The 56,575-nt window shown below is 64.1% G+C and carries 52 protein-coding genes (1 of these 52 cut by a window edge); 24 read left to right on the forward strand and 28 right to left on the reverse strand.

The features are described from left to right. Both atpD (R3X27_RS11165) and R3X27_RS11170 read left to right on the forward strand, forming a co-directional pair. Positions 1-673, forward strand: the end of a protein-coding gene (gene atpD, locus R3X27_RS11165) for a F0F1 ATP synthase subunit beta (protein ID WP_317708935.1). Its footprint begins 749 nt before the window's first position; the window shows 673 of its 1,422 coding nt (coding positions 750-1,422); its start codon lies beyond the left edge, outside the window; the stop codon is at positions 671-673. Positions 674-682: 9 nt separating this feature from the next. After that, complete coding sequence (locus R3X27_RS11170) at positions 683-1,078, forward strand: F0F1 ATP synthase subunit epsilon (RefSeq protein WP_317708936.1); 396 nt, start codon at positions 683-685, stop codon at positions 1,076-1,078. A gap of 479 nt (positions 1,079-1,557) precedes the next feature. Here the strand turns inward: R3X27_RS11170 and ybgC are convergent, their stop codons facing one another. From ybgC to R3X27_RS11195, 5 genes are all read right to left on the reverse strand, one after another. Next, on the reverse strand, positions 1,558-1,965 hold the full coding sequence (gene ybgC, locus R3X27_RS11175) for a tol-pal system-associated acyl-CoA thioesterase (RefSeq protein ID WP_317708937.1): 408 nt from the start codon (positions 1,963-1,965) through the stop codon (positions 1,558-1,560). Positions 1,966-2,026: 61 nt separating this feature from the next. Beyond that, the gene (locus R3X27_RS11180) at positions 2,027-2,536 is read right to left on the reverse strand and encodes a hypothetical protein (protein WP_317708938.1); all 510 of its coding nucleotides are present in this window, start codon (positions 2,534-2,536) and stop codon (positions 2,027-2,029) included. 47 nt (positions 2,537-2,583) lie between these two features. Continuing rightward, a complete protein-coding gene (locus R3X27_RS11185; RefSeq protein WP_317708939.1) occupies positions 2,584-2,985 on the reverse strand; it encodes a hypothetical protein in 402 nt (133 codons plus the stop codon). Positions 2,986-2,994: 9 nt separating this feature from the next. Next, the gene (locus tag R3X27_RS11190; RefSeq protein ID WP_317708940.1) at positions 2,995-3,621 is read right to left on the reverse strand and encodes a hypothetical protein; all 627 of its coding nucleotides are present in this window, start codon (positions 3,619-3,621) and stop codon (positions 2,995-2,997) included. 303 nt (positions 3,622-3,924) lie between these two features. Beyond that, the gene (locus tag R3X27_RS11195) at positions 3,925-6,462 is read right to left on the reverse strand and encodes a cation-transporting P-type ATPase (protein WP_317708941.1); all 2,538 of its coding nucleotides are present in this window, start codon (positions 6,460-6,462) and stop codon (positions 3,925-3,927) included. A gap of 323 nt (positions 6,463-6,785) precedes the next feature. Between R3X27_RS11195 and R3X27_RS11200 the strand changes: the two genes are divergently transcribed. From R3X27_RS11200 to R3X27_RS11250, 11 genes are all read left to right on the forward strand, one after another. After that, positions 6,786-7,487 carry an alpha/beta hydrolase gene (locus R3X27_RS11200; RefSeq protein WP_317708942.1) on the forward strand — a complete coding sequence of 234 codons (702 nt, stop codon included), beginning with the start codon at positions 6,786-6,788 and terminating at the stop codon, positions 7,485-7,487. Positions 7,488-7,738: 251 nt separating this feature from the next. After that, positions 7,739-9,127, forward strand: coding sequence for a F0F1 ATP synthase subunit beta (gene atpD, locus R3X27_RS11205; RefSeq protein ID WP_411572489.1), 1,389 nt, complete (start codon positions 7,739-7,741; stop codon positions 9,125-9,127). Beyond that, entirely contained in the window at positions 9,124-9,534 is a 411-nt protein-coding gene (locus tag R3X27_RS11210; protein WP_317708944.1) for an ATPase, read from the forward strand. Before atpD (R3X27_RS11205) ends, R3X27_RS11210 begins: the two co-directional genes overlap by 4 nt. After that, positions 9,531-9,818 carry an AtpZ/AtpI family protein gene (locus R3X27_RS11215; RefSeq protein ID WP_317708945.1) on the forward strand — a complete coding sequence of 96 codons (288 nt, stop codon included), beginning with the start codon at positions 9,531-9,533 and terminating at the stop codon, positions 9,816-9,818. The genes R3X27_RS11210 and R3X27_RS11215 overlap by 4 nt, the downstream gene beginning before the upstream one ends. Then, positions 9,815-10,120, forward strand: coding sequence for an ATP synthase subunit AtpR (locus R3X27_RS11220; RefSeq protein ID WP_317708946.1), 306 nt, complete (start codon positions 9,815-9,817; stop codon positions 10,118-10,120). Before R3X27_RS11215 ends, R3X27_RS11220 begins: the two co-directional genes overlap by 4 nt. Beyond that, positions 10,117-10,803, forward strand: coding sequence for a F0F1 ATP synthase subunit A (locus tag R3X27_RS11225; RefSeq protein WP_317708947.1), 687 nt, complete (start codon positions 10,117-10,119; stop codon positions 10,801-10,803). The genes R3X27_RS11220 and R3X27_RS11225 overlap by 4 nt, the downstream gene beginning before the upstream one ends. After that, positions 10,800-11,069 (forward strand): F0F1 ATP synthase subunit C, encoded by a 270-nt coding sequence (locus tag R3X27_RS11230; protein WP_317708948.1) that lies wholly within the window; start codon positions 10,800-10,802, stop codon positions 11,067-11,069. Before R3X27_RS11225 ends, R3X27_RS11230 begins: the two co-directional genes overlap by 4 nt. 3 nt (positions 11,070-11,072) lie before the next feature. Continuing rightward, entirely contained in the window at positions 11,073-11,837 is a 765-nt protein-coding gene (locus R3X27_RS11235) for a F0F1 ATP synthase subunit B (protein WP_317708949.1), read from the forward strand. Next, positions 11,834-13,363 carry a F0F1 ATP synthase subunit alpha gene (locus R3X27_RS11240; RefSeq protein ID WP_317708950.1) on the forward strand — a complete coding sequence of 510 codons (1,530 nt, stop codon included), beginning with the start codon at positions 11,834-11,836 and terminating at the stop codon, positions 13,361-13,363. The genes R3X27_RS11235 and R3X27_RS11240 overlap by 4 nt, the downstream gene beginning before the upstream one ends. After that, positions 13,360-14,277 carry a F0F1 ATP synthase subunit gamma gene (locus tag R3X27_RS11245; protein WP_317708951.1) on the forward strand — a complete coding sequence of 306 codons (918 nt, stop codon included), beginning with the start codon at positions 13,360-13,362 and terminating at the stop codon, positions 14,275-14,277. Before R3X27_RS11240 ends, R3X27_RS11245 begins: the two co-directional genes overlap by 4 nt. Before the next feature lie 363 nt (positions 14,278-14,640). Then, positions 14,641-15,297: a hypothetical protein gene (locus R3X27_RS11250; RefSeq protein WP_317708952.1), complete on the forward strand. Its 657-nt coding sequence runs from the start codon at positions 14,641-14,643 to the stop codon at positions 15,295-15,297. Between the two features lie 372 nt (positions 15,298-15,669). On the opposite strand, the gene R3X27_RS11255 is transcribed toward R3X27_RS11250, so the two are convergent. The 4 genes from R3X27_RS11255 to R3X27_RS11270 form a co-directional block, all read right to left on the reverse strand. Further along, complete coding sequence (locus R3X27_RS11255) at positions 15,670-18,054, reverse strand: ATP-binding protein (protein WP_317708953.1); 2,385 nt, start codon at positions 18,052-18,054, stop codon at positions 15,670-15,672. A 3-nt stretch (positions 18,055-18,057) separates the two neighbouring features. Beyond that, complete coding sequence (locus R3X27_RS11260; RefSeq protein ID WP_317708954.1) at positions 18,058-18,732, reverse strand: hypothetical protein; 675 nt, start codon at positions 18,730-18,732, stop codon at positions 18,058-18,060. 65 nt (positions 18,733-18,797) lie between these two features. Continuing rightward, positions 18,798-21,257 carry a trimethylamine-N-oxide reductase TorA gene (gene torA / locus R3X27_RS11265; RefSeq protein WP_317708955.1) on the reverse strand — a complete coding sequence of 820 codons (2,460 nt, stop codon included), beginning with the start codon at positions 21,255-21,257 and terminating at the stop codon, positions 18,798-18,800. Between the two features lie 286 nt (positions 21,258-21,543). Then, entirely contained in the window at positions 21,544-22,716 is a 1,173-nt protein-coding gene (locus tag R3X27_RS11270; protein WP_317708956.1) for a NapC/NirT family cytochrome c, read from the reverse strand. Positions 22,717-22,865: 149 nt separating this feature from the next. On the opposite strand from R3X27_RS11270, the gene R3X27_RS11275 reads away from it, so the two are divergent. Further along, a complete protein-coding gene (locus R3X27_RS11275; RefSeq protein WP_317708957.1) occupies positions 22,866-23,567 on the forward strand; it encodes a response regulator in 702 nt (233 codons plus the stop codon). Positions 23,568-23,624: 57 nt separating this feature from the next. Here R3X27_RS11275 and R3X27_RS11280 read toward each other — a convergent pair whose 3' ends face one another. Together R3X27_RS11280 and R3X27_RS11285 are read right to left on the reverse strand one after the other, a co-directional pair. After that, positions 23,625-24,482 carry a dienelactone hydrolase family protein gene (locus R3X27_RS11280; protein WP_317708958.1) on the reverse strand — a complete coding sequence of 286 codons (858 nt, stop codon included), beginning with the start codon at positions 24,480-24,482 and terminating at the stop codon, positions 23,625-23,627. Next, positions 24,479-26,179, reverse strand: coding sequence for an alpha/beta hydrolase (locus R3X27_RS11285; protein ID WP_317708959.1), 1,701 nt, complete (start codon positions 26,177-26,179; stop codon positions 24,479-24,481). The genes R3X27_RS11280 and R3X27_RS11285 overlap by 4 nt, the downstream gene beginning before the upstream one ends. 345 nt (positions 26,180-26,524) lie before the next feature. Here R3X27_RS11285 and R3X27_RS11290 point away from each other — a divergent pair, with 345 nt between their 5' ends. After that, the gene (locus R3X27_RS11290) at positions 26,525-26,749 is read left to right on the forward strand and encodes a hypothetical protein (protein ID WP_317708960.1); all 225 of its coding nucleotides are present in this window, start codon (positions 26,525-26,527) and stop codon (positions 26,747-26,749) included. 462 nt (positions 26,750-27,211) lie between these two features. Next, positions 27,212-27,838 (forward strand): Crp/Fnr family transcriptional regulator, encoded by a 627-nt coding sequence (locus tag R3X27_RS11295; RefSeq protein ID WP_317708961.1) that lies wholly within the window; start codon positions 27,212-27,214, stop codon positions 27,836-27,838. A gap of 12 nt (positions 27,839-27,850) precedes the next feature. On the opposite strand, the gene R3X27_RS11300 is transcribed toward R3X27_RS11295, so the two are convergent. The 7 genes from R3X27_RS11300 to R3X27_RS11330 all read right to left on the reverse strand — a co-directional run bounded on the left by R3X27_RS11300 (position 27,851) and on the right by R3X27_RS11330 (position 34,706). After that, positions 27,851-28,123: a hypothetical protein gene (locus R3X27_RS11300; protein ID WP_317708962.1), complete on the reverse strand. Its 273-nt coding sequence runs from the start codon at positions 28,121-28,123 to the stop codon at positions 27,851-27,853. A gap of 8 nt (positions 28,124-28,131) precedes the next feature. Then, a complete protein-coding gene (locus tag R3X27_RS11305; RefSeq protein WP_317708963.1) occupies positions 28,132-28,698 on the reverse strand; it encodes a cytochrome c oxidase subunit 3 in 567 nt (188 codons plus the stop codon). A 2-nt stretch (positions 28,699-28,700) separates the two neighbouring features. After that, entirely contained in the window at positions 28,701-30,638 is a 1,938-nt protein-coding gene (locus R3X27_RS11310) for a nitric oxide reductase activation protein NorD (protein ID WP_317708964.1), read from the reverse strand. 10 nt (positions 30,639-30,648) lie between these two features. Further along, on the reverse strand, positions 30,649-31,461 hold the full coding sequence (locus tag R3X27_RS11315; protein WP_317708965.1) for a CbbQ/NirQ/NorQ/GpvN family protein: 813 nt from the start codon (positions 31,459-31,461) through the stop codon (positions 30,649-30,651). A gap of 5 nt (positions 31,462-31,466) precedes the next feature. Beyond that, entirely contained in the window at positions 31,467-32,837 is a 1,371-nt protein-coding gene (locus R3X27_RS11320) for a cbb3-type cytochrome c oxidase subunit I (protein ID WP_317708966.1), read from the reverse strand. Between the two features lie 16 nt (positions 32,838-32,853). Continuing rightward, positions 32,854-33,306, reverse strand: coding sequence for a cytochrome c (locus R3X27_RS11325; protein WP_317708967.1), 453 nt, complete (start codon positions 33,304-33,306; stop codon positions 32,854-32,856). A gap of 200 nt (positions 33,307-33,506) precedes the next feature. Beyond that, a complete protein-coding gene (locus tag R3X27_RS11330; RefSeq protein ID WP_317708968.1) occupies positions 33,507-34,706 on the reverse strand; it encodes an NnrS family protein in 1,200 nt (399 codons plus the stop codon). 227 nt (positions 34,707-34,933) lie between these two features. Here R3X27_RS11330 and R3X27_RS11335 point away from each other — a divergent pair, with 227 nt between their 5' ends. After that, positions 34,934-35,191 (forward strand): hypothetical protein, encoded by a 258-nt coding sequence (locus R3X27_RS11335; RefSeq protein ID WP_317708969.1) that lies wholly within the window; start codon positions 34,934-34,936, stop codon positions 35,189-35,191. Positions 35,192-35,221: 30 nt separating this feature from the next. Here the strand turns inward: R3X27_RS11335 and R3X27_RS11340 are convergent, their stop codons facing one another. The 8 genes from R3X27_RS11340 to R3X27_RS11375 all read right to left on the reverse strand — a co-directional run bounded on the left by R3X27_RS11340 (position 35,222) and on the right by R3X27_RS11375 (position 45,362). Then, positions 35,222-36,151 (reverse strand): FAD:protein FMN transferase, encoded by a 930-nt coding sequence (locus tag R3X27_RS11340; protein ID WP_317708970.1) that lies wholly within the window; start codon positions 36,149-36,151, stop codon positions 35,222-35,224. Then, positions 36,148-36,663: a nitrous oxide reductase accessory protein NosL gene (locus tag R3X27_RS11345; protein ID WP_317708971.1), complete on the reverse strand. Its 516-nt coding sequence runs from the start codon at positions 36,661-36,663 to the stop codon at positions 36,148-36,150. Before R3X27_RS11345 ends, R3X27_RS11340 begins: the two co-directional genes overlap by 4 nt. After that, positions 36,660-37,481, reverse strand: a complete 822-nt coding sequence (locus R3X27_RS11350; RefSeq protein WP_317708988.1) for an ABC transporter permease — start codon at positions 37,479-37,481, stop codon at positions 36,660-36,662. Before R3X27_RS11350 ends, R3X27_RS11345 begins: the two co-directional genes overlap by 4 nt. Beyond that, positions 37,481-38,377 (reverse strand): ABC transporter ATP-binding protein, encoded by an 897-nt coding sequence (locus R3X27_RS11355; protein ID WP_317708972.1) that lies wholly within the window; start codon positions 38,375-38,377, stop codon positions 37,481-37,483. The genes R3X27_RS11350 and R3X27_RS11355 overlap by 1 nt, the downstream gene beginning before the upstream one ends. After that, positions 38,370-39,626 (reverse strand): nitrous oxide reductase family maturation protein NosD, encoded by a 1,257-nt coding sequence (locus R3X27_RS11360; RefSeq protein ID WP_317708973.1) that lies wholly within the window; start codon positions 39,624-39,626, stop codon positions 38,370-38,372. Before R3X27_RS11360 ends, R3X27_RS11355 begins: the two co-directional genes overlap by 8 nt. Before the next feature lie 3 nt (positions 39,627-39,629). Then, a complete protein-coding gene (nosZ, locus tag R3X27_RS11365; RefSeq protein WP_317708974.1) occupies positions 39,630-41,537 on the reverse strand; it encodes a TAT-dependent nitrous-oxide reductase in 1,908 nt (635 codons plus the stop codon). Further along, positions 41,530-43,722, reverse strand: a complete 2,193-nt coding sequence (locus tag R3X27_RS11370) for a 4Fe-4S binding protein (RefSeq protein ID WP_317708975.1) — start codon at positions 43,720-43,722, stop codon at positions 41,530-41,532. The genes nosZ and R3X27_RS11370 overlap by 8 nt, the downstream gene beginning before the upstream one ends. Before the next feature lie 740 nt (positions 43,723-44,462). Further along, complete coding sequence (locus tag R3X27_RS11375; RefSeq protein ID WP_317708976.1) at positions 44,463-45,362, reverse strand: LysR substrate-binding domain-containing protein; 900 nt, start codon at positions 45,360-45,362, stop codon at positions 44,463-44,465. Between the two features lie 116 nt (positions 45,363-45,478). Between R3X27_RS11375 and R3X27_RS11380 the strand changes: the two genes are divergently transcribed. From R3X27_RS11380 to R3X27_RS11390, 3 genes are all read left to right on the forward strand, one after another. Beyond that, entirely contained in the window at positions 45,479-46,183 is a 705-nt protein-coding gene (locus R3X27_RS11380; RefSeq protein WP_317708977.1) for an SDR family oxidoreductase, read from the forward strand. Between the two features lie 486 nt (positions 46,184-46,669). Beyond that, positions 46,670-47,197, forward strand: a complete 528-nt coding sequence (locus tag R3X27_RS11385; protein WP_411572486.1) for a discoidin domain-containing protein — start codon at positions 46,670-46,672, stop codon at positions 47,195-47,197. A 17-nt stretch (positions 47,198-47,214) separates the two neighbouring features. After that, entirely contained in the window at positions 47,215-47,568 is a 354-nt protein-coding gene (locus R3X27_RS11390; RefSeq protein ID WP_317708979.1) for an SH3 domain-containing protein, read from the forward strand. A gap of 15 nt (positions 47,569-47,583) precedes the next feature. Here the strand turns inward: R3X27_RS11390 and R3X27_RS11395 are convergent, their stop codons facing one another. Next, entirely contained in the window at positions 47,584-50,052 is a 2,469-nt protein-coding gene (locus R3X27_RS11395; protein WP_317708980.1) for a caspase family protein, read from the reverse strand. Positions 50,053-51,784: 1,732 nt separating this feature from the next. On the opposite strand from R3X27_RS11395, the gene R3X27_RS11400 reads away from it, so the two are divergent. The 4 genes from R3X27_RS11400 (at position 51,785) to R3X27_RS11415 (ending at position 54,921) form a co-directional block, all read left to right on the forward strand. Next, the gene (locus tag R3X27_RS11400) at positions 51,785-52,060 is read left to right on the forward strand and encodes a hypothetical protein (RefSeq protein WP_317708981.1); all 276 of its coding nucleotides are present in this window, start codon (positions 51,785-51,787) and stop codon (positions 52,058-52,060) included. A gap of 160 nt (positions 52,061-52,220) precedes the next feature. Next, positions 52,221-52,484, forward strand: coding sequence for a PAAR domain-containing protein (locus R3X27_RS11405; RefSeq protein ID WP_411572490.1), 264 nt, complete (start codon positions 52,221-52,223; stop codon positions 52,482-52,484). A gap of 4 nt (positions 52,485-52,488) precedes the next feature. After that, positions 52,489-53,556 carry a methyltransferase domain-containing protein gene (locus R3X27_RS11410; RefSeq protein WP_317708982.1) on the forward strand — a complete coding sequence of 356 codons (1,068 nt, stop codon included), beginning with the start codon at positions 52,489-52,491 and terminating at the stop codon, positions 53,554-53,556. A 78-nt stretch (positions 53,557-53,634) separates the two neighbouring features. Beyond that, positions 53,635-54,921, forward strand: a complete 1,287-nt coding sequence (locus R3X27_RS11415) for a B12-binding domain-containing radical SAM protein (RefSeq protein ID WP_317708983.1) — start codon at positions 53,635-53,637, stop codon at positions 54,919-54,921. A 227-nt stretch (positions 54,922-55,148) separates the two neighbouring features. Here the strand turns inward: R3X27_RS11415 and R3X27_RS11420 are convergent. Beyond that, the coding region (locus R3X27_RS11420) for a DUF3179 domain-containing (seleno)protein (RefSeq protein ID WP_411572487.1) at positions 55,149-56,575 on the reverse strand (1,427 nt) is incomplete at its 5' end.

Raw genomic sequence — 56,575 nt, forward strand, 5'->3', positions numbered from 1 at the left:
GGACAACATCTTCCGCTTCACCCAGGCCGGTTCCGAATGTTCGGCGCTGCTGGGTCGTATCCCCTCCGCCGTGGGCTACCAGCCGACACTGGCCACCGATATGGGCCAGCTGCAGGAGCGGATCACCTCGACCAAGGGTGGCTCGATCACCTCGGTGCAGGCGATCTACGTGCCGGCTGACGACCTGACCGACCCCGCGCCGGCCACGTCCTTTGCCCACCTCGACGCCACGACGGTTCTGTCGCGCGCCATCTCCGAGCTGGGCATCTACCCGGCCGTGGACCCGCTCGACTCGACCTCGCGCCTGATGGACCCCGCCGTTCTCGGCGATGAGCATTACCAGGTTGCCCGGGACGTGCAGGGTATCCTCCAGCGCTACAAGTCGCTGCAGGACATCATCGCCATTCTCGGCATGGACGAACTGTCGGAAGAGGACAAGCTGGTCGTGGCCCGTGCCCGGAAGATCCAGCGTTTCCTCAGCCAGCCTTTCGACGTGGCCCAGGTCTTCACCGGTTTCCCCGGTGTGCAGGTGCCGCTCGAGAAGACGATTGCCTCCTTCAAGGCGGTTGTTGCCGGCGAGTACGACCATCTTCCCGAAGCCGCCTTCTACATGGTTGGCGATATCGACGAAGCGGTTGCCAAGGCCGAGAAGATGGCCGCGGAAGCCGCGTAAGGAGGGCTCATGGCCAATACGATGCAGTTCGACCTGGTAAGCCCGGAAAAGCGGCTCGCGTCGCTTGAGGCCACCCAGGTCCAGATCCCGGCCGCCGAAGGCGACATGACGGCGATGCCCGACCACGCGCCGGTCATCACCACGCTGCGCCCGGGGATGGTCAAGGTCACCGGCGCCGACGGCTCCGAGACCAGCTACGCGGTGACCGGCGGTTTCGCCGAGATCAACGCGGAAGCGATGTCGGTGCTGGCCGAGCACGCCTCGGAAGGTGCCGAGGGCAAGGTCGCGCTGGAGGGCTTCCTCGAGGATGCCCGCGGGCGCGCGGCCGATGCTTCGGGCGACACCCGGGACGTGGCGGAGAAACTCGTCGCTGATCTGGAGCAGCTTCTGGAAGCGATGGTCTGATCCGTCACCGCGATCGACGATTTCGGAAAGCCCCGCCTCGCGCGGGGCTTTCTGCTTTTGGAGCGGTCGGTGCGTGCGGGGGGGATCGAAGCAGGACCATTTGGTCGATGGCTCGACAACGGGAAACGCGCTTTCCATGTGGGCCGACAGGTGTTGATTGTCGTCTTTGGGGCGGTGCGCTGGTGGGCAGGGCGACCGATGCGCGCAGCGTGCATCCGCAAGACCACATAGTGTGGCGTCGAGAGCCAGGTCGCAGGACGGCATGTCGCTGAAATGAAATTCGCCCCGCGCAGCAGATGCGCGGGGCGACGGTGAAGGGGGATGCTCCACCCAGCCATTGGGACAGGCTACGTCGAGTAGTTAGGGCCAAATCGGGCAGAGGAAAGGCGGTTGGTGCCTTTGTGGAAATGAAAGTGGTTTTCCAACAACAGTGGCCCGGCGACAGCCTGGAAAGACCCCGAAATTGCCGCGCGAACCGGTCAGGCGGAGCGCCCGGCGGCCTGCATCCGGTCCTTGATTGCCGGCGGCAGGCGCAGCGGGCGCCCGTCGAGCGACATCGTGACGATGACAACCCGCGCCTTGAACAGGACCTGCGCGCCGCGCATCACCTGCTGCGCCATCTCGAATCGGGCGCCACGGATCTCCGCAAGCTCGGTCTCGACCCGCAGGTCATCTCCCAGCCTGGCCGGGGCGAGGTAGTCGGCTTCGACCCGGCGCACGGCGAAAACGATGCCGTGCTCCTCCTTGAGCGCGTTCTGGTCGATTCCGATCTCGCGCACAAATTCGGAGCGGCCGCGTTCGATGAACTTGAGGTAATTGGCGTAGTAGACGATCCCCGCCATGTCGGTGTCTTCGTAATAGACACGCAGCTCGTGGATATGCGGCATGAGACGCTCCGGATTGAGTGTGCTTCGGTGCTAGGCGCGAATGGGGGGCGGTGCAAGCGGGTCAGTCGGATTTGATCAGGCCGGAGAAGCCGGCAACGGCCAAGAGCGAGAGCGCCCAGCCGGCGAGGATCTGCGCCCAGAGGAACCAGCGAGCGCTACAGCCCCAGTTGCCCGCCTTCTCGTCGGGGATCCAGAATTCCTGCATTTCCAATGCCACTACGGGCAAAAGCGTGTCGGCCGAATAGACCAGCGGGTTGAACTGCGGGTAGCGCTTCGCCTCGGGCTGGCGCTGGAAGCAATCGAGCTGGCTCTCTCCCGGTTCGGCCAATCCCTTCTTTTCTCCTTGGTCCGGCGATGCCGCAAGCGGGCCCTTCTCTTCGCCATAGCCCTTGCAGATCACGTAGCGCAGGAAATCGGCGCGGATCTGCAGGTCGTCACCGGCATCGGCGTCGGGGCAGCTGTCGCTGACGGTGACGCCACCGGGCGACCACGCCTCGTCGCGCAGTTTCTGGTCGGCCTTGGAGAGGGCGCCGAAGGCTTTCAGGTCACGGATGGGGGCACTGGTACGCATGGCCTTACGCTGACGCTTCGGGGCGGGCAAGGTGGGAAATGCCGCAGTCAGCGGTCCAGCTTGCGCGCGATGAAGGCGGTTGCGCCGACGCCGCCGGCCGTGTGGAAGCCGGTGAGGCAGCGTTGTTCGAAGCGGGTCTGGAGCTGGTCCGGGGGCGGGGTGTCCTCCGGTTCGGGCTGCCATTCGAAGAGGTGGACGCCGCCCTTGTAGCGCATGCGGAACCAGCCGAGATCGCCTTCGGCGTGGATCTTCACCGCCGGGAAGATGCGGATCACCTTGCCCTCTTCGAGGATGAATTCGGACGGGTCCCAGGAATTGGCACCGAGGCGGTGGAAATGCCCGATCTCGCGAGCCGAGAACGCATGTGCGGTCTGGGCATTGGGGACCATCAGGGCTGCGGCCTCGATGGGGCCGGAAAGGGCGTGAAGCAGTTTGGTGCGGGCATCCATGACGAGTCCTCAGTTCCCGCGCCCGAGCCGCGCGGCGAGGCGCAGGGCGTGGCTGGGATCCGTAGCAGCGGCGGGCATGACGGGATCATAGGCGGCGCGGATCACGTCGCCAATCTCCGGGTGCAGGACGATCGTGCCTTCGGGCGTGCGGGCGAGTGGGGAGCGGGTTGTGAAGGCGCGGTCGGACCAGGACAGGATGCTCTGCGCCATCTGGCTCAGGGCGATGTCCTCGGCGGGCTGTTCGGAGAGGGCGTCATCCATGCGCAGGAAGACGAAGGCGGCGCGGATGGCACCGCTCTGCTCGAAGCGAAAGGCGCGGTACTGGTTGGCGTCGGCCTCGGCGAGCCTCGCGACCAGCGGCGCAAGGTCCGGTACGAGCTTGTCGAGATCGGGCACCTGCAGCAACTCCTCCCACTGGCGGAAGAAGAAGACCATCAGATTGGCGCCCATCTCGGTGTCGGTCTCGGCCATCTTGTGACCGGCGAGGGTCACGATGGCCTCGCAGGCGCCCTTGACGGTCGAGAGCGTGGCATCGTCGACGCCGAAAACGATGGGAACGATGGGGCGTTCCCAGCGGGCGAAGAGATAGCTGTCATCCGAGCAGGTGAACAGCTGTTCGATATCCTGGGGGGTCATGGGCGGGCCTCCTTTTGATCCTGTCGCATCATGTGGCGGGGGAAATGTCCAGAGGCCAGCGGCGGATCGGATGGGGCAGGGGCTCCCGCCCGGTCTCGTCGCATCGCAGATGCGCTCCACCGGTTGGGGGTGGCCGCGCGCTGGCGCGCGCGGCGGGCGCGCTCGGACTTGTCGTTCTGTTCGCTGGCCGGACGCGACTTGATCGGCGACGGATGACCCTTCGGGTCCGTGAAAGCCTGGTCTTGCCTGCCGGTGCTGGGCAGCCAGCGCAGCGCGTCTCCTGGTCTCGACGCGCGTCAGGCCCTACCGTCGCATCGTTTTCACCAGTTCCGGTACGAGGACCAGAGGCAGCGCCAGCGCCAGGATCATCCCCCAGTGGTTGAGCGCAAGTGGTACCGTGTGCAGCATTGCCTGAAGCGGCGACCAGTAGACGGCTGCGATCTGGGCAAGCATCATTGCCGTGAAGGCCAGCCAGAGCGCCGGGTTGCTCCCCCAACCGAGTTTCCAGCACGGATCGCGCAGCGAGCGGAACGCGAAGACGCTCGCCTTCTCGAAGACGACCATGCCGGTGAAGGCGGCCGTCCGCGCGAGATCGACACCCAGCTCCAGAAGCGAATAGAAGATCCAGAGGCTGGCTGCGCCGGTATAGATCCCGAAGGCGAGGATCACCGGGACGGCGGACAGCCCAAGCAGGCGCTGATGCGGATCGCGCGGTGGTTGCTTCATCTGCCCCGGTTCCGGCTTCTCCACCCCGAGCGCGACCGCCGTGACGCCATCGGTCACGAGGTTCATCCATAGGATCTGGGTCGGCAGGAAGATCAGCGGCCCGCCGATCGCGAGGTTGGTCATCAGCGCGACAACCTCGCCGGTATTCGACGCGAGCAGGTAGCGGACAAACTTCCGGATATTCTCGAATTGCCGACGACCCTCGCGCACGGCCCGCACGATGGTTGCGTAATTGTCGTCGAGCAACACGACGTCGGAGGCGTCCTTGGCGACCGCGGTGCCGCGGATGCCCATCGCGAGGCCGATATCGGCCTTCTTCAGGGCCGGGGCATCGTTCACGCCGTCACCGGTCATCGCGACAACCGCCCCGCCTGCCTGAAGCGCCGCGATGATGCGCAGCTTGTCCGCCGGGCGGGCGCGGGCGAAGACAACGTCGCCGTGCAATGCCTGCGCCAGGGCGGGGTCGTCCATATCGGCGAGATCGTCGCTGGTCAGCACCGTCTGCGAGGGAATGGCGAGCTGGCCGGCGATGTACTGCGCCGTGGCAGGGTGGTCGCCGGTGATCATGATGGTGCGAATGCCGGCGCGCCCGGCCAGCTCGACGGCCTCGCGAACCTCCGCGCGCGGCGGGTCCACCAGCCCGACCAGCCCGAGGAAGACGAGATCGGTCTCGACGATCGGGGCGGGCCCGTGTAGCCGGAAGGCCAGCGCGATGGTCCGGAGCCCGTCCCGGGCCATGCGGTCCACAGCCCCCGCAATCGCTGTCCGCTCGGCCCGGGTCATCGGCGACGGTCCTTCAGCGCGCTCAACCTCGGTGCAGATCTCGAGGATCTTCTCCGGAGCGCCCTTGCAATGCAGCTCCAGACCGTCCGCGGTCTGTGCCAACACGCTCATGCACTTGCGGTCGCTGCTGAAGGGCAGTTCGGCGGTTACGGCATCCGGATCGGCCGGGTCTGCCCAGGCCTTGGCCGCAAGCGTCACAAGCGCGCCCTCTGTCGGCTCGCCGATCATCTCCCAGCCATCCGTTCCGTGCTGAAGCCGGGCATGGGAACAGAGCCGCGCCGTTCGACAGAGGCGGGCCAGAACCGGATCGTCTTTGGCCCGGACTCGAGCGCCGTCCCGGGCGATATGCCCTTCCGGGTCATAGCCGTTCCCGGTGACCGTGTACTCGGCGTCCGGGGTGTGAATGCTGCGCGCGGTCATCTTGTTTTCGGTCAGGGTGCCGGTCTTGTCGGTGCAGATCACGCTGGCCGCGCCGAGGGTCTCGACCGCCTGAAGGTTGCGTACGAGTGCCTTCTGCCGAGACATCGCACCGGCCCCGAGCGCTAGGGTCACGGTGACCACCGCCGGCAAACCCTCGGGCACCATCGCCACCGCCAGCGACAGGCCCAGCATGAAGACCTCCATTGCCGGGCGCGCGGTCAGGAAGGCCGCGAGCATGACAAGAGCTGCGATGGCGATGGCCAGCAGCCCAAGCTGTCGCGCCAGCCCGTGCAACTCGCGCTGCAACTGGGTCGGTTCGTCATCGACCGAGGCTGTGAGCGTGGCGATGCGTCCGAACCGGGTGTTCTGGCCGATTGCCGTGACCCGCGCCTCGGCATGGCCGTTCAACACGGTCGTGCCCGAGGCCACGCCGTCGCCCGTGGCGCGCGCCACCGGGACGGATTCCCCGGTCAGGACGCTCTCGTCGACCAGCAGGCCAGCCTCGTGCAGCACATCGGCATCGGCGGGAATCCTGTCGCCCTCGGCCAGCACGATCAGGTCACCCGGCAGCAGCTCCCGCGCCGGCAGACTGCGCCGCACACCGTCCCGCAATACGAGTGCCACGGGAGACAACATCCGCCGCAGCGCCTGCATCGTCGTTTCCGCGCGCCATTCCTGAACGAAACCGAGTCCGGCATTCAGCAGAACCACCGCGACGATTGCGATGAAATCCGCGATTTCCCCGACTGCGAGCGAGATAGCGGCAGCGGCCAGCAGCAGCAGGACGAGCAGGTTGGTGAACTGGTGGGCAAGCAGGCGCAGCGGAGAGGCCGGCGGCGTTTCCGGCAAGGCGTTCCAGCCATGCTCCTTGCGCAGCTCGGCAACCTCTCGCTCCCTGAGGCCCTGATACATGAAACCGCCTCCCATCGCTGAAGACGGCTGCAAGGATAGCCCTTTGCGCGATGATGGCGTTGACTGGAATCAAGCAAGGGCCGGATTCATGTCCGATCCCGGTTCGACAGCTCTGGCCAGCGACGGCAATCTTCATGGCATTTGTTCTGGAAACTTGCGGCGAGCGCGAAAAAACTCCGCGTGGTGCTGTTTGCCGGGTTTAAGAACGCGACGAAAATACATATACTGAAAATACACCAAAAGACTCTCGCCGGCATCCGGGAAAGGATGTGGACGGTCGACCGTCGGGTGCACCGCATATACATTTGGACGAGGACAGGAAAATGTCGAATTCGTTGCCAGTTGTCATGGTGCCTGGTCTTTTGTGCGACCAGCGCGTTTTCGAGGCGCAGGTGGCGGCTCTGTCAGGCCTCGCCCCGACCCAGGTCACCGATATTTCGCGCTATGACACGATCGACGCCATGGCCGAGGCGATCCTGGCCGAGGCCCCGGAGACATTCGCGCTCTGTGGCTTCTCGATGGGCGGCTATGTCTGCCAGGAAATCCTGCGTCGGGCACCAGAGAGGGTCGACCGGCTTGCCCTGATCAGCACGAATGCCCGGGCCGACAGCGACCATGCGCGCGCGTTTCGCAAGGCGTTGCTGTCGGACGCGTCCCACGGGCATTTCGCGGACGCCGTGGACAACCTGCTGCAGCATCTTCTGCCAAAGGCGCGTCAGGAAGACCCGGACCTGACCGGAGTGTTCCATGCAATGGCTCGCAAGATCGGACCGGCCGGGTTCGAGCGCGAACAACATGCCATCATGACGCGCGTCGACCATCGCCGGGACCTCGCCGAGATCCCGTGCCGGACACTCGTGCTCTACGGTCATGACGACCCGTTGATGCCGCCGGGTACGCAACTCGAACTGGCGACGGGGATTCCGGTTTCGATGCTGGTAACGCTTCCCGATTGCGGACATCTGGCGACGCTCGAGAAGCCACGGGAGGTCTCGGAACAGCTTCGCCGCTGGTACCTCAACTGATCGCGCCGACGCCGACGCCAACCCATTGACCGTCGGAGATTGACGCAGGTCATTTAATTCTGGTGTCGCTTGGGTATCCTGTTCCCATCCCGTTTTCGGAGCGTCATCGCGATGCCCACCGGGGCATTCGTTCATCGCTTCTATCGGGTAGGGGAAGAGCCGGCACGGTCCTGTCCTCCTCCATGGATCGTGCCGGTTTCGGCAGGAATGCGACCCGACCGAATCAAGTTTCGAAGGGCGATGCCATGTCCATGGCCGAAACCAACAAGAGCGAAACCGTCAGGGGGGGGCGGATCGTCGCCATTCGTGGCGGCGTCGTGGATATTGCCTTTGACGGCGAGGTGCCGCGCATTCACGACTTGCTGCATGCCGGGAAAGTCGCGCTGGAGGTTGCGTCGTTGGCCGAGGACGGCGTGGTGCGCGCAATGGCGCTGGCGCCTGTGCGCGGTCTTGGGCTGGGCATGCGGGTCGTTGCGACCGGTCACCAGATCGAGGTCCCCGTGGGCGAGGCGCTGCTGGGGCGGATGCTCGATGTCTTCGGCGCGCCGATCGACGGCGGCCCGCCCCCGGTCGACTGCGCCCTGCGTCCGATACACAGCCCGCCCCCCGGGCTTCAGGCACTCGGCAGGCAGTCCGAGATCCTGGAGACCGGGATCAAGGCGATCGACCTGCTTGCGCCCATCGAGCGTGGCGGCAAGACCGGCCTGTTCGGCGGCGCGGGCGTTGGCAAGACGGTGCTCATCACCGAGTTGATCAACAATATCGTTCAGGTCCATGATGGGGTGAGCCTGTTCTGCGGCATCGGTGAGCGCTCACGGGAGGCCGAGGAACTCTATCGCGACATCGGTGAGGCCGGCGTGCGCGACAAGACGGTGATGCTCTTCGGCCAGATGAACGAAGCGCCGGGCGTGCGCTTCCTTGTCGGCAACACGGCGCTGACAATGGCCGAGTATTTCCGCGATGACCGGCACCAGGACGTGTTGCTGCTGATCGACAATATCTTCCGCTTCGTGCAGGCCGGCTCCGAGGTTTCCGGCCTGATGGGGCGCATGCCCTCGCGTGTCGGTTACCAACCGACTCTGGCGACCGAGCTGGCCGCGTTGCAGGAGCGCATCGTTTCCACTGGCAACGGGGCGATCACCTCTGTGCAGGCGGTCTATGTGCCCGCCGACGACTTCACCGACCCCGCCGCGGCGCACATCTTCTCTCATCTCTCGGCCTCGGTCGTGCTGTCGCGCAAGCGGGCGAGCGAAGGGCTTTACCCGGCGGTCGATCCGCTGGCCTCCACCTCCGCGATGCTGACGCCAGACGTTGTCGGGGCGCGTCATCACGACATTGCCCGGGCGGTGCGCCGCACGCTGGCCGACTACGAGGAGCTGCGCGACATCATCGCCATGCTCGGGCTGGAGGAGCTGACCGCGTCCGACCGTGCGACAGTGGCGCGGGCACGGCGCCTTGAGCGCTTCCTGACCCAGCCCTTCTTCACCACAGGGGAGATCTCGGGGATGACCGGAACGCGGGTCCCGATCTCGGACACGCTGGACGGATGCGAAAGGCTCCTGTCCCAGGAGCGCTTCGAGCTTCCCGAGAGCGCCTATTACATGATCGGCGCGCTTGATGCGCCGGAGGCGGTGTCATGAGCATGGCGACGCAAATGGATGTCTCGGTGCGGCTCCCGGCGCGGCGCCTCTTCGACGGCGCGGCGGTTGCTGTCAATGGCGTGGGGCGGCAAGGCGCCTTCGGGTTGCTGCCCAATCATGTCGATACCGTCGTTGCGTTGGTTCCCTCCGTGATGGCGCTTCGCCTCGTGGACGGAACCGAGCTGTTTTTCGGCCTCGACGAGGGCATTCTCGTCAAGCGCGGACACCGGGTCGACATCGCCTGTATCCGCGGCATCCGCGGCACGGATCTGGGCGCGTTGCAGGAGAGCGTCGAGGCGAGCTTCGTCCAGATCGACGAGGAAGAGCGGCTCGCGCGCTCGGCTCTGGCGCGGCTTGAAGCCGACATGGTGCGGCGGTTCGCAGAGCTGCGGGAGCCGGTGCAATGACGAAGAAGCCCGACCGGCATGCCGAGAAGATCGCCCGCCACGCGCGGCGGATCGCGGATCGACGCGCCCATCCGGGGCCAAGCCCGCTGCGCGGGATCGGCGCCTTCGGGGTGATCGGCTGGTCGGTGGCGGTGCCGACAGTTCTCGGGATCGCCCTCGGCACATGGTTGGACCGCGTGGCGCCGCAGGATTTCTCCTGGACGCTGGCGCTTCTCCTCGGCGGCGTCGTGCTCGGCGCTGTGCTGGCATGGCGCTGGATCGACAGCGAAGGAAAGGACAGATGATGCCGATTGACTGGACGGCCATTGGTCTCGGGCTGCTCGTGGGTGCGGGGATCAGTTCGCTCTATTTCGCCGGGCTTGCCCTTGGCCTGCGCCGCGCGTTGGCCGGGGCGCATCCCGTGGCCGTGCTCGTGGCCAGCGCGGCGCTGCGGATGGCCGGGCTGCTTGCTGTCGGCTGGACGGTCATCGCACTGGCCGGGCCCTGGGCCGGGTTGAGCCTCGCGCTGGCCTTTTTCACAACCCGACATCTCGCGGTGGCGCTTGCCCGACGCGGATCGTCGGGCGCGGCGGAGGGACGGCCATGACATTGTCGGGCGACGACATCATCCTTTTCACGCTGCTCGGGATTCGCATCAACGCCACGATCTTTTTCACCTGGATCGTCATGGCGCTGCTGGCTGGAACTGCCTGGCTGGTCACCCGGCGCGTGCGCCCGGACCAGCCGCCCAGCCGCTGGCGCACCGCGCTGGAGGTGATCGTGCAGGGGATCGAAGGCCAGATCGAGGAGGTCACGGGGCGCCGGGCGCCGCATCTTCTGTATTTTGCCGGCACGCTGTTCCTCTTCGTCGCCGCATCGAACCTGCTGCTCGTGGTGCCGGGGTTTCACCCGCCCACGGCGTCGCTGTCGACGACCACCGCGCTGGCGCTTTCGGTGCTGATCGCAGTGCCGCTCTTCGGCATTACCAGCCGCGGGCTGATCGGCTATCTGCGCACCTACACGCAGCCCTCGATTGTCATGCTGCCCTTCAATCTCATCACCGAAATCTCCCGCGCCGTGTCGCTCGCGATCCGGCTCTACGGCAACATCATGAGCGGTGCGGTGATTGCCGCGATCCTGCTCAGCGTGGCGCCGTTCTTCCTGCCAGTGGTGATGGACATGCTGGGCCTGCTGACCGGCATGATCCAGGCCTATATTTTCGCGATCCTTGCCACCGTCTATATCGCCAGCGCCACTGCGCCGCCTCCACCCGGAAAGGAACTCCAATGACAGAGCTGACCCTCATCGCCTTCATCTCGATCCTCACGGCCGGGATCACGGTGTCCTTCGGTGCGATCGGCCCGGCGCTGGGAGAAGGTCGCGCCGCCGCCGCGGCCATGACCGCGATGGCCCAGCAGCCCGACGCGGCCCCGACCATCTCGCGGACGCTCTTTGTCAGCCTCGCGATGATCGAATCCACGGCGATCTATTGTTTTGTCGTCGCCATGATCCTCATCTTCGCCAATCCGTTCTGGAACATGGCGGCGGGCGGGTAGACGATGACGATCGACTGGATCACGGTCCTCGCGCAGATCGGCAATTTCCTGTTGCTGTTGTGGCTGCTGAAGCGGTTTCTCTTCCGGCCGATCCTTGACGGGATCGACGCGCGCGAAGCCGAGATCGACGCGCGCATGGAGCGCGCGGTCCGGGCGCGGGAAGACTCCGAGGCGACCGAGGCGGCCTATCGCGCGAAGCTGGAAGCGCTGCAATCGGCGCGATCGGAAATCACCAACGGCGAGCGCGCGCGCGCCGAAGCGCAGGCCGACGAGTTGTTGGGGGCGGCGCGGGAGCGGATGGAGCAGGAAAAACGGACCTGCCAGGCACAGCTCGACGCGGAGGCGCGCAGTTTCACCGACAGGCTGCACCGGGCCGGCGCGCGGGCGCTGCTGGCGATGACCCGAAAGGCGCTGGGCGATCTGGCGGATGTGGAGCTTGAAGCCGGGATGGCGCGGCACCTTGCCCGGCAGGCCGCTGCGATGGCGCCCGAGATCCGCGCGGCAGCCGGGCAAGGGCGCGCGGCCGTGGTGACCAGTCGAACTGCCTTGCCGGATGCCGAACAGGCACATTTCGCCGAAAGCTTCGCTGGGATCCTGCCGGGCGCGACTCTCCGCTTCGAGACCGACCCCGACCAGTCTCCGGGGATGGTCCTCCGTCTTGGCGGCGCGCAGCTCGCCTGGACCGTGGACAGCTATCTCGACGGGTTGGAGGCGCAATACGGAGAGCAGCTTGCGGCGCTTGGTGCACCAGCGGGGCAGGGGGCATGACCGACCGGACGCGCAGGGACATCCCGGACCCCGAGACGCTCCTGACAGGGCTTCTGGCCTGCGACGGGCCCGGGCCGCGGTTGAGCGAGATTGGCAGGGTTGCCGAGATCGGTGACGGGATTGCCATCGTTGCCGGGCTGGAACGCGCGCTGGCGGACGAGGTGCTGCATTTCGCAAGCGGTGTGCGGGGGATCGTTCTGGACGTGGAACCGGGCCGGCTGGGCGTTGTCCTGCTGGGCGCGAGCGACAGGGTCACGGTTGGCGAGGTCGTGCAGCGCTCCCGCAAGGTGGCCAGCATGCCGGTGGGACCGGGGCTGCTGGGGCGGGTGGTCGACGCGCTCGGGCTGCCGCTGGACGGGGGCGGCGCGCCGGACGCGATCGCATCGCGCCCGGTCGAGGCGGAGGCACCGGCGATCCTCGACCGGCTGCCGGTCACGCGCCCGTTGCAGACCGGGATCAAGGTGATCGACGCCGCCGTGCCCATCGGGCTGGGGCAACGCGAACTGCTCATCGGGGATCGGCGGACGGGCAAGACCTCGCTGGGGGTCGGCGCGATCCTCAACCAGCGCGACACCGGGGTGATCTGCATCTACTGCGCGATCGGCCAGCGCGGCGACGCGGTGGCCCGCGTCATCGACACGATCCGCGCCGGCGGCATGATGGACACCACGCTGGTCATCGCCGCCGGGGACGAGGAGGCCGCCGGACTGGCCTATCTGGCGCCCTATGCGGCGATGACAGTGGCGGAGTATTTCGCCGGACAGGCGCGCGACGTGCTGGTGGTGCTGGACGACCTGACTCACCACGCGCGGTCCTATCGCGAGCTGTCGCTGCTCCTGCGCCGCCCGCCCGGGCGCGAAGCCTTCCCCGGCGACATTTTCTTCGTGCATGCAAGGCTGCTGGAACGCGGCGGGCAATTCGCGCCCAAGGCCGGGGGCGGATCGATCACCGTGCTGCCCGTGGTCGAGACCCAGGCCGGAAATCTCTCGGCCTATATCCCGACCAACCTGATCTCGATCACCGACGGGCAGATCTATCTTTCGCCCCGGCTGGTACGCAAGAACCTGTTCCCGGCGGTCGATCTCGGTGTTTCCGTCTCCCGGGTCGGCGGCAAGGCGCAGAGCCCAGCCTTCCGCGCGGTGGCGGGAAACCTGCGGGTGACGCTGTCGCAATTCGAGGAACTGGAGGAATTCGGCCGCTTCGGAACGCGTCTGGACGACGTGACGCGCGCGCGGCTGGCTCGCGGGGCGGCCATCCGGGGCGCGCTGCGGCAGGGCGAGCGCGACCCGATGACGGCGCTCGAACAGCTCGCGGTGCTTGTCGTGGCGGTGGAAGGGCTGTTTGACGGGATGGACGAGGCAACCCTGTTCGATGCGATGGACGGGCTGCGCGGGGCCATGCGCGAAGGACCCGGCGAGATCGCCGGGCGTCTGTCCGGGGAGGCGCCGCTATCGGAGGCCGATCGGTCTCATATCCTTGATCTCGCGCGTGGCCTGTTGGAGCCCGAAGGGGGGCGGGGCGCATGACGCAGACACTTGAAAGCCTTGCCCGCAAGACCGCGAGCCTCGCAAGCATTCGCGGTATCGTTCACACGATGAAGACCGTCTCGGTGATCAATTCCGCGCCCTATGAACAGGCGGCCGAGGCCATCGAGGCCTTCCACGCGACGGTGCTGGAGGGGCTGCAGGCCTTTCTGTACAGCCACGGCCCCTTGCAGCTGTCCCCGGACCCGCCCGCGCGGCAAGTGATGATCGTTTTTGGTTCCGATCATGGCCTTTGCGGCAATTACAACGAGGCGCTCGCCGAAGATGTTCTTCGCTATCTCGGGCCGGATCCCGGCGCGGCATGGACGCTGCTCTGTGTCGGGGCGCAGATGGCAGACGCGCTGGCCGAGCAGGGGATCGCGGTGGAACAGACCCACCTGACGCCGGCCTCCGCGGACGGTATCGTGCGGCTGGCAAACCTGCTCGCGCAGGAGTTGGACGGGATCCGGCGAGACAGCCTGCCGCGCCCGCTCTCGGCGAGCATCGCCCATTGTGAACGCCGTCCGGATGGTTTGGGCGGGTCGGCCATCCGCAAGCTGCTGCCGATAGATCCCGCGTTGATCGCAGCGCTCCAGGACCGTGGCTGGCGGTCGCGCTCCTTGCCTGTCCCTGCCGGTCCGCCGGAGATGTTGCTGGGAGAGTTGCTGCGCGGTCATCTTTTCGCGAGCCTGTTCCGGGCCAGCGCCGAGGCGCTTGTCACCGAGAACGCGGCGCGGATGGCGCGGATGCAGCAGGCCGAGCGGGCGGTGGATGACAGGCTCGAGGACGTGACGGCCGAAACACGCAACCTGCGGCAGAGCGAGATCACTGCCGAATTGCTGGACCTGATTGCCGGCTTCGAGGCGTTGCGCAAGCCACGCCGCCCGAACAGATCCGTGCGAGAGGCACCCGGGTAGGACCGGGCAAGCAGGGCCTCAAACCGTTTGCACCTCCAGCGTGGTATGAAACCGCCCTTCGATTCCGATCCCGAGGGGTTGAAGGTTGCGGGCGGACCGGCATGCCGAACGACTGGTTGCCAATGCTGTCCAAGGAGCTGGAAGGAATGTGGACGATCCCGGTTTCGTGCAGTGGTTGAGTCTGTGCGTCGCGCTTAGTCCCGACCTAGACCATCTCGGGGCGCCGAAAAAAGCGCCGAAAACGGCCATGGCTGCGGCAGAACCCGGCGTACCCATGGGCCTTGCGCAAAACAGGTCCGCGGAGAACTTGATACCCGCCCGATAAAATACATATCTTGAGTATGTATTCAGGGAGTGTCTGCCATGCTGAATCTCTGCCCGTCCGAAATCGCGAAAGAAACAGGATCCGCCTTCACGATCTATCAGATCGAGATCGAGGGGGCGAAAGGCCGGATGGTTTATACCGGCTGGACGTCGCAGGGGATTCACAAACGGGCGCAGGATTATCGCCGCGAAACGGGGCGCTTGCTGAAGGGTGTCCCGCATAACCGCGCTGGCGGCTACCGGGCCATCCATCTTGCGCTGGCAGCCGCCGTTCTCGAGGGGTGGTTTGCCAGGATCCGCATCGTTGGCGGGGCCGAGACCGCCGAAGAGGCCCGCGCGCTCGAACGCCATCACGAGGCGCAGCTCAAAGGCGAGGTCCGGTTGAACGGTTGGCATGGCGACGCGACCTGCGGCGCGCTCCGCCGGATCGTCGCGGAACATCTGCGTCGTCTTGGCCTGGACAGTGACCGGACTCATGCCGTTTTGGGGGACTCCCCGGATGTCGATGCGCCCCCAGAGCCCCGCGTCAGGCGGCATGTCGAGCCCTTCGCGCGGGACGACACATCATCGCCGGCGCAATGGGCGGCGGAGGATCGCGGGACCTGGAAGCGCCATGTCGCGGCGCGAGACACACCCGGCCCTCGGGATGGCACAGGCGCGAGCGGTCCCGGATGGCCCGAAGAAAACCGAAAATGACCGCGCCGAGCCGGCCCGCACCAATTGGTCGAATCCCGGCCTGGGAACCGGGCAGGTCCAGCGTGTCGGTCGGCCCGCAGGTGCGCCCGGCGCGCGGCAGGTAGGCGGACCGGAGGGTGCATGGAACCCGTTCAAGCGGCTGACGATGATTCTTCGTGAGGTGAATGACTTTCCGCCACCGACGATTGGACCGGTATCTGGTCACGCTCCCATGACATTGTGTCGTCCGTCGTCTGGCGGTGATCGATGCAGACCTCTGGACCAGGGAGCCGGATGCCGTTTCATACCAGTGCCGATCCCGATCGATCTGGCCTGGCGGAAACTGACCATTGCGCCGGATGCGTGGGTCCGGCCGTCAGGCATGCTCGGAGATCACGTCGCCTGATGTGTCGCAGATGCGCGCTCCGTCTCTGCAAGGAATTCAAGGAGCGTGTCCCGAGCATCGAGGAGTTGCTGCCCGAACTCGACGATGTCTTCGGGGGATAGGGTCTTGTCGGCCCCGTCCGCCCTGGACTCGATTTCGCGCGCGGTGTGTGAAATCTCGTTCAGCCCGAGCAGCCCTGACGCGCCGGCGAGCGCATGTGCGGTCGAAGAGACCTTCGGCCAGTCAGATCCGGAAACGCCTGCGTGCAGTTCCTCGATGCGCACGGGGATGGTGTCTGTGAACGCCCGGATGATCCGCCGGCTCCGGTCCGGTCCGAGATGCGACATGTGCTGGTTGAGCGTCGCGAGGTTGGTGTCTGACCTGCGCGGTGTCACCGTTTCTGGTGCCGGTGCCTGCCCCTCGGTGGTGCATCTGGCGGGAAGAAGGGGATGAATTGCCCGCGACAGGTCCTCTGTATCGTAGGGTTTTCCGAGGACCCCGTCCGGTACCGCCGCGTCGGATGCTCCCGCCGTCACATCGCCGACCGACGCCGTGACGATAACAACCGGAATCCCGGAATTGTCGCCGGATCGCACTTCTCGGATCTTCGCCAGCAGCTCAAGCCCCGTGACCCCCGGCATGCGATTGTCGCTGAGGACGAGGTCGAACGGCTCCGACTGGAGCCGGTCGAGCGCTGCTGGAGCGGAGGAGACAGCGATCGCGTGATGGCCGAGTTTTCCGAGGAACCCCTGGGCCACGGCCCGGTTGACCTCGTCGTCATCCACCACAAGAATCCGCGCCCCGACCGGCTGCGACCGGGAGGCGGCGGCTTCGACGACCGAAACAGCCGCCTCCAGCGGGAGATCCGCCTGGAATATGCTGCCGCCTGCGGGGTTGGCGCTGCACCGGATCTCTCCGCCGAGGGACGAGACGATCTTTCGGCAGATCGCGAGGCCAAGGCCGACGCCCCCCTTGAGCGGAGCGCCGCTGCCGTCATGCTGGGTAAACGCGTCGAAGAGCCAGGCGCTCGGACCGTCCGGAAGCCCCACACCGGTGTCGAGCACTTCGAAGCGGACCCACGCGGGGCCGCCGGAGCGGTGCAGGGGCGCCACGTGGACGGTGATCTCGCCCTGCTCGGTGAACTTGACGGCATTGTGGACGAGGTTGAGCAATACCTGCCGGATCATGGAGGTATCCCCCCGCAGATGCGTCGGCAGGTCGGGCGCGATCCGGGTCACCAGCCGGAGCCCTTTTTCCGATGCGAGCCGATCCACCACCAACAAGACCTGACCCACGAGCTCGGCCAGGTCGAAATCTCCCGGCACGGGCGCCCGTCCACCGACTTCTGCCTGCGAGAAATCGAGGATGTCGCCGACCACCCCTGCGAGCAAGCCGCCCGAAGAGAGGATGCCGTCGACGTGGCGGGACTGCTCGGCCGAAAGCTCGGTGTCCCGCAGCAGGCGGGCAAGCCCGAGCACACCGGCAATCGGCGTTCGGATCTCGTGGCTCATCGCGGCAAGGAAGGTCGACTTTGCCTGATCGGCGGCCTCGGCCCGGCGCAACGCGCGTTTATATTCCGAGACGTCGTTGAGGATGATGACGGTGCCATCGAACTTGTGACTGACATCCAGCATCGCCTGGATGTTGACGTTGAACTCCCGCGGACCGGAGACGGTTTCGACCACCGCATCATAGCCGCCTTCGGAGGCCCCCTTGAGCATGGCGGTGATCTGGGCGTTCAGCAGCGGGCTGTTGGAGGCGCCGTAATAGGAGGCGCCGGGCGCCACATCTCCGCAGAACAGCCGATGGGCGGCGTGATTGAGATGGGTGGGGTGGCGATTGGCATCGAGCAGGATCACCGGTTCCCGGATGCTTTCGAAGATCGTCAGGTACTTGTTCTTTTCGTTGGTCAGGAGCCTTGTCTGCCCCTGAAGGTCGCGCAGACGGTCGGCGTTGGAGGCCGAGTTCCACTCGCCGCAGAGGCCAATCTCCACCTGGTCGAAGAAATCCAGAACGTAGCCGCGCAGCCGCCGTGCATCGGTCTCCGATACCGCGTTCTCGTCGATGAGATCGAGATAGGCGCGGCGATAATACTTCAACAGCCCCAGAAAATCGGTCAGCTGCACGCCGCGTGCCCGGTGCCGCAGCGCCTGTTCCACGCCGAAGGCGACGATGGTCTCGCGCGCGCGGCCAAACCCGTCGGGCGCATTCGACACGGCGTCCGCCGCAGCGACGGCATCGAGGATCGGTCCGGACAAACCGCAGATGGAGGCGCGCCAGGCCTCGCGCAATGTCGAGGTGTTCTCGGCGAAGCCCTGCGCCACGGCGTAGAAGACGACACGGTCAACCAGCCAGTCTTCGTTATCGAGGATCAGCCTTTCGAGTGTTTTCATCTTTCACCTCCGGGCGTCCGGATCGGCGGTCTGGGCGTCACCGGATGCAGACTCAAGGGTATCGCTTGCGTGATGCTGGAGGAAGGCAAGAATGAGCATCTGGTCCGCCTTCGCAAGCCCGGTGCGTGGACCCATGACCTTGATCAGGCTGCGCCACTGGTTCGCGGTGTAGTGCTCGGGCACACGGCGTTGGTGGCAGGCCGTGCAGCGCTCCGCGAAGAGCGCCCAGGCAGCCCGCCAGATCGGGTCGATCTCGGCCTGCAGCGTCGATTGCGCGACCCAGCCCTCGACCCGCATCCGTTTCCACGTGATGCCGGTGTCGGAATCCCGCATGTGTCCCATCAGGGTCAGCGCGTCCAGATTGGCCTTCGGAACTGTCGCGGCCAGAATCCGTTTCCCTGGCAGGGCGAACAGCACACGCTCGGCACCGTCGCGCGCCCAGCCTTCCAGCTCGACCCGGTGGAACCCCTCCCGGGTCTCCAGCCGGTTCACTGTCGCGGAGACCGCGATCTGCGCCAGAACCGGCGCATCATTTGCGGGCGCGTTTGCCAAGGGCGCGGCGGAGGATGCGAACATCGGTTCGGCCACGGCCCCGCCCGCCACGAAGAAAGCGGCGGCTCCGACTCCGGAAAGGCCGCGCCGAAGCGCGACCAGTCCAAGGGAGGTAACCTTATGCAAGATGGTTCTCATGAAAAAACGAGGGGGGTGGCGGGGGCCGTGTTCGCCCCCCGCCATCTCCCGTGTCAGCCTTCGGCCGGGGTGGTGAACACCACCGGGTCGCCTGCTTCTCCGGTGAATTTCTCGACATCCACCACCGCTGTGTGGCCGCAATTGCCTTGCGCAAGGCTGGACGTGCCGATGCCGACCGTCAGCATGTTGACGTCGCCATACTCACAGAGCGTTCCCGCTTCCGCGCCGGCCGCCGGGCTGTACCAGCCGCCTTCGGAGATCCGGATCACGTTCGGGCGGATCTCGTCTGTGACGATTGCGCCGGCGAGGATCGCACCACGGTCGTTGAAGACCCGCACGATATCGCCATCGGCAATCCCGCGCGATTCCGCATCGACCGGGTTGATCAGGCAAGGCTCGCGCCCGGCAACCGCGTAGGTCTCGCGCAGTTTCGTGCCATTGAGCTGCGAGTGCAGGCGCGAGTCCGGGTGGGCGGTGTCGAGGTGGAACGGGAATTTCGACCCGGTTCCCAGCCGTTCGATCGGTTCCATCCACATCGGATGCGGCGGGCAATCGTCATAGCCCATCTTCTCGATATTCCGCGAGAAGATCTCGATCAGGCCGGACGGCGTCCCGAGCGGTTCAAGCAGCGGATCTTCGCGGAAATCGGCATAGCGCACGAACTGCTTGTTGGCTTCGGGGATCTCGAACTCGATGACCCCGGCCTCCCAGAAATCGTCGAAGCCAGGCACTTCGATGCCACGTGCCGGTGCCTGTTCGGCGGCGGACTCGTAGAAGCCCTTGATCCAGGCCATCTCGTCCTTGCCTTCGGTGAACTTGTCCCGCGCGCCGAATTTCTCGGAAAGGTCGGCGAAGATGTCGAAATCGTTGCGGGCCTCGTACATTGGCTCGATCACCTGCTTCATCGCCACGATGGCGCGGGCCGAGTAATCGCCGACATTCTCGATGTCGTTGCGCTCGTAGGACGAGGTCGCGGGCAACACGATATCGGCCATGCGCGCCGTCGGCGTCCACTGGAAGTCCTGCACGACAACCGTTTCGAGCCGTTTCCAGCCTTCGATAAGCTCCTGCGTGCTGGGATGGTGGGCAAAGGGGTTGCCGCCGACCCAGTAGACCATCTTCACTTCCGGGAAGGTCTGGGTCTTGCCGTTGAAGTTGAACTCCTTGCCGGGGTTCAGGATCATTTCGGCAACGCGGGAGACCGGGATCGACGCCGCGCCGGCATCGGTCATCCAGGCAGCCCCTTCCACAGCTCCGCCACCGTCGCTGATGCCGGGGAGAACAATCGAATTGGCCGAGGGCGCGCCGCCATTGGCATAGTGGTAGGAGAGGCCGAAGCCACCGCCCGGCAAGCCGATCTGGCCGAGCATGGAGGCGAGCGTGACCAGCATCCAGTGCGATTGCTCGCCATGGTGCTGCCGCTGGATCGACCAACCCGAGCTGAGCATGGTGCGGTTGGACTGGAAGAGGCGCGCCAGTTCCTTGATCTGCTCGGCGGGCACTTCACAGATCTCGGAGGCCCATTCCGCCGTCTTCGGCGTGTCGTCGGTCTCGCCCAGAAGGTAGGGCAGGAACTTGTCGAAGCCCGAGGTGTATTCGTCGAGGAAGTCGACGTCATGCAGCTCTTCGGTGTAAAGCGTATGGGCAATGCCGAGCATCATTGCGACGTCGGTATGCGGCCGGATCGGAATCCACTCGGCGTCGAAGAATTTCGCCGTGTGCGATTTCCACGGGTCGATGCAGATGACTTTCTTGCCGGTTTTCTTGAATTCTTCGAGGCCGACATAGCCGTCGTGATCGGCCACGGTCCAGCCGATCTGGTTGGTGCGGACCGGGTCCGCGCCCCAGAAGACCAGCACATCGGTCGATTCCACGACCACCGGCCAGACGGTCTGCTGCTCGTAGACTTCCAGCGTGCCCATGACATGCGGCATGATAATCTGGCTGGCGCCGGTGGAATAGTCTCCGCTCGCGTTCACGAAGGATCCGTTCAGGCCGACATTCAGCATCCGCCGCATCAGGCTCTGGCAATTGTGCAGCTTGCCCGAGCTTTTCCAGCCATAGGACCCGCCGAAAATGCCCGTCGGACCGTAGGTGTCGGACACGCGCTTCAACTCGCCGGAGACCAGTTCGAGCGCATCGTCCCAGCTGACACGGACGAAGTCGTTCATGCCGCGGGTTTCGGGCGCGGCACCCGGGCCGCCTTCGAGGAAGGCGCGGCGAACCATCGGATATTGAATCCGCGTCGGCGACATGACGGAGTCCATGATGCCCGGAAGCTGGTGCGAGGGATGCGGATCGCTTTCCCACGGGCGCACATCCACCCATTTGCCGCCTTCGACCTTGGCGTAGAAGGCCCCCCAATGCGAGCCCGTCAGCACTTCGCCATCCGCGACGGCGGCGCGGGCCGGGTTCACCCAGGCCGATGGCGCCAGCAGCCCGAGCGCTCCAAGTGCCGTTGCGCCCTTCAGAACGCCGCGTCTTGAGATTTGTGTATGGTCTTTGCCGGACATGATCCGCCCTCCGCTGATACGGTTTATCTCTCCCGGCGCAGCGGCGATGGACCTCCGTTGGAACCCGGCGGTCCGATTCCAGCGCTGCGCGCATGCGCAAAGCCTATTGCGACGCTGTAAACAGGGTTCCGGAAGGCGGTGAACCGGCTGTAAAATTTTGCAAACAGGTTGTAAACGGCGCGGCCGCGTGCCGCCTCTCGAAAGACAGTTCGGCCGGCGGGAGCCTCCGCCGGCCGGCTGCGGTCGGCCACTTGCCTTGGCTGCAAGTGGGCCACCCTTGGGTCGGTCAGTGACCCGCGCCTGCGCCGCCAGTGTCGCTGGCATGCATTTGCAGGTATTTCTGCAGGAACCGGTACTGTTCCTTGTCGAGGGCGATGAACCGTTCCATCGCCTTGAGCGTGCCGATCCACTGGTTGGCCAGCAGGTGTTCGGCGGGCACCGCCCCGTGACAGACCCCGCAACTCGCGTTGTTCATCTCGGCGCCGTAGGCCCAGAGGTCGTCGAGATTGTCGAGCAGGTCCGTCTTGTCCACCCAGACATCCATGCTGACCTGGTGCCAGACGAGATCGGTATCCGGATCGGTTTCGGTTGCGTGCCGTTCGATGCGCTCCACGGCACTCTTCTTCGCGGTCGCGGTGAAGATCCGATGCCCGCGCAATTCATAGATCACCTTGTCCACGCCATCCTGCTGCCAGCCATCGACCCGCACTTTCAGGGTTTCACCGTCGCGCTCCAGAACCGTCAGATGGGACGCGGCCAGGATCTGACCGGAGGCGCTGTCGCCAGCCTTCGCATCTTCTGCGCTGCCATAATGCGGCTTGGTCCTGAGCACGTAGAGCTCGTCCGCCTTTGCTCCCTGGTCGACGGCCCTGGCCGTCAGGTCCTCGAATGTCTTCTTGTAGCCTTGCGACATGTCCGGCAGCTTGTGGGCGATCCCCTTGTGGCAATCGATACAGGTATCGCCATTCGCGAAGCCGGCTTGCATCGATTTGGCTGCTTCCGGGGTCTGTTTCTCGAAATCCATCGCGTGGTCGACATGGCAGGAGCGGCATTCGCGCGAGTCGCTGGACTTCATCTCGTCCCAGACACGTTCGGCCATCTCGAGCCGGTGAGTCTCGTATTTCTCTGGCGTGTCGATCTTGCCCGTCCACGAACTGTAGGCTTCGCCAAGCGCCCGGTAATGATCGACCACCGACGGAATGAAGGCTTTGGGAACGTGGCAATCCGGGCAGCCTGCCTGAACCCCGGAGGCGTTGGAATAGTGCGCCGAGAGCTTGTACTCCTCATAGGCGGGCGCAAGTTCGTGACAGGAGACGCAGAACTCCGTGGTCTCGGTTGCCTTCAGCGCCGAATGCCCGCCCACCAGCAAGAGCATCATCACAAGCCCTCCGATCAGCAGAAGCACGCCGCTCGACAGGACCCCGGACGGTGTCCACAGCCAGTTCCAGATCCGTTTCATGCCGCACTACTCCTGAAAACGGCGCAACGGACCGTCCGCCTGCACCTGCGTCGAGGACTGGATAAAGGGTCGCTGTAAATCCGCTGTTTTCCGGATTTGAATGGGCTGTAGAAAATTGTAAACAGGTTGTGAAAAGTAGGGGGATGCAGATGGATGCGCCAAAGCGCGTACTGATCGTCGAGGATGATCTGACCAGCCTCGAACTCATGGCCGGCTATTTCGAGGTCGAGGGGTTTCGGGTGCTCAAGGCCAGCAATGGCGACGAGATGGACATGGCCCTGCGCAAGGCCAATGTGGACCTGCTTTGCCTCGACATCCGCCTGCCGGGGCGGGACGGGTTGAGCCTGTTGCGGGAGTTGCGGCGCAGCTCCGACCTTCCGGTCATTGTCATCAGCTCAAAAACCGAGGATGTCGACCGGATCGTCGCGCTGGAAATCGGTGCGGATGACTATATCGACAAGCCCTACAATCCCCGCGAGTTGCTGGCCCGTGCAAACAATATCCTGCGCCGTGTGGGGCGTTCGGAACAGGCGGTGGCTGAAGGTCAGGAACTGGTCCACGATTTCAATGGTTGGACGCTCACGCCTGCCGCCCGCAGGCTCGCAGCGCCCGATGGCAGCGACGTCCACCTGACCCGCGGCGAGTTCGAACTCCTGCTGGCCCTTCTGCGCAACCGCGGACGGGTCATGCAACGCGACGCCCTGCTGGACGCCTTGAGCGGTCGGGAGCGTGACCCGTTCGACAGGACGGTTGATGTTCTCGTCGGGCGCCTGCGGAAAAAGATCGAACGCGACCCGAAAGATCCGGAAATCATCATCACCGTTCACGGCATTGGATACGTGTTTCTTTGAGATCGACCCCCCTCTCAATCGGAAGGTCCCCTAATGGAGCGCAAATCTCGCAGCCAATTACGGGTGTCCGGTGACACGCCGCAAAAAACCGTTGGCAAGGGTTTCTGTGTGATCGCGCTGTGAGGCGTCGAAGGTCAGGCTCGACAGGGGAGATTTCTCCTGCTGATCGAACCCGTGCCCGGCCCCCGCGAGTACCTCTGTCTCGATTTTGGCCCCGCCCGCGTGAAGGGTCTCGGCCATGGCAAGGCAATCGTCCGTATCCACGATGCGATCCTCTTCGGCGAGGACCATCAGCACAGGCAGGTCCGTCGGCCAGGGTGCCTTGTCCGCGCCGTTCAGCAGCCCGCAATACGGGTAGAGCAACACCATTGCGGTCACGCTCTCCAGCAGGCTTTCAGGCGGGGCGGGCCATTTGGTCAGCCCCGGGGGCACCTCGCCGGAAGACGCTTCGGCGACGAACTCCATCGCCGTCCATCCGCCATGCGACGCGCCGAGGACAACCACGTCATCGGTCACGTCCGCGCGCTGCCCAAGGGCGTTCAGCGCCACCGCAAGGTCACCGGCGCGTTCGGCCCCGGGCAGGGCCTGTCCGGCGCAGACAAGCCGCCAGCTTTCGAGCTGGTCCAGACCGCGCGGCGTGTGGCTGTCGACGATCAGCGCGAGCCGACCCGAGGCGACGAACCGCTCTGCCCAATAGGTCATGTTATCCCGCACGCCGTCGCACCCCGACAGCAGAATGGCCGCCGGGAAGGGCCCCGATCCCTCCGGGCGCAGGATACGCCAGTGGGATTCCAGCCGCTCCTCGCGCCTTTTGGGCGTGTCATCGAGTGTCGAGATCCCGACGGCGTGGCGAAACGTGTTCAGTGCAAAGAACAGCAGGATCGCCGCCACGCCCGCGAGGATCCACCAGATCATTTTCGTCGGCACCCCTGACCCCACTCCTGCCCGCACCATTCCTTCAGGCGGGCGCTTGTCTCTCCGTTCCATCCCTCGGGGGCGGTCACGGACGCCCAGGGGTCGATATAGTCATGCGCGATGTAATTGTGGCCGTAGCCGCCGGGCACACCCAATGCCAGCGCCATGTCGAGCGCCAGTTGCAACTGCGTGACCACCGGAATGAAGCGGATCTTTGGCGAGACATCCGCCGCGCGTGGTTCCTTCATCCATTCGGGCGCCCGCCAGAGCGAGGCCGGTTCATAGAACACGATTGCATCGGAGGCGTGCTGCAGGAAGGCAAGGCGTATGCGGCCCCATGGCCCGGGGGAGCGATCTATTCCACCATATTGCGATGCAAACCGGACGAGTTGACCGCTGCCGACCGTCGGCAAGACGTATGGAGAGTCGGGATTTCGGGCCGCGACGGCCGCGTTCCACTGTGCCGAGGGGAAGGGCGGTCCGGTCCAGAGCGCACCATCGATCGGGTCGTTGAGGACCCGGTAGACGTTGAACGAGTACATCGACGACCAGGCGCCGAGGCTGATCCCGTGCATGTAGAATCTCGGTCGCGACTCCGGCGGCAGTGTGGTCCAGTGGGCATAGATCGTCCGCATGGTGGCGGTTGCCTGATCCAGGCCCGACTGCGTCTCGAAGATCAGCGCCAGGGGCGACTGAAGAAAGGAATACTGAACGGCCACGGTCGCTATGTCGCCGTCATGCATGAACTCCAAAGGCTCGTGCCCGCCCGGATCGAGCCAGCCGGTGCCGGTCGGGCTGGCGACAATCAGGACTTTGCGGTCAAAAGCACCAAGCCGCTTGAGCTCCTCGAGCGCCAGTTCGGCGCGCGCCTGCGGGGAATCGTCCTGCGCCCGCCCGACATAGACCCGGATCGGATCCATGGCGTCGCGGCCGCTGAAGGCCGAAATCGCTTGCGCATCCGGCCCGTTCAGGACGTAGTTTCGTCCCGGTTGCCCCATCGCACCCCAGTCGACAAGGGAGTCCGGCCCGCCGACAAACCGGGGGTCCGTGGGCGCAGGCGGCGCATCCGCGAACAGGTCCTGCGCCGCGGCATAGGACTCGTCCGCCAGGTCGAAGCCGGATTGGACAACCCCATCCCGGGTCACCACGAAGACGATCAATGCCGCGAGAACGAGCCCAAGGACATTCGCCAACCGCATCGGCATGATCCGATAGAGCCGGCGCCGGATCCAGTCGAACAGCCATTGGGTCGCCCAGCCGAGCAGAAAGCAAACGATGAAAACCGCGGTGGCGACCCCGAGGATTCCCAGCGAACTGAAGGCCTCCAAGGGCTCCATTCCGAAGAGAACCCGGGTCGAGTTCTGCCACTCTGCGGCGTGCAGCAATGTCCAGAACAGCGTCCCCAGCACAGGGAGCGCCAGGAGCAGGCACAGGATACGCACCCCCCGCGCCGGCAGGTTCGGCAGTTCCAGGCCCTGCCAGACAGCATGTGCGAACTGACCGATGGCGTAGCCGATAGCCGTCACCAGACCAGCCAGGATGCCTTGCAGGACCCAGGGGCGGGGGATCAGCGACGGCGTCAGGGAGGCGGCGAAAAAGAGCAGACCCAGCAGCAGCGGCAAGAACGCCAGGCCAAGGAAACGTGTGCGGGTGGGGCCGGTATCCTGCCGTGTCGAAGGTAGGTCGTGATGTCTCATGTCAGGTTCCACCGTCTCATTGTGTGGCGTCCGTGAATGCGTTGCTCGCCTTTAGAGTGAATCGCCCGACGGGACGTTGTTTGCAACAGGATCTTCGGTTGACCGGAGGGGAGCGCGCCCGTCCGTGTTCATGGTGCCAAGGTTTCCCTCCTCCAAAAGCGAAGTCGCGACGGGTCTCGGAGCGGGACAGTCCGCGGTGGCGATCATGTCGGAACTGTCGCAGAACACCAGCGCCAACCGTTCCGTTGTCAGCCTGCCGGCCCTTATTTCGGTTTCGGTGTGGTTCCGGGTTTGGTAGGAGACACATCTCCCATGAAGGCGAGCAAGGTTGTTAGGAGACGTGCAATGATCCGGGATTGGTTGGGTGTCGCCGCGGTCATCATTGGGTTGGCCGGCTGTAGTCCCAGTGGATATTCGCCTCCGGCGAGCGACGGTGTTTCCGAATCCCCGATCAATATCTCCGGCACCGCTGTGACGGGTGTGGTCGGCGGGTCGGGACAATCTACGCGCATGGTCTCGGAAATAAAGGATCTGGAATTGTCGGTTGGGTTGTCGCTGGACGGCCACTGATCTTTCCGAGCGGCATTCCATTTGTATCTGTCTCCCCCTTTTGGCGGCTCGGCAATTGGCCGTTCTATCTGCCTGACGATCAAAGCCGAGACGCCGGGCCAACGCGATCGTCAGGAATGTGCGGACAATCCCCCCTTGGATCACCGGCGTTCTTCCCGCAAGGCGTCAATGCAGCGGTCCTTTCCAGCGTTGTATTGGCAACAGCGAGGGCGCGGGGCGATGCTCCCATGCCCGCCCTTGCGTCCTCTGTCACCGCAGCCGTAAGCGACACTGGGTGTCCCGATCCATTGGACTGTGCTGAAAAACCATGCAAGATAATTGACGCGAACAGTCGCTGCCCCCTTTTTCGCACATCGAAAGGGGCTTTGGAGGACGTCCGGGATGCCGAATGAACGACGCAAGCGAATTGCGCGCAACTCTTTGCTTTTGAAAAGTTTTCCTGAGGATTACATTGACCCGCTGATGGCAATGTCCAGCTGGCACAGCTATGATCGGGGCGAGACGCTGTTTCTGCACGGAGAAGTCGCCCGTTCCGTTCACATCGTGATCGAGGGTTGGGTGAAGCTCTTCCGGGTTTCGTCCAATGGCGGCGAGGCGGTTGTGTCGGTCTTTACCAAGGGGGAGAGCTTCGGCGAGGCCGTTGCCTTTCGCAACAACAAATACCCGGTTTCCGCCGAGGCCGTTACCGCCTGCGAACTGATCCAGATACCGACCAGCGCCCTGATGGAGATGATGCGCAAGGACCCGGAGGTCGGCGTGTCGGTGCTTGCCTCGACCTTCACGCATCTGCACTCCCTTGTCTCCCAGCTCGAGCAGTTGAAGGCCCGCACGGGCGCACAGCGCGTGGCCGAGTTCCTGCTGGAAATCTGCGAGAAGGAAAGTGGCCGCTGCGTGGTGACCTTGCCGTATGACAAGGTGCTGATTGCCGGTCGTTTGGGTATGAAACCTGAAAGCCTCTCCCGGGCCTTCAGCAAGCTCAAGCCGGTGGGCGTGCGCATTGTGCGCAGCGAAGCCGTGATCGACGATATCGACCGTTTGCGGGACTTCTCCGAGTCCGATCCGGCCCTGTCCTGGAACAAAGCGACCTGACGCGGCTTGGGTTCAACTGCCCAGTGCCGGGATCAGGTACAATCCGAGCAGAATCAGGCAATAGAGAGCCAGGACCCAGTTGAACCCGGCCCGCCAGGCCGGGGCCTGCCGCAGACCGAGATACCACGACAGGATCACACGCGATTTCATCCAGGCCAGAAACAGGATCACCGCGCCCAGTGCTGCCGGTGCGAAGCTCTGAGCGACAAGCGCCGCGATGAGTGCGGATGCGCCGCTCAGGAGCAGCAGGATCAGCCAGGCGCGGGTGAGGGGGGTCGGTGTCACGAGCGGCCTCATGCAAGCAGGTAGATCACGGGGAACAGCAGGACCCAGACAAGGTCCACCATGTGCCAGAAGGCAGCGCCGGTCTCGATATTATGGGCGTCGTCCCAGATGGCGACCAATCCGAGGATGACGATCCCGGCCAGAACATGGGCGGCGTGAAACCCGGTGAGAAGGTAGTAGAACATGAAGAACGGGTGGGTCTCGACCCCGATCCCCTGCGCCGCCTTGTCGATGAATTCGATGCCCTTGATGATCAGGAAGACCGCCCCGAGCGCCATTGCCAGGACAAGGTGCCACCGCGCCGCGCCCCGTCGCGCGCTCTGGCGCAAGTGCAATGCCCGGGCCGCGAGATAGCCGCTTGTCACCAGGACCACCGTATTGAGGGCCGCTCCTGTACGGTGCAGGTGATCCTGAGCATCGGCAAACCCTTGCGGGTCGGTGATGCGCACCCCGAGGAAAGCGGCCAACCCGGCGCCAAACACGAGCAACTCGCTGACAATCAGCACCCAGATCAGGAGCTCGCCGGGAAGGTCTTCCAGCGGATGCCCGGTATCCGGCGGACCCTGACCGGGCATTGTCACGCTCCGATCAGGTGTCGATAGATCTGCGGCAAGGCTTGTGTGAGCTTGTCGGGATCTGCGACGACCTCGAAGCCGCCTTGGCCGAAGAGCCGCGGGAACCAGCTTTTTGCGCTCTTGTCGACGGTCACGCCGAAGACGGATTGCCCGGCGCGGCGCGCCTCGCGCACGGCCATGCGGGTGTCCTCGATGCCGTGGCGCCCCTCGTAATGGTCCAGATCGTTGGGCTTGCCGTCGGTGATCATCAGCAGCAACTTGCGTTTGCGTGTCTGCGTCGCGAGTTCGGCACTGGCATGCCGCATCGCCGCTCCGAGCCGGGTGTAGAAGCCGGGCCTCAACCCGCCGATCCGTTCCTCGACGATGCGTGACATCGGTTCATCGAAGCGTTTGCAATTCTGAACATAGACCCGGTGCCGTTTGAGCGAGGAAAAGGCGTTGATGGCGAAATCATCGCCGCAGGCATCCAGCCCCCAGGCCATCGCGTCCAGCGCCTCGCGCTCGATATCGATCACCGCGCGCCCGGACACCGCGCTCTCGGTCGAGCGCGACACGTCGAGCAGGATGGAAACCGCAAGGTCGCGCGCCTCGGGCCGGGACTGGGTCCATATCCTCTGCGTGCCGCGCCCGGTCGCGCGCCAGTCGACCTGCGCGCGGACCGTGGCGTCAAGATCGAGCGCATCGCCGTCCAGGTGGCCGCGCGTGGTCACGCGTCCCGGGCGCAGCGCCTCGAACTGGCGTTTCACCGACCGGATGCGCCGGGCGGATCGCGGGTCGCGCGCGTAGTCTTCGAATTCCGGGCGGGCTTCGGCGGTGCTGGCCAGAACGCGGACATGATCCGGAAGGTAGGATCCGGTGCGGGCGTCCCATTCCGGATAGGTGCATTTCGCGGAGAGCCGCTCGCGATCCACATCCTCGGGGGCGAGATCGAGATGCAGTTTCAGACGCGTGGCCGGAGCCTTGGAAATCTGGCCCAGTCCGATTTCGTCCTGATCGTCAGCGGCTTTTTTCGCATCGTCATTTTCGTCGTCATCGACGCGGCGGTTGAGGTTCAGGAACTCCGCCCAGCTCAGGATCGCTTCGAACTTGTGCAGGATCAGGCTGTCCTGCCGTTCGGCCTGGTCGGCCTGACGGCGGCGGGCGCGAACCGTCTTGTCGCCGGCCTCCTCGGACGTGCCATCCGTCTCGCGCGTCTCCACGTCATCCCCGGCCGAGAAAACCACTTCGCGCAGGTCGGGCCAGAGCGGCACCGGACGAAATGGACGATAGCCGCGCGGAGCCGTGATGCCGGAGAGCTCGCCCGAGATCATGGCATCTTGAAGCGCTTGCACTTCGGGCGGGAGGGCTGCCGGATCGCCGAGCATGTGCCGCAGGAGCATCTCGATGCGGGCCTCGGTGACCGGCAGCGTGGGCGTGGGTCTCTGGTGCAACGTGCCGTCGCACAGGGCTGTGTGGAGGTCGCGCAGGCCGGGGGCGGCGTCCAGAGCTGCGCCGGTCATGCGGTTGGCCGCCTGCAAGGCGCGCAGGTCGGCGCGCAGGGGGTCCTCCTCGGCGATCCGGTCGGGGGCGTGTGCGATGGCCGCCGTCAGCCAGAGATAGAGCGCGGCATTGGCCTCGCGGGTCGGAAAGACCGCGAGGCGGGCTGGCAAGCGGAGGATTTCACCGTCGAAACTCGCGCGCGGCGTGGTCTCGATCTCGGTCCCGAGGCGGCGCAGGAAGCTCAGCCTGTGGCGGGATATCTCGTTGGAGACCGGGCGCAGCTCGACCGCATGGCTGCCTCCCAACCCGCGAAACAGGACCGCCAGCCGCCCGGAGACCTCGGAGAGATCGACGGCGGCGCCGTGGTGCTCCTCGGGCGCATCGAGGCGGCTGGCAAAGGCGTGCCACAGTTTCCCGACGGTTTCCTCGGGTTCCCATGGCTCGAACGCGACCCCGCTCATGGTTCCGGTCCTACCCGAACACGGCCGTGACGAGGTCGAGCAAACCGCGTTTGACGTCCTCGTCATCGGTCAGTGGCTCGATCATCGCGGCAAGCACGGCCCGTTCGACGCCCATGCCCCGCGCAATCAGCATGCCGGCATAGACGACCAGACGGGTCGAGACGCCCTCTTCGAGGTCCTGCCCCTTGAGCGCGCGCAGCTTGCCGGCAAGGCGCACGAGCGCACGCACCTGCTCCTCGCCAAGGCCGCTTTCCTGCGCCACGACCCGGACTTCCAGGTCCGGTGCCGGGAAATCGAATTCCAGCGAGATAAAGCGCTGCCGCGTGGAGGGCTTCAGCGTCTTCAGGATATTCTGGTAGCCGGGATTGTAGGAGGCGACGAGCATGAAGCCCGGTGCGGCCTCCAACTCCTCGCCCGTGCGGTCGATGGGAAGGATACGACGGTCGTCCGTGAGTGGATGCAATACGACTGTCACGTCCTTGCGCGCCTCCACCACCTCGTCGAGATAGCAGATCGCGCCTTCCCTGACCGCACGGGTCAACGGGCCATCCACCCAGACGGTCTCGCCGCCCTTGAGCAGGTAGCGCCCGATCAGGTCCGCCGCTGCCAGGTCATCGTGGCAGGCGACGGTGTAAAGCTTGCGGCCGAGCCGCTGCGCCATATGGGTGACGAAGCGGGTCTTGCCGCAACCGGTCGGCCCCTTCAGCAGGACCGGCAGATTGTTCGCATGGGCTGCCTCGAAGACCGCGCATTCGTCGGATTGGGGCAGGTAGAAGGGGGCCTTCGCCGCCCCCTCCGGTGTCTGTGTCATGGATCCATCCATTTCGATCACTCGGCCGGAACGTCGGCGGTGTCACCGGCGTCGATGATTTCCTTGCGGGGAACGCAGACCGCGTAGATGAAGAGCAGCACCCCGAGCACGACCGCGATGCCGGAGCCGAACCGCATCCAGTAGAACAGCGCCAGCTGGTCCTGCACGTCCATGAAATACTCGCCATTCACCCGTTGCAGGTGGGTCTGGAGCGTGCCGGCAAAGGTCAGCACGAAGGTCATGAAGACCATGCCGCCCGACATCAGCCAGAACGATGCCATGTTGAGAACCTGGTTATAGGGATCGCGGCCCTTCAGGATCGGCATGGCATAGGTAAAGATGGCAAGGTTGAGCGAGACATACGCGCCAAAGAAGGCGAGGTGGCCATGGGCGGCGGTGATCTGCGTGCCGTGGGTGTAGTAGTTCACACCATGCAGGGTATGCATGAAGCCCCAGACCCCGGCGCCGAAGAAAGCGAGCGTGGCACAGCCGAGCGACCACAGAAGCGCAGCCTTGTTGGGGTGGTCCCGGCGGCCCTTCCAGACCATGACGAAGGCAAAGGCCATCATGGCGAAGAAGGGAACAACTTCCATCGCGCTGAAGATCGAGCCGATCCACTGCCAGTAGCCTGGCGTACCGATCCAGAAGTAGTGGTGACCGGTCCCGAGGATGCCTGAGAAGAGCGCGGCGGCGACGATGACATAGAGCCATTTCTCGACGATTTCGCGATCCACACCGGTCAGCTTGAGCATCAGGAAGGCAAGGATCGACGCCATGATCAATTCCCACACGCCTTCAACCCAGAGGTGCACGATGTACCACCAGTACATCTTGTCGAGGGAGAGGTTCTCGGGGTTGTAGAAGGAGAAGAGGAACAGCAGCGCCAGCCCCCAGAGGCCGAGCAGCAGGATATTGGTGATCGCGGTCTTCTTGCCCTTCAGCACCGTCATCGAGACGTTGTAGAGGAAGATCAGCGCGGCGACGACGATGCCGACCTTGACCCATTTGGGCTGCTCGATGAACTCGCGCCCTTCCTTGCCCAGGAGCCAGTTGCCCTCGAACAGGTTGAACATGTAGGTCACGACCACGCCCGCCGTTCCGACCACGAGGATCAGCAGTTGCAGATAGGCCAGCTTGGTCGAGTGGATCTCCCGCTCGGCCTCTTCCGGGATCAGGAAATAGGCCGCGCCGAAGAAGCCGCAGATCAGCCAGACGATCAGCGAATTGGTGTGCAGCATCCGCATGATGTTGAACGGCAGCAGCTCGCCGAGGAAGTTGGGCGAGACATAGACCCAGCCCATCACGAGCCCCATCGTGACCTGCACCGCGAAGAGTGCCATCGCGACAGCGAAATAGGCCAGGGCGATTTTCTGTGATTGGTATTTCATTTCTTGGTCCTCTCGCTCAGCCGGCGTCGTTCGGCGGCCAGTCCTGGGCGTCGATCTTGTCGGTCCAGATCAGGAAATTGGTGAGGTCGCGGTATTCATCATCCGAGAGGCCGAAATTCGGCATCTGGCGGCGCCCCTCGATTCCGGTTGGCATGGCGTCCATCCAGCCCTTCAGGGCTTCGAACGCGCCCTCCGGGTCTTCGAGAACGCCCCAGCGGGTCATCACATTGCCAACCTCGGGAGCGAAATAGGCGCCTTCCCCAAGGATCGTGTGGCAGTTGATGCAGGCATTGTCTTCCCAGATCCGTTTGCCGCGCGCCACGCTGTCGTCGAGCGTGTTCACGTCCGTGGAATGGTTGACGATGTAGAGATGTGAGTGGACCGAGAGGCCCACGAAGATGAGGATGAAGAACAATGACCCGCCATAGAAGATGTTGCGGGCCATGCTCTTGGTCATGACATCGCGCATTGCGCGCTCCCTTGCGAAGCGTTGAAGATGCGCCAAGGATGAGGGGCCGGAAGCCTGCCTGCCTTAACGAAAGTCAAGCCAGGTGAGTGTTTCTAAATTGCTATTAAAAACATATGGATAGGTGCCTGTTTTCACCCGCCAAGCCCCTGTCGAGGCGATGTAGGGGAGGGCGTGTTGCTGGAAGGGGAACGGGAGTCCGCTCAGCCTTGTCGGGCCGGGCGCGGCGCCGTGACGATTGGCAGGACCGAAATCGTGTAGAGGGTGAAGGCAAGGATCCAGCAGCCCCCGGAGGCCAGCACGAGCGGGAAATAGAGATCGCCGCTCATCTCGGAACTGATCCAGCGGAGCACCGCGCCGGCCGCAACAAGGAAATAGGCCACCGCAACCGGTCCGGGCGCGATCAGCGCTCGCCCGGAATGGCCAAGCACCGCCCGGCTCATGACGGCGAGGGTCATGCCTCCCACGGCGCCGATGCCCAGCAGATGCAGGGCCGCGACCTCGCTGCCCAGCCCGAACCCGGCCAGCCCCCAGAGCACCAGCCCGGTGCCCAGCATCGCCATGCCGAGATGCAACGCCAGCAGGATCGGCTGGCCCAGCGTCCAGCGTCCCCGCCAGCGTGACAGGCGCGCCAGTTGCACCAGACCCGACAGGATGGCGAGCGCGCCCACTGCGCGCTCCGGCAGGCCGAACAGCAGCGTCAGCGGCAGCGCGATGGCCAAGGCCAGCCCCAGCTTGCCAAGGGTTTCCGTCGGGTGTGGCCAGCGGCTTTCCGGCAACTCGACGCGCTTCATCGCGTTGCGGGTGAAGGCCGGCGTCACGCGCCCGCCCAGCACCGCGATCATCGAGCACAGGCCCAGAAGCCCGGCGCGCATGCCGGTGTCGAGAGTGTCGGAGGTCAGGCCCATCCATTCCAAGTGTACCAGAAGGTTGCCGACCCAGACCATCGACAGGAAGAGAACGAACATCACGTTTTGCGGCTTCGGCCTCTTCGCCAGTTGCGCCGCGATCTTGGCGATCAGGATCGGCAGGAAGGCCAGGTCCAGCACAGCGACCAGCCCAGCAGGCAGAGCCCCCGAGTACCAGATCGCCAGCCGCCCGAGCAGCCAGATGCCCGCGGTCACGATGACGAAGATGTGTCGTGCAGCTTGCGTACCGGTCCAGCTTGGCACGGCCGTCAACAGGAAGCCGCCAAGGGCGGTGCTGCCATAACCGAAGATCATCTCATGCGCGTGCCACTGGTGCGGCGTAACGGCAAAAGGCATCTCGTTTATCGTGCCGCCGAGATACTGCACGCCGAGCCATGTCTCCCAAATGAGGCCGGAGACCACTGCAAAGAGCCCCGCAGCGAGAAAGAAAACCCGGAAACCCTCGGAGAAGAAGATGCTCAGACGCGCGGTCATGGTGACGATTCCTCGTGTCAATTGTGAACCGTGCTGCGACGGAAAGCCGGCGGCTTTGGACACATGAGCTTCGCAATAGGCCGGCATACCCGCCGTGGCCTTAACGAAAGTCAAGGCAGCGGGCCGTGGGTCGCGCGACCATCGGGCATCATCCCCGCTTCCTGCAGAGAGGCAGACATGCCCCCGAGACACGCCCGTGCAACACCCTTTCCGCCCGTGAGCGCCAGATGACGCGGACGGACGGACGCTGGTCGGTCGCGAAACTTGCGCTGCTGCTATACCCCTTCGCGGCGGCGGCCGTTGCCATCAATCTCTTCATGCTCGGCCTGATGGGGCAGGCGATTGGCTTGCCGACGCTCTCGCCGATGCTGGCGATCTGGCTCTGCCTGCCGCTGGGCCTGCCCGCCGGCTGGTTGGCCGCGCGCTGGGTCCGCGGTCTGATGGATGAGGCCGACGGTGTGAAGCACGGATCGCAGGGCGAGTAGACCACGCCGCGCAGCATGCGCCCGGTACGGCTATGCCAAGGCTTCCAGCCGGGCCGTCGGGAAGGCGGCGATTGCCGCGTGCACGTCCTCACTGGACAGCAGGCAGCAGGCGGTCGAGAGGCCATCGGCAATCGCGGCCCGTCCGGCGCTGACCGAAACAAGCCCGTGCCGCGTCTCGGACGCGCCGGTTTGCGGGTCAAGGATATGGCCAACCTTTCCCTGTGCATCGAGAAGCGTGCCGGAGGGCGCGGAGGTGGCCAGCGCCCGGTCCGTCAGCTTGACGCGCCGGACGACCGTCCCATCCGGCCGCGCCACGCCCGCGGTCCAGGCTGCACCATCCGCGCGGGAGCCGCTGGCGGCGATCTCGCCCATGTCGATCAGGACATCCCGCAGGCCTCGTCCGTGAAGCAGCGCCGCGATCTTGTCGGTGATATAGCCTTGCGCGATGCCGTTGAGCGTCAGTGCCATGCCGGGGCGGGCGAAGGCGACTTGTTGCGGATCAACGCGCAGCGCCGTCCACCCGGTCCGCGCTTGTGCCTCTTCCATGCCCGTCGCATCCGGGGTCCTTCCCCGCACGGCTGCTTCGGCCCGGAGCTGCCAGAGCGGCTGGATCGTCGGGTCGAATGCGCCCCGTGTCACGGAATGCAGCAGGCCGGACAGGCTCAGGACCTCGAGCAATTCGGCGGGCGGATGGTCGAGACGCCCGGTGCGGTTCAGGCGCGACAGCGAGGATTGGGTCTCGTGGAGACTGAAGATCGCCTCCAAGCGACGGAGCTCCGCCGCGACGGCGGCAAAGACGGGGCGCGCGCGCGCGGCATCGATCCCCTCAAGCCGCATGCTGGCTCCGGCGCCGAGCGCCGTCCCGCGCCAATGGGCGCCCCGTGGGCCGGCAAGGGCCGGCGTCGCGGCGGCAGAGGCCGTGATCGCCAGGAAACGCCGACGCGACAGCGAAGTTCTCATGAGGGATGCTCCAGATGCTGATCCAGATCGACGGCCCCGATGGCGGCATCGTCCGGAATAGTGTCGAGCGGCATCAACGCGCCGCCATATTGATCGATGAAGGTCTGCGCGGCGTCCCGGTGGCCGAAAGGCACGATCTCCGGCGCACCCATGCCACCGGCAACGCCTGCTCCAACGACAAAATGGGCGGCATTGGCGGCGATCCAGTTCTCGGTGCCGGGCATGGCCCAGGACGCCGCCGCCCCCATGTCACTGACATAGATTGCGAGGATATCGGCGTCCCGTTCCGGGCTCTTGAGATAGGCGACCATGTCGCGCACCTGGGCAAAGAAGATCGGCGCCGGGTACCCCGCGAGATGGATCTGCCCTTTCGGGCCGCCATGTTCAGCCACGTTCATCTGGCAGAAATAGCTCAGGGCCGTGTCGGTCATCGGGGTCGGGTCGGGGATCTCAGCGACCTCTTCCTTGCAGGCCGCCAGCAGGAGCAGGCAGGGGAGGAGCAGATACCTCATGGCTCCAGCCTCCGAAACGCGGTTCGGGCCATGGCGAACCCGGCCACGAGCCAGACGCCAAGCGAGACCGGGGCGGCCCAGGCCGGAAGGCTGGCCGAGACCCCCGCCATGCCCGTGGCCAAGGCCACGTCGGGCGAGGCGGCCATGTTCCAGAGCCGGAACGCGTCGGCCGGGTTGGCGGCGAGGACCCAGGGGAACACGTGCTGGGTGAAATAGCCGCCCGAGTCGACGACCACCGCGCCCAGAAGCCCCAGATCGTAGAGCACAACGAAGACCAGCCAGAGCGCGGCCGACATGCCCGCCGCCGCCGCCGGGCTGCCGGCGAGCGCAGAGAGCATGTAGCCGAAGGCGAGGAAGACAGCGCCCAGCAGGATCGACGTGCCGATCAACCGCAGCAGCGCCAGCACGCTTTGCGTCCCCGCGCCGCCGGTGGCGCCCGCGATCGCGCCCGCCGTGCCGAAGCCGACGATCATGGCAAAGGCAAGGGCTGCGAGATGGGCGAGGTATTTGCCGCCAAGGATCTCGCCGCGCCCGGCGGGGTAGGAGAGCAGCAGCGCGAGACTGCCACGGTCGGCTTCCCCGGCAATGGAATCGAAGCTCATCATCAGCGCCAGAAGCGGCGCGAGATAGACCGAGAGCGTGGTCATCGAAGCCACGGCCACGGTCAGGCGATCCGCGCCCAGCGTGCCGGTCGGGGCAGAGCCAGCGAAGGTCAGCGCCAGCGCGAAGAGCAGCATGATCAGGGTTGCAAGGAACAGCCAGCGGTTGCGGCGCACGATCAGCGCTTCCGTGCGGGCGACGGCGAGGATACGGCCGATCATTGGACGGTCTCCTGTGCGTAATGGCGATAGAGGTCTTCCAGACGCGGCGGGGTCATCTCGATATCTTCCACCGCGTCGGACATGGCGGCGAAGCGGCGAAGCTGGTCCATCTTGGCTTCAGGCGCGCAGAGCAGTTCCACTGACGCCCCGTTGATCCGCTGCCCACCAGTATCGGCGGCGATGCGGTCAGCCTCGCCGTGGCGGGCGCGGATGCGCAGCCTGGTCGGCAGGCCGGCCCGCTGGGAGAGGCTCGCGAGCGTGTCATCGGCCACCAGCTTGCCCTTGCGCAGGATCGCGATGCGGTCCGTGCGGGCTTCGACCTCGGTCAGGGCGTGCGAGGCGACAAGGACAGCGGTGCCTTGTGCGGCCAGCTCGTCGATGATGGCATAGAGTTCCTGACGGGAGATCGGATCGAGCCCGCTTGTCGGCTCGTCGAGCAATGCGACGGCGGGTTTGCCCAGCAGCACCTGCGCGAGGCCGAGCCGCTGCCGCATTCCCTTCGAATAGGTGCCGATCCGGCGATCCGCCGCGTCCGCCAGCCCGACCCGCTCCAGCAGTCCGGCCACGGGGGTTGTTCCAACCCCGGCCAGGCGGGCAAAGAGGGCAAGCTGGTCGCGCCCGGTGAGGGATTTGTGAAAGCTCACCGCCTCCGGCAGGAAGGCGGTGGCAAGGCGCGCGGCGGTGCTGCCGGGCTTGGCACCGGCAATGCGGATCGTCCCGCCATCGAGCTTCGTCAGCCCGAGGATCAGCTTCATCAGCGTCGATTTTCCGGCGCCGTTATGGCCCAGCAGGGCCACCCGTTCGCCGGGCGCCAGCGTCAGGCTCACGGAGTCCAGCGTCAGCTGATCAGCGCGCCGCTTGCTGGCGCTGTCGATTGTCAGGATGTCAGTCATTCAGTCCCTCCCGTCCGGTCAGGTCGATTTCGCGCGGTTGCATCAGCGGGTGACTGTCGATCACGCCGCCCGGCAGGAGCGCCGGGAAGGCCGATTGCGACCATCGCACCAATTGAACCGCGGGCGAGCCGAGCAGCAGCTTCGCCGCCGGCTGTGTCCAGAGCACGTGATCCATGCTGTCATTCGGGCGATAAGGCGCATCCGCGATCCCGTCGCCATTGAGGTCATAGGCGGCGAAGTCGGACCAGTAATTGCCTTCGCCCTCTTCGGACCATTCCACCCAGCGGGTGGAGACGTATTTCACCTGGGTCCGGTTGCCGATGAAGGCATTGCCGAGGATGCGGTTGCCGTCCGAACCGGCGGTGAAGTGAATGCCGATGCCGCAGGCTTCGAAATGATTGCCCGAGAACAGGTTCTTGTTGGAATTGTAGAGAAAGGCGCATTTCTGCTTCGTGCCGCGCACGTAATTTCCGGTGATCTCGCTGTGATTGGCGTAATTCATCATCACACCATGCTCGCGGTCATCGATGGAGATATTGTCCGCCACCTTGACGCGCTTGGAGAACATTACCGCATAGCCAAGGTCGTTGCCGATGGAGACATTGCCCGTCACCTCCGACTGGTTGGCATACATGTAGTGCACGGCGAAGCGCAGGTCGCGGAAGATGTTGTTGCGAAAGATATTCTTCTTCGAGGAATTGACGAAAATCCCGTCACGCCCAAGCCGGATATCGTTGTTCTCAACCACGGCTCCCGGCGCATTCCAGACATAGACGCCATTGCCGCGATCATTCATCCGGCGGTCGGTGCGTCCGGTGATGTGGTTGCCGGTGACGCGGGCGTCGCGCGCGCCGTGGATGTCGATTCCGTAGAGATTGCCTTCCAGCACATTGTCGCGGGCAATGGCCCTGTCGGCTGTCTTGGTCAGCTTGATGCCGGAATCGATTTCCTCATGGGAGGAGCCCGATCCGATGATCGTCAGCCCCGAGACCGTGACATCCGCGCCGGTCACGGTGATCACGCTGCCCCGGTCCTGCCCGTCGAGGATGGCATGGCCTTGCCCGTCCAGCGTGACCGGGAAGGCCAGCTCGACGGTCTCGGTATAGGTCCCGGGCCGCAGGCGCAGCGTGTCGCCCTCCGCGGCCCGGGACAGTGTTTCGGCGATCGCTCCGGGCCGTGCCGGAACGTCCCACTCGGCCGCCGAGAGCGGCGAGGCGATGAGCAGCAGGGTGGCCCAGAGCAGACGCATGGATCAGGCGCCTTTCGGTTCGACGAACATCCGGCCGCGCATCTCCATGTGGAGCGCGTGGCAGAACCACTGGCAATAGAACCAGTGCACGCCCGGACGGTCGGCAACGAAAGTGACCGAGGCGGTGGCCTGCGGTGCAACCTCCATCGCAACGCCGAAATTGGCGAGGCAGAAGCCGTGGGTCAGGTCGTCGATATCATCCATGTTGGTGACATAGATGGTGACCTCGTCGCCCTGCTTGACGGTGAACTTCTCCATCGAGAATTCCGGCGCCACGGAGGAGAGATAGACCCGCACCTTGTTGCCGTCGCGGATCAGCTCCTCGTGGCCCCAGTCGAGATCGACACCATCGGCCTCGGCCTGCTTGCGAGCATCTTCCCACATCGGGTCGTTGCGGTCCCACTCATTGCGCGGGTTGACGATGTCGCGGCGCACGATGATCGAGTCGTGCGGCTCGGCAAAGGTCGGTCCATCATGGACCAGCGTCATGCCGTCGCCCGAGATGTCGATGAGCTGCTCGTTCTCCGGCTTCAGCGGGCCAGTGTTGAGGAACCGGTCCTTGGAAAACTTGTTCATCGAGATCAGCCACTTGCCATCGGCTTCCTTGGTCTCACCCATGGAGGTCGAGTTGTGGCCTGGCTGGTAATGCACGTCGATCTTCTCGATGATCGGGTCCACATCGGCGCCGTTATACTGCTCGATCGCCTTCTCGATGTTCCACTTCACGGCCTGGCTGTCGAGGAAGAGCGTGGTGAAGGCGTTGCCCTTGCCGTCATAGGCGGTGTGGAGCGGCCCGAGGCCCAGCTGCGGCTCGGCCACGATGCAGGAGCGCGGGTCGGCGCCTTCGAAGACCGCGTCGAGCTTTGTCACATCCATCACAGATACCGTCGGCGACAGCTTGCCGTTGATGCAGACATGCTTGCCGTCTGGCGCGGTGTTGATGCCATGCGGCGAGTTGGGGATCGGGATGTAACGGGTGTAGTTCTTGTTCTGACCCTTGCGCCCGTCGATCACCTTGACGCCGTTCAGTTCCTGGTAGTCGCCGGCGGCGACACCGGCCTCGATCTCCTTGAGATTGAAGACAACCACGTGGTCCATCTCGTTCTCGGTCATCTCGGCCAGGTTCATGCCCATTTCCGAGTTGTAGGAGGTCGAGAAGGCGTATTTGCCCTGGTAGTCGCAATCGGTGTTGTCGAGGTTGCCCGACACGATCACCTGCCAGGCGATCTCCATCGTGTCACCGTCGATGGCAGTGTAGATGTTGAAGTATTGCGACGGGTCGTCGAGGATCGTGCCATCATTGACCAGCGGCGCTTCGTGCTCGCCATTGGCAAAGACATAGCCGGTGCGCGGGAATTTCTGCGGACGCAACCCGTGGATGTCATGCGCGTTCGGGATCTCGAGGATCTTGTCGCATTTCATCACGTCACAACGCACACGGGCCACGCGGGTGTTGGCCTTGTCGTTCATGAACAGGTAACGGCCGTCATAGGTGCCGTCGGTGAAGGACATGTGCGGGTGGTGCAGGTCGCCATTGTCATAGGTGACCTTGCCGTTGGAGGCGAGGAAGTGCTTCGTCTCTTCGGTCAGACCCTCGGTCAGCACCTTGAGGCTCTCGTTGGTCTGGCCCCAGCCGGTGGCCGAACAGCGGTTGAACACCGGAATGCGCATCAGCTCACGCATCGACGGCACACCGAGGATGCGCAGCTCGCCGGTCTGGCCGGAGGACCAGAAGCCGTAGTAGTCGTCCAGCTCGCCCGGTTCGAGGCTCGCGGTTCCTGCCGCGGCCTTCGCCTGGGTGGCAGACATCATCGTTCCGCCGAAGCCAGCGGAGGCGAGCACTGCCCCCGTGGCCGTGGCACCGAGCATTCCGCGGCGTGTCATCGCCAGTTGTTTCATCTTCTCAGACATGGGCGTTCCCTCCATCAGGTTCCGGTTTCTTCGCGTTCGGGTGGTTTGCGGGCGGCATCTGCAAGGGAGCGCCGACCTTTTCGCGCCGCTTCATCTTCTTGATGACAACGGGGCATTTCGTTTCGGACTGGTAGAGAACCTGGCAATGCAGGCAGTCTACGCATTCATTCGGGTTGATCTCACCGGTCGGGTGGATCGCCTGGACCGGGCATTCATTGGCGCAGGTCTGGCAGGGCGCGCCGCATTCCTTGTAGCGACGCAGCCAGTCGAACATCCGCATCCGCGCCGGGATCGCCAGCGCGCCGCCCAGCGGGCAGAGATAGCGACAATAGAACCGTTCGACGAACAGTCCGGCGACCAGCAGCCCCACCGCAAAGACCACGAAGGGCCAGTCGCGGACGAATTTCAGGATGATCGCGGTCTTGAACGGCTCCACCTCGGCCAGTTTCTCGGCCATCGGGATCGAGCCCAGAGAGACGCCGAAAAGCCCAAGGAAGATCATGTATTTCAGCGGCCAGAGCCGTTCATGCAGACCCCATGGCAGGGTCCATTGCGGGACCTTGAAGAACCGAGCGACCTGGTTTGTCAGCTCCTGCAACGCGCCAAATGGGCAGAGCCAGCCGCAATAGGCGCCACGGCCCCAGAAGAGCAGCGCGGCAGCGACGGCAAACCACTGGATGAAGACCAGCGGGTCCATCAGGAAGGCGTCCCAGCTGAAGCCCTCGCGCATCTGCCCGGCCAGCGCCATCAGGTTTACCACCGAGAGCTGCGCATTGGCGTACCAGCCGATGAAGACCAGTGTCATGGTCAGATAGCCGATGCGGAACCAGTAGAAGACGCGGGCGTTTGCCGTGGCCTGAAACTGGAAGAAGAACGTTGCCGTCAGCACGGCGAGCATGCCGCCCAGCACGGCGATCTCGACCGTCTTGTCTCTCCAGATCCGTTGCCAGAGCGCGGCCTTTGCAGCAGCCTCGTCCTCGGCGCTGTCGAGGATCTTTGGTGCCTGAAGCGGCAGAAGGAAACGTTCGGGAAGCTTGTAGCCGAGGTCGAAGGTCAGGAAGACGCGTTCCAGCGCGCCGACCGAGCGCTGCACAAGAAGTTGCAGGCGGAAGGGCTCGGCCGGATCGAATTCCACATCGGCCGGGATCCTGAACAGGTCGAGCTCCTTGAAGCTCGGCCCCCCGGCGGCGGCGAGGTCGCCGAGCCGTCGGTGTTGCTTGTCGAAGAAGCGCACCGACCCATCGCCCTGGATAAGCTGGATGCGGTCGAAGATGCCGCCGCGCACATAGCCCGAGCCCTTGAAGGAATAGGCGCCGCGCCCCAGCACGAGGATCGCGTGCTCTCCCTCCTCCAGCCAGTCGGTCAGGTTGGCATATTCATTGTCGCCCAGCAGCGACCGGCCGATCGACGGCACCGAGACCAGCGCCGCATGCATGTCGATGAAGGTATCGTCGGGTGCGCCTTTCTCGGGGCGCTTGATGGCGCGGGGGTCGTCCGTTGCCTCGAAGGCGGCATTGATCTGTCCGACATCCAGCGTGAGCCGACGGATCGAGCCGTCGCCGGACAGGGTGGCCCAGTCGGCGGTGTCCGTGATCGAGAGGTCCAACTCGCGTCTCGGCCCGGTCTCTTCCTGCGCCAGCCCGCCAAGGCCGAGCGCCCGGGCGACCTTGATGCCGCCGCGCACGATGGAATCGTCGATCACCATGATCGTGACGGTCGCGCCCGAGATGATGTCGAGATCATGGGCCGAGCCGTATTCGACGACTTCCGCCTTCAGGTCGAGCCCGGCATAGGATTGGGTGAGCGCCTTGACCTTCCGATCCGGGATGCCGATCAGCACGATGGGTTCGGAATGCTTGACCAGCTGAACGCCGGTCAGGACGGCGTCCGCATCGATTGCCGCGACCACGTGGATCGGCTTGCCGGAATAACCTGTTGTGCCGACGAAATCCGATGTCAGGAAGGCCCAGGCCAACGTCTCTGTGCCCTTGAGCAGCGGCGCCACGGGGACGTCCTCCCGCACGGGGCCGAAACTGTCGGCATCGGGGTGAAAATCGGATGCGGTGAGTTTGGGAAGGAAGCTGGCGAGCGTTTCCGCGTTTGCCTTGCTTGCGATGCCCCCGAGGAGGGTGGCGGCGAGCGCAAGGGCGAGGAGCCAGCCGGTGAAGACGCGCTTCACATCCATGGCATCCTCCCTTCAAAGCAGGTCGGCCCCATGAACAGTTTCATAGCCAAGAGTATTGCCTTTTCGGTTTGGGCTGGCGGTCCGCGATTGTCAGCCCAGAACTGGGCCGGATTGGTCGTGCAGACGGCGCCGATGATCATGTCCTGATGCGATGGCAGCCCGAGATGTCGGCGCCAAAGGGTCTCGCGGGGAAGATCGAAGGCCACGGACAGCATGCATAGGGGGCAGTCCCCGCACTCGACACAGGGAGTCTTGCTGCCGGCGGTCTCGTTTCCGTCGGAATCGATTCGGATCTCCGATATGCCGAATTCGCTGCAGATCTCGATCACCTGATCGGCCTGATGGGCCAGTCCGGGCATCGTCGCGATGGTTTGCAGGAGCACGGAAAGGGCCAACACGCCGAGACAGGCCAGCCGAAGGCGTGTCCTTCGCTGTTTACTCGGCCGTTTTCTTTCCGGTTGCTGTCGCATTCACTCTCTGTCGCAAAAGGCTGCGTTGCCCACAGCTATGCGCCGGCGGCGGGAGGTGCGCCTTGACTTTTGTTAGGGAGGAACGTCGGCGTCAGGCGTTGAGACGAAGGGGCCGTTCGACAGATGTGTCGTTCACCTGCCGGCCTGCATCTTCTGACAAGGCGGCCATCCGGCGATCAGAGGAACATGGTCGGCACGCCGCTGTGGCTATCGTCATCGCGTGGATCTGGCTGAGCGCTGGATCGATGCGCGCATGGCGACGGCAGGATCTCAGGAATTTCGCCCATTCGTACCTGACCCAGATTCTTTCCATGCCGAGTTCAGGACCCAGCTTCTGACTTGCGACGACGCTCTGGATGCTCCTTGCCGCGGCGAGAGGAGGTAGAAGTCCATTCCACCTTCCAGAACGCTGTCGAAGGGTTGTACGAGGCGGCCAGCGTCGAGGTCTCTTTGAACAAGGAAGCGACTGGCCAGTGCCACCCCCTGTCCGGCCAAGGCGGCGTCGAGGCTCAACGTTGTCTGATTGAACCGGAGTCCGCGAGACGATCCTGGATCCTGCCCGAATGTCATTTCGATGAATCTCGGCCAGAGATCGTGCGTGTCGTGGAGCAACGTGAGGCTCGGCAAGGCCGCCGCGTCCGCGGCGTCGAGGGTGGGAGAGCACACCGCGATGATTTCCTGGAGGAACAGCAGATCGGCGCGCAGGCTTGCCCCGAATGGCGGCCGCCCCTGGCGCACCGCGAGGTCGATTCCGTCTGCATGAAAGCTGGAAACGCGTTCGGTTGCGGTGATGCGGAGATCGATCCCGGGATGGGCTTGCGTGAATTCCGCAAGCCGCGGAATGAGCCATTTCGAAGCGAAGGTGGGTGTGACGCTGATGGTCACCCGGGATGGGGCCGTACGAAGCGCGCGGGTTGCGTCCGAGAGCTGCGTGAAGGCACGCGAGACCGCCGCGTGATAGGCGCGTCCCTCCTCGGTGAAGGCCAGCCCGCGCGACTCTCTCAGGAACAGACGCAGGCCGAGATGGTCTTCAAGGCCGCGCACCTGCTGTGCCACAGCGCCCTGTGTCACTCCCAGCTCATCGGCCGCAGCGCGAAAGGTCAGGTGCCGTCCTGCGACGGCAAAGGCCCGGAGTCCGTTGAGGGGCGGGAGGTTGGTCTCACTTTTCACAGTAGATTTCCTACAGGCTGGCAGAAGCGCAGCTAACCGACGGCATCGCTATACATCCTACTATCAAAAGATCGTAGGCGCATCCAGAGTATGACGCTTGGCAAGGAGTCCGGAAAATGGCGATAGAAAAAGTAGCGTTGATAACAGCCGGCGGCAGCGGCATGGGGGCAGGGGCTGCGAAACAACTCGCGGCCGATGGCTTCAGGATCGGCATCCTGTCCTCCTCCGGAAAGGGAGAGGCGCTTGCCGAGGATCTCGGCGGCTTCGGAGTCACCGGATCGAACCAGTCGGTCGAAGACCTCTCGCGGCTTGTTGACGGGGCGATGGATCGGTGGGGGCGGGTCGATGTGCTGGTAAACTCCGCCGGGCACGGCCCCAAGGGCGACATTCTCGAAATGTCGGATGAAGACTGGCACGCAGGGCTCGATGTCTACCTGATGAACGTGATCCGGCCGACCCGGCGTGTCACGCCGATCATGGCGGCCCAGGGAGGCGGCTCGATCATCAACATCTCGACATTCGCAGCGTTCGAACCAGACCCGCTCTTCCCCACGTCCGGAGTCTTCCGTGCCGGGCTTGCGGGCTTCAGCAAGCTCTACGCTGACAGATATGCCGCCCAGAACATCCGGATGAACAACATCCTGCCGGGCTTCATCGATAGCCTGCCCGAGAACGCGGAGCGTCGATCCCGCATCCCGCTGGGCCGTTACGGCACGGAAAGAGAGGTTTCCTCGCTCATCGGCTGGCTTGCCTCCGAAACTGGCGGATACGTAACCGGACAGAACTGGCGGATCGACGGCGGGCTCACACGAAGCGTCTGAGGCAACCGGTCTGGTTCGGCGACGTCAGCCCGTCGCGCCCGGAGCGCCTGCTCTGGATGCCGGTCAACGGGAGCGTGGCGTTTCCGGGACGAACTTGCGTCATAGTGTTTCCTTCGATTCAAACGAAAGGATCACATCACAGAACCGTGGGATCAAACACTTGGCCGTGCCGAGCAATGGAGGATTTTACGAAAACGAACCCCGTGCTCCAAGACGCGCGGAGGACGGGTCTGTCAATAGGCAGCGCCGCTCAGGGCGCAGTCGAGTTGGCCTGCTCCGATATTCTGGATGCATCTTTTGACGTGCGTCATGGACAGATCGCGGATTCTATCGTGTGGATAAGCAATCGTCGGCCAGTGTAGCTCGGAAGGGCTGCGGTGCCGGAATGCTTCCGTTGGGAAACCGTCTCGAGTTTCTCGAACGGATCAAGGAGGGCCAACAACCATGCTTGGATCGGGTTTCGCTTCTCTCGCAACAATTTGCTTCATGGCGTCGGCTGGAGCCTGTTGGGGACAGACTTGCGCGGCCTACGGGCCGACTGAACTGGTCGGCCGCGTTCAAATCTGCGTCTCATCCGTTCTCGCATCCCAATCCGGAAACTCATATGGCCCGGGCAACTTGCTGGACGGAGACAACCGGACAGCCTGGTGCGAAGGTGTGCGCGGAAATGGCAATGGCGAGGAAATCGCCATTTCTATCCGAGACGGAATTCCGTTTCGCAGGCTGATCCTACAGAACGGATATGGAAAATCGGCCAGGGCCTTCGGCAATAACGGCCGAGCGCGGACAATCGAGATTGCGACGGATCTCGGGGACGTGTTTCAAACCCGCCTGCCGGACAATTCCGACGATGTGATCGTCAACCTGCCGCGCCTGGCGGAATACCGAAATCTCCGGATACGAATTCTCGATGTGTATCCCGGCGCGAAATACCAGGATACCTGCCTCAACTTCATCACGCCGGATCTGGAATACGAACGTTACCTGGAACTCAAGAGCCAGGGTCTTCTTTAGGATTGGGAGGAGCCGAAATGGTTTCGAAGGCTGTTCTGGTCGCGGCTGTGATCGCGATGCTTCACCCCGGCGTGGCGGCGGTGGACGCTTCGGGGCCGGACTATTTTCGCGTTGTCGGGGTCGCCTGGAACGATGTGCTGAACATTCGCAACGGACCAACCGCCCGGGCTTCCAAAATCGGAGCGATCCCGCCTGACGGAAATGGGGTCCGGAACCTGGGATGCAGCGGCGGGATGACCTATGCCCAGTGGGAGGCCGCAACGCCGACGCAACGCGATGCCGCGCGCAAACGCGTCTGGTGCAGGATCTATTACCGGGGCGTCGAAGGTTGGGTCGCAGGCTGGTTCCTCGCGGAAGGAAGCGCCAACTGATCCACCGGGCGCGGGTCAGTTCAGGATTCTGGAGCGCAGGGCCCGATCGGTTTGCGGTCCGAAAGAGCCGTCCAATGCGCCGAAATAGGTTCCGTCGCGGTTCAGTATCCGTTGAATTTCAATGCGCGTCCGGGGGGTCAGGCTTCCGGCATCCTGTAACAGCACCTCACGCGCCTGATCGGAGCCTGTGGACAGGGCAATCAGCAGGTTTGCCGCCGCTTCCACCGGGTCATATGGCACGCCCTCACCAGTGTCATAGAGGATGCCCAGATCCTTGTAGGCTTGCGGGCTTCCCAGATTTGCCGCGGCCTTGAACCAGTTCGCCGCTGCTTGCGGATTGTAGGGGATGTCCTCGGCATGAAGGTGCATTCCGGCGGCAAAATGCATGCCGGTCACATTGCCCGTCCGTCCGGCCTTCTCAAGCCAAGTGAGCGCCTCATAGGGGTCTTGCGCAACGAGATGCCCGCTCTTGTACATGATCCCGATCTGGCTCATGGCCTGTCCGCTGCCAAGCTCCGCCCCGGTCATTGCGGCGTCAAATGCTTCGGCGAGCATCCCGGCCTTGAAATATCCGCGCGCAATCTGGGCATAGAACCTGCGGGTGTCCGGCCACTCGGCGATGTCCTCGAGGCATTCGGAAATGACCCGATACGTCTCCAGATCCGCATATTCCACGCTCTGTTCCAGATCCGCGCGATCTGGGTCGCGTGGAGAGGCCGCGAAGCGGTCGCAATCCTGAACGGCATAGATCACGCGGGGCGACCTGTCTGGCCGTCTTGGTTGCCCGGCCTCCGATTTCGGAACGGGCGCGGGGGCCACAGGCGTCGCCGAGGCGACGTCTTCGCTCTCGCGGTCATAGCATTCCCAGTCGCTGAGGCAGGTCGGGTTCTCCATGTAGCCCGGGCGTGCAGGTGTCGATTGCGCGGCTCTGGCCCAGTATTCCACGCCGACGCTGTCTTCGCCCTCAAGAAACTCCGAAAGGTCCTCCATCGCGTCGCGATGCCCCGCTTTTGCCGCCGCGAGCCAATAATACTCTGTCTTGAGGCTATCCTTGGCGATGATGCCGTCTTCGCCGTCGAGATAGATGTCGCCAAGAAGGTACATCGCGTCGAGATGGCCATGCGCTGCGGCCTGCTCAAGCCAGAAAACCAGTTTCTCCATGCTCTGAGACACGCCAATGCCATCCTCATGCAGCATGGCCAGCAGGTACATGGCGTCCGGATCCTTGAATTCCACCGCCTTGAAGATCCAGCGGGCGGCCTCGGACTCGTCGCCGGGAACGCCGTGGCCCATGAGATGGGTCAGCCCAATGCGTAGCATTGCCCGCGCATTGCCGAGCTTCGCGGCGTTCGATTGCCAGTCCAGCGCCATGGCGCCGTCCTGTTCGATCCCACGCCCGAAGGCGAAGGCCGCCCCCAGCTCCGTCATCGCTCCGGAATGGCGTAGGGTTGCGGCCCGACGCAGATGTTCGACGCCCCATTCGAGACCGTCGGGGGTGTCCGATCCCATCAACTCCATTCCGCGCTGGAAGAAGTCTTCCGCCCCTTCGGTGGGTTGGACATCCACCAGGTCATTGTCATTTGGCGCGACTGCGCCGTCGGTCGCCGGTGTTTCGTCGGTCAGTCGTTGGGAAAGCGATGGAACCACGACAGTCGTCGCCACTTGCTCCTGTGGAGCGGCGGCGGAGGGCTGGGAGCAGTTTTCCACCAGGCATGTCTTGCCCATCGTCTGATCATAATAGGCCGGATGCTGTTGATGCCCGGCATGTGTCAGTGCCAGGCTGGCCGTTTCGAGTTGCGCCTCGGAGATCGCATCTTCCAGAAATGCGCCGCTGCGGAGCCACGGCAGAAAAGCCCGTGTGAAGACAGACAATTGTTTGCCGGGCGGGTCGGTTGGCAGGCCGTCGAGCGCCTGTTCGCCCACCCCTGCCGAGAAGATCACGAAAGAGCCCCGGGCCACCGACACCGGAACAAGGCCGCGCGACATGGACGTGGATCGCGTGCCCGGGGGCGGCCTGAACGGGTTGTCGCGACACGCATCGACGATCGCAAGCGTGAGAGACGCACCGGCGGCCTCCAGCTCGTCAAGAACACCGGACCGACCGTCGCGCAGCGGGATCGACGCCCGTTTCAACTGTTTGTCGCTGGCCTGTTGCGGAGCGTCGGTCGGAACGAGGTAATTGACCTTGCCATCACTCCAGCCATGTCCGGAAAAAACGAAGGCAACCTCGTCTCCGGGGCGCATCCCCTCGGTGATACGATCAAGCGCGGCCCACATCTCCGCCCCGTCCAGATCGGTCAGATAGAGAGTGCTGTATCCAAGGTCTTCGAATGCGTCGCGATAGGCCTCGGCGTCTGTGTGGGTGTTGGAGAGCGGTTCAAGCTCATCATACGCTGCGTTGCCGACAATCAGTGCGTGCCGTTCGGCGAAGCCGACAGCGGGGAAAAGTCCCCAAACGATTGCCACGATCAAACCAGCCCTCACGGTTCATGCCCTCCTGACCAGATGCAGACCGCGCGCCTCGATGCCTGTCGCAATCATTTACCCAACCAGATGTCATTGCAACTCCCATTTCGGGGCTGTCCCGGCCTTGAGCCATCTCCCGAGTTTATGACATCAAGACACGTAAGAACCCGCGGAGAAGCTGCGTCGGTTGATGCCTAACACCGCGAACCCTGATCAGGCGGGTCTTCGAACTCTTCATGGGCATTGACTTGAGCACCCACCATAGGCCCGGTGCTGCCGGTGATCCTCTGGTCATGTCGTTGTGCCAATTGAGCATAAGCGTGCACGAGTCATCAGTGAGTACGAATTTATCGCCAGATAAATTGTTTAATATCAATATATTGAGGTTTATTCCAAATAGCTGTGTCACCTTAAGCTGGAGTGCCCCCAATGAAGTGGTCCACCAACTGGGATAGATTTATCCAGTTTTCAGGTGGACCAAGCGATGGCTGGAAAGCGAGACAGACCCGAAGAGATCGTGCTGAAGCTGCGACAGGTTGTCCGCCGTCGCATCTCCCGGCGATCCTCAGCAATGTCGCGCATCGCGTGGATGCGACCTCGGGGCTGGATGCAGTAGCCGGTTCCGGCACGCCGCGCGCGGGGGCGGACATGGGGCGCGGACGATCGCGTGCGCCGACCTTGTGATACAGGCTGTGATACACACCAAGATGAGGTATGGCGATTCGAGCCCGACGGGCGATCTACGCAGTTGATTTTGTTGTAATTTTCTTGGATCATTGCTGGGGTGTTAGGATACCCATGTAGCCCCATGTCCCCCACCAGTTTCCCTCCCGCTCCAACCAAACTGGGGCATAAACTGGGGCCTTTGGCGGGTGAGCCTGGGGCGGTTTGGGGGAACCGTGGACCCGGTGGTGGACCCCGGACGGGTGGTGGGCTGGGGGTGCCACCTGGAGCAGCTAGCCCAGACCGGACGTTGGAGGAAGGCGCGGCGAACGACGGTGACGAGCCCAATGTGACGGATGCTGCGGGACCCTCCGACGACAGATATGCGGACAATGCCGCCGTTCGCCCGGCCGACTTGAACAGCCGCGAACTGCGCATTTCTGCCGTTCGCAGTGTATGAACGCTTCGCGCGCTCAGCGTCTTCCTCTGAAACCGAAGCCGCCATTCATGGTCACTGCGGCGATTGGCAATGAAGGGCCTGTCCTGACGAATCCGCGGTCGGCATGAACTGGCAGAAGCCGCCACCGCGGACCTTTGCGGCGCAAATGAATGCGGCGGGTTCACGAAGGCCGTCCTCCGCAAGGAAGGCGGATACGGGAGCTTGTCCGAGTCCAATGGCAACGACCGGTGGACGCGACAAACCGATTGTTCACCCCTTCTGCGAAGCCGAAGGAAGATACATGTCGCTCGTGCAGCCACTGGATTTTCTCGATGCGAGACATTTCATGGTTCAGCTCCAGGGAAACTCGAACCGGCCAAGAGCAACTCGCCTTGAAGACCCCCGCCGGCGCAACCGAGACATCTTGGACGACGAAACGCGGACCGTGGTGCAGCGCCTTGTCGGAGAGCGTGAAGATCGGGATCGGAACCGGAACGCCAAGGAATCTCCGGCGCGGTCCTACGGTCCTTGGAAAACGCAGTCTGCGGCTTTAGGGTCCTTCCCGAGGTTGACCAGTGTAGCCGCCTCCATGATCGGAGGCTGCAGCGGGCAGGTTTGCACCGTTGGTCCAGATATGGATGAGGTAGCGTGGCCAAGGAACTCTCTTCGAGCATGGCGGAACTAGCCTCCGCGATTCGGGCCCATCCCAACCCGGTTCAGGTCGCACTATGCGGTTTCGATCTTTGGCTGGAGGTGCTGGGGAGCGGCCACGCCAAGGGACGGGACTTCGTGGCTGGCGGAAAGCTGGCGACGGGCGAGGAGTTGCCTACCGCTCTCAAAGTGCCCATTATGGTGATCGGAGATCGTATTGTCATTAGTTTCGACCCGACACTGCCGCCGGACGATTTCCTGCTGAAACCCTGAATGCCAACCGGGCGCGAGTACGGAGGACCGGACACCCATGCCACCTGCCGCACGAATGATGGACATGGTCTTGCAGACCGCGCCTCATTGCCACGCGCCGATTCACCCGCCAGCGCCCACACCAACTCCGGTTCCACATCCGGCGCTTCCATTGCCGATCATGCCACCCTGCGCGGTAACCACCCTGATCGGCGGCATGCCCGCGGCGCGGGTGACGGACATGACAAAGATTTGCACGCTGATCCCCTGCGTCCCGGCCGGTCCAGGGCTGATCGTCAAGGGATCCGCCACGGTGCTCATCCAGAAACTGCCAGCTGCGCGGCTGGGGGATATGTCATCGCATCCGAGCTGTGTCGCGCCCATTCCCTCCCCTGTCGGCCAGATCATTCCGCCCTGCTGCCCAACCGTCATGATCGGCGGCTGACCAGATGCGCGAGACTGTTTTTGAGGCATTGGCGCCGGTCTGCCCGCGCTGTCTGCACGGGGCCGAGCAGCGGTCGCCGCTGGTAGTCGCCGACAGGCTGGAGACACGCGCGGATCACCTGTGGCACGGCACGCTCCATTGTTCCAACCCGTCCTGCTGGCTCGAATTCCCGGTGATCGATGGCATTCCGATCATCGTCGCCGATCCGGCAGCCGCACTTGCAAACGCCCAGTCGCAACTCCTGCGCCGCGACATGCTTCCGGCCCCGATCGCCGGTGTTCTTGCCGATGCCCTCGGAGCGGGTGGGGAGTATGACCTTACGCGGCAACATTTGAGCCTCTATGCTGGCGACCATTTCGCAGATTGGGCGCCGGAGTCGCGCCCGGCAAATGTGGTCGAAACCCTGTCCAGGGGCTTTGATATCCTCGGGGAAATTCCCGATGGACCCGCGATTGACCTTGGGGGATCGGTCGGACGCGGCGGGTGGGAATTGTCACGGCGCGGGCTCGCGCCTGTTGTCGTGGCGGATCTGAACATCCCGATGATGCGCCTCGGTCAGGCGCTGGCTCTGGAGGGCCACATCGAGATCGACCTGCGCCGTGTCGGTGTCGTTTATGACCGGGTGCGCATAGACCTGCCCGAGGACGCAGGGGCGTCGCCGGATTTCTGGGCCATCGACGCGATGATGCTGCCATTCACGGAGGACGCGTTTTCTCTGGCGGCCGCGATCAACCTCGTTGATTGCGTAGCAAACCCGACGGCCGTCTTGTCTGAAATGGCGCGGACCCTGGCGCCGGGTGCCGGGGCTATCCTGTCGACTCCTTATGACTGGGCTCCCAATGCGACGGAAATCAGCTTGTGGCTCGGAGGTCATTCGCAGCGCGGCCCGACAGCCGGCGCCAGCGAGCCTATCCTGAGGCAGACATTGCTCCAGGCTGGCCTGCCCATCGTCGGGGAGGTGTTGGACGCCCCCTGGCGCCTCAGGATGCATGCCCGCGCGGTCATGGAGTACAGCCTGCACCTTCTGGCCTGCCGACGGGACGGAGGATCCCGGGAACGGCCGTTCAGTTAAGGCGGCGACATCAGGACGATTTCGGGCAAGTGGACGGCGTCCCGACACGCGTGGCACAATGTCGAAGGAGCGAAGGATATGCATATCGTCTTTCTGGAAATCGACACCGAGGCGGAGTGGGCTGTTTGCTCCCTCGGCCCCGCCTTTCTGGCCGGGGTTGCGCGAGAAGCCGGCCACAGCGCGGAACTGTTGAGGATTGGGAGTGACTGGACGAACGAACATGTCGTCCGGATGGTCAGCAATAGGGAGCCCGATCTTCTCGGAATGTCGCTGACAAGCCGGCAATGGTTGCGCGGGCGTGAGATTGCCGGCCTCCTGCGGGAGGCTGGAGACTGGCCTATGATTGCCGGCGGTCTGCATGCCACATTCTCGCCCGAGCGCGTCCTGGAGGCACCCGGGTTCGATGCGGTGTGCCTCGGCGAGGGCGAAGCCCCGTTCGTGGCACTGTTGGCTCACCTGTCCTCTGGAGGACAAATCCGCGATGCAAGTTTGCGAAACATCTGGGTCGATGGCGGTACGCATCCCGGTCTTGCTCCACCGATCCCGGAGATCGACTCCATTCCTTTCATGGCCCGCGACATGCTCGACGAGCATCCCGGCGTCGTGCACATGGCGACCCAACGCGGATGCCCCTTTCCCTGCACCTATTGCGCGGCGCGTATGTACGACCAACTCTATGAAGGCATCGGTTCCTACGGGCGGCGTCGCTCTGTTGAAAATGTCATGGCCGAGTTGACGGCGATCGCGAATGCCGGCCCCCTTCACTACGTCATCTTCCTCGATGACACTTTCACGATCCATCACCCCTGGGTGTTCGAGTTTTGCGAGGTCTTTCCGCGGAAGGCAGGCGTGGGTTTCTCGATCCATGCCAGGGCCGAGACCATGAACCCGAAACTGATCGACGCGCTTGCCCGGGCAGGGTGCAAACACGTGGTCTACGGCGTCGAAAGCGGATCGGAACGGATACGACGCGACGTGATGAAGCGGCCGGTATCGAACGACCGGTTGATCGATGTCTTTCGACGGACACGGGAGGCCGGTATCATGGCTACTGCCAACTACATGCTGGGCATTCCGGGAGAAAAGCCGGCTGACCTTGTCGCAACCATGGAACTGCACAGCGACCTGCGACCACTCGATTTCGGGTATTTCGTCTTCTATCCCTTCCCGGGAACACAGCTGTTCGAGCTATGCCGTCAGAATGGATATCTTCCCGAGAAGTGGGAGGAAATGCCGGCACGCCATGATCGGTCCATCCTGGATTTGCCAGACCTGAGTCCGGAAGACATCACGAACGCCTACGCAAAATGGGGTCGGATTCGTGAAGCCGAAACGCGAGCACGGACAGTTGTGAAACGCAATTGACCTTGCCGAGATGATCGCTGGTGCATCGAGGTCTATCCAAGCGAGAACAACGGGAGCGGCGTAGCTGGAAATGTCAGTTCGCGTGATTCCCTTGGCCTATCAGGGTGACCGTCCGGTGAGGTTGCTCTGGCGCGGCCTGCATGTTCTTGGTTACGCTGCCAGTTCTCCCAAATTTAGCCACCCAATCAGGGAAAGGGGCCGGAGCCAATTGGCGCTCCAACGTCGGTTCAGGGTTGCCAGAGAGCGGTGTTGGCGTGGAATTGGGACCAGGCAAACCAGAAGGCCTGGTGGCTGCCCAGATCTGATCCGTCTTGATCGACGGCGCGGATTCCACCGGCATCCAACTGCAACACGACATTCTCAAACCGGACGTCTGCACCGTCTCGAAGGGCCAGCATTGCGGTGCTGCGCTGGAAGGCGACTGGGGTTCCAGACGCGGCAATAACTCCGATGACGTCCTCCTGAACGGGCAACCGGGGATCGACGTCGCCAACCGGGAAGATCGGCCCATCCGCATCCCTGCCTTCGCGGAAGTCGAAATCGCGTCCCAGGGCGTATTCCTCCAACAGCACGGTCGTCTCCGGATGCTGTGCCTTCCATGTGCCCCAATCGGTCGTGATCACGGTGGCCTGGTTCAGCTGCACGCCCTTCTCTGCCAGGGGCCCGGTCACCGCCTTGCCGAGAAATGTATCGAACACGGAGTAGGTCTGGAGATCGTACATCACCTTGTTGGATCGGCTCAAAAGGCCTGAGGTGCGCAAGACGGGGCGCTCCATTCCCGGCTGCAATTCATCGGTGAAATAGGCTTGGGCCGCACCGCACAGGGTGCAGTAGGGAATGCCCAGGTCGCGCCCGCCCAGCGTGTCATTCACCATCTCGCGGACTTCCATGATCTGTCTGGGATAGGCCCGGTATTCGCCGTTCACCTCGATGCCAAAGACAATGTCGTCATCGTCCAGCCACGTGGCTTCATCGGCGGAACTCACGCGCGGATTGTCCGCGGCTGGGATGCAATTGCAGGGCGTGTCCGTGGTGTCATAGGGGCGGTCGTCAATCAAAACCCCACCCCATGAAACCAGGCGCCAGTCGATGTCACCTTCGACAAGGATACGCTCCCAGCCGGGTACGAAATTCGTGAAGATGGCCCGCTTCGTGTTCAGGTATCCGGGATAGGCGGGAATGTCCCAGGCAATCAGATGATCCGTCAACTCGTGCCAGCGGTCCGGTGTCTGCAGGTCCAGACCCAACAGGCTCGCAGCGGTGTCGGCCAGGGCATTGTCAAATCCCTGGCGCCAGGTGAAGCGCATCAAATCGGTGATAGCCCAAGCAAGACGAGGGTCCCCCGACGCCTTGATTTCACCGAGGGCAAGGGTCTGATCGCGCCCCCATGAAGAGGTTTCGAGGCTTTCCACGAAGACGGTGCCTACCGCCCGCGCCAGATCTTCTGATAGCTCTCCAGATGGAATGCCGGCTGGCGGCGCACCGAACGCTTCAAGAACATAGTCTGGCGTCTTGCTGTCGTTATTCGCTGATACCTGGGATGGAAAGCCGAGCCCGAGGACCATCAGACTGATGAGTGCTGCGTGAAAACCAAAGCGCATGGCGAGCCTTTCAGACGTCTTGTCGGGTTGTTCGGCGGATGTGTCCGTCCCGT

Source organism: Tropicimonas sp. TH_r6 (assembly GCF_033101155.1).
Classification (GTDB): Bacteria; Pseudomonadota; Alphaproteobacteria; order Rhodobacterales; family Rhodobacteraceae; genus Tropicimonas.

Excerpts from the sequence above, each read along its gene's own strand:
- R3X27_RS11170 (WP_317708936.1), top strand. The coding sequence starts at position 683 with ATGGCCAATACGATGCAGTTCGACCTGGTAAGCCCGGAAAAGCGGCTC.
- ybgC (WP_317708937.1), bottom strand. The coding sequence starts at position 1,965 with ATGCCGCATATCCACGAGCTGCGTGTCTATTACGAAGACACCGACATG.
- R3X27_RS11180 (WP_317708938.1), bottom strand. The coding sequence starts at position 2,536 with ATGCGTACCAGTGCCCCCATCCGTGACCTGAAAGCCTTCGGCGCCCTC.
- R3X27_RS11185 (WP_317708939.1), bottom strand. The coding sequence starts at position 2,985 with ATGGATGCCCGCACCAAACTGCTTCACGCCCTTTCCGGCCCCATCGAG.
- R3X27_RS11190 (WP_317708940.1), bottom strand. The coding sequence starts at position 3,621 with ATGACCCCCCAGGATATCGAACAGCTGTTCACCTGCTCGGATGACAGC.
- R3X27_RS11195 (WP_317708941.1), bottom strand. The coding sequence starts at position 6,462 with ATGTATCAGGGCCTCAGGGAGCGAGAGGTTGCCGAGCTGCGCAAGGAG.
- R3X27_RS11200 (WP_317708942.1), top strand. The coding sequence starts at position 6,786 with ATGTCGAATTCGTTGCCAGTTGTCATGGTGCCTGGTCTTTTGTGCGAC.
- atpD (WP_411572489.1), top strand. The coding sequence starts at position 7,739 with ATGGCCGAAACCAACAAGAGCGAAACCGTCAGGGGGGGGCGGATCGTC.
- R3X27_RS11210 (WP_317708944.1), top strand. The coding sequence starts at position 9,124 with ATGAGCATGGCGACGCAAATGGATGTCTCGGTGCGGCTCCCGGCGCGG.
- R3X27_RS11215 (WP_317708945.1), top strand. The coding sequence starts at position 9,531 with ATGACGAAGAAGCCCGACCGGCATGCCGAGAAGATCGCCCGCCACGCG.
- R3X27_RS11220 (WP_317708946.1), top strand. The coding sequence starts at position 9,815 with ATGATGCCGATTGACTGGACGGCCATTGGTCTCGGGCTGCTCGTGGGT.
- R3X27_RS11225 (WP_317708947.1), top strand. The coding sequence starts at position 10,117 with ATGACATTGTCGGGCGACGACATCATCCTTTTCACGCTGCTCGGGATT.
- R3X27_RS11230 (WP_317708948.1), top strand. The coding sequence starts at position 10,800 with ATGACAGAGCTGACCCTCATCGCCTTCATCTCGATCCTCACGGCCGGG.
- R3X27_RS11235 (WP_317708949.1), top strand. The coding sequence starts at position 11,073 with ATGACGATCGACTGGATCACGGTCCTCGCGCAGATCGGCAATTTCCTG.
- R3X27_RS11240 (WP_317708950.1), top strand. The coding sequence starts at position 11,834 with ATGACCGACCGGACGCGCAGGGACATCCCGGACCCCGAGACGCTCCTG.
- R3X27_RS11245 (WP_317708951.1), top strand. The coding sequence starts at position 13,360 with ATGACGCAGACACTTGAAAGCCTTGCCCGCAAGACCGCGAGCCTCGCA.
- R3X27_RS11250 (WP_317708952.1), top strand. The coding sequence starts at position 14,641 with ATGCTGAATCTCTGCCCGTCCGAAATCGCGAAAGAAACAGGATCCGCC.
- R3X27_RS11255 (WP_317708953.1), bottom strand. The coding sequence starts at position 18,054 with ATGAAAACACTCGAAAGGCTGATCCTCGATAACGAAGACTGGCTGGTT.
- torA (WP_317708955.1), bottom strand. The coding sequence starts at position 21,257 with ATGTCCGGCAAAGACCATACACAAATCTCAAGACGCGGCGTTCTGAAG.
- R3X27_RS11270 (WP_317708956.1), bottom strand. The coding sequence starts at position 22,716 with ATGAAACGGATCTGGAACTGGCTGTGGACACCGTCCGGGGTCCTGTCG.
- R3X27_RS11275 (WP_317708957.1), top strand. The coding sequence starts at position 22,866 with ATGGATGCGCCAAAGCGCGTACTGATCGTCGAGGATGATCTGACCAGC.
- R3X27_RS11280 (WP_317708958.1), bottom strand. The coding sequence starts at position 24,482 with ATGATCTGGTGGATCCTCGCGGGCGTGGCGGCGATCCTGCTGTTCTTT.
- R3X27_RS11285 (WP_317708959.1), bottom strand. The coding sequence starts at position 26,179 with ATGAGACATCACGACCTACCTTCGACACGGCAGGATACCGGCCCCACC.
- R3X27_RS11290 (WP_317708960.1), top strand. The coding sequence starts at position 26,525 with ATGATCCGGGATTGGTTGGGTGTCGCCGCGGTCATCATTGGGTTGGCC.
- R3X27_RS11295 (WP_317708961.1), top strand. The coding sequence starts at position 27,212 with ATGGCAATGTCCAGCTGGCACAGCTATGATCGGGGCGAGACGCTGTTT.
- R3X27_RS11305 (WP_317708963.1), bottom strand. The coding sequence starts at position 28,698 with ATGCCCGGTCAGGGTCCGCCGGATACCGGGCATCCGCTGGAAGACCTT.
- R3X27_RS11310 (WP_317708964.1), bottom strand. The coding sequence starts at position 30,638 with ATGAGCGGGGTCGCGTTCGAGCCATGGGAACCCGAGGAAACCGTCGGG.
- R3X27_RS11315 (WP_317708965.1), bottom strand. The coding sequence starts at position 31,461 with ATGGATGGATCCATGACACAGACACCGGAGGGGGCGGCGAAGGCCCCC.
- R3X27_RS11320 (WP_317708966.1), bottom strand. The coding sequence starts at position 32,837 with ATGAAATACCAATCACAGAAAATCGCCCTGGCCTATTTCGCTGTCGCG.
- R3X27_RS11325 (WP_317708967.1), bottom strand. The coding sequence starts at position 33,306 with ATGCGCGATGTCATGACCAAGAGCATGGCCCGCAACATCTTCTATGGC.
- R3X27_RS11330 (WP_317708968.1), bottom strand. The coding sequence starts at position 34,706 with ATGACCGCGCGTCTGAGCATCTTCTTCTCCGAGGGTTTCCGGGTTTTC.
- R3X27_RS11335 (WP_317708969.1), top strand. The coding sequence starts at position 34,934 with ATGACGCGGACGGACGGACGCTGGTCGGTCGCGAAACTTGCGCTGCTG.
- R3X27_RS11340 (WP_317708970.1), bottom strand. The coding sequence starts at position 36,151 with ATGAGAACTTCGCTGTCGCGTCGGCGTTTCCTGGCGATCACGGCCTCT.
- R3X27_RS11345 (WP_317708971.1), bottom strand. The coding sequence starts at position 36,663 with ATGAGGTATCTGCTCCTCCCCTGCCTGCTCCTGCTGGCGGCCTGCAAG.
- R3X27_RS11355 (WP_317708972.1), bottom strand. The coding sequence starts at position 38,377 with ATGACTGACATCCTGACAATCGACAGCGCCAGCAAGCGGCGCGCTGAT.
- R3X27_RS11360 (WP_317708973.1), bottom strand. The coding sequence starts at position 39,626 with ATGCGTCTGCTCTGGGCCACCCTGCTGCTCATCGCCTCGCCGCTCTCG.
- nosZ (WP_317708974.1), bottom strand. The coding sequence starts at position 41,537 with ATGTCTGAGAAGATGAAACAACTGGCGATGACACGCCGCGGAATGCTC.
- R3X27_RS11370 (WP_317708975.1), bottom strand. The coding sequence starts at position 43,722 with ATGGATGTGAAGCGCGTCTTCACCGGCTGGCTCCTCGCCCTTGCGCTC.
- R3X27_RS11380 (WP_317708977.1), top strand. The coding sequence starts at position 45,479 with ATGGCGATAGAAAAAGTAGCGTTGATAACAGCCGGCGGCAGCGGCATG.
- R3X27_RS11385 (WP_411572486.1), top strand. The coding sequence starts at position 46,670 with ATGGCGTCGGCTGGAGCCTGTTGGGGACAGACTTGCGCGGCCTACGGG.
- R3X27_RS11390 (WP_317708979.1), top strand. The coding sequence starts at position 47,215 with ATGGTTTCGAAGGCTGTTCTGGTCGCGGCTGTGATCGCGATGCTTCAC.
- R3X27_RS11405 (WP_411572490.1), top strand. The coding sequence starts at position 52,221 with ATGCCACCCTGCGCGGTAACCACCCTGATCGGCGGCATGCCCGCGGCG.
- R3X27_RS11410 (WP_317708982.1), top strand. The coding sequence starts at position 52,489 with ATGCGCGAGACTGTTTTTGAGGCATTGGCGCCGGTCTGCCCGCGCTGT.
- R3X27_RS11415 (WP_317708983.1), top strand. The coding sequence starts at position 53,635 with ATGCATATCGTCTTTCTGGAAATCGACACCGAGGCGGAGTGGGCTGTT.